This window comes from Dietzia sp. UCD-THP, from assembly GCF_000349585.1.
In the GTDB taxonomy this organism is placed as follows: domain Bacteria; phylum Actinomycetota; class Actinomycetes; order Mycobacteriales; family Mycobacteriaceae; genus Dietzia; species Dietzia natronolimnaea_A.
In genome coordinates, this window is the sequence record NZ_KB714653.1 from 1 (window position 1) to 52,030 (window position 52,030).

Below are 52,030 nucleotides of genomic sequence, written 5' to 3' on the forward strand. Positions count from 1 at the left end.
GTTCAGCAGTCTCCTAGGGCGGCGCTCGGCACCGACGCTGACCGGAAATCCCGGGGGGCACCCTTTTGCGCGTCACTCATCTCAACCACTCTCTCTGCACGGCCATTGTAGCGCCGTGCGTTGACGTGCGCAGGAGCCCGCGGTCGGTAGTACTCCCCACTATTCCCCGAACTCGCCGGCTGCCTACTCAGCAGCCGGCCCTGGGCAGTACTACACGGGGCACCGCCAGCTGGACCTATGACCGTCGACAACGCCCGACTGGGGCGAATCGCCGCACCGGTTCACAGATGGCGGCACGGCTCGCGCACCGGATCGCGCACAAGTCGACGCCGCGCCGGTCCGCGACCGCCATGGTTCAGGCCATTTCCGCCAGCACTGGCACGATGTTGAACTCTCGCATCCACCAGCCTTGGAGCGACCGGGAGCGGCCAGTACCGCCGGGTCAGGTGAACGTGCTCATCGTCGCCAGTCAGAGGTCTGTGCGCTCGTACCGGGCACGCCAGCGACCGGACGGCAGTTTCTGGATCGCCCCGAAGGATCGTCGGGTGCGTCGTTTGGGGAGAGCCATTCCGTGCCTCGTGTCATCTACGTGTCAAACACAAGTCAATCTTCGGGTTCGTGTGTGCGCTTATATCACCAGACTTGCATGGATTCCACCAGCGAAACTCGACCATTAGCACTGGTTGGGGCCGGAACCCAAGAACGCTCCTGCGGAAGTGGAGGGATTTGAACCCCCGGTGCTGTTTAGGCACGCTCGCTTTCAAGGCGAGTGCATTCGGCCGCTCTGCCACACTTCCCCGTCGTCCCCCACGACACGCCAGGGCGCATGGTTCCACGTGGAGCACGCGTGGACGACGCTGCTCATCGTAGTGGACCCCGCCCGCCCACACCCAGCCCGGCTGCCGGCCGCGGCCATCGCGGCTACGGTCGAGGCATGAAGGCCATCGAGTATCGCAACGGTCCCGATTCCCTCCGGCTGACCGAGGTGGACGATCCGCACCCCGGCCCGGGCGAAGTCCTCATCGACGTGGCGGCCACGGCCGTCAACCGCGCCGACCTCCTGCAGTCCCAGGGCCTCTACCCGCCCCCGCCCGGGGCGTCGGAGATCCTCGGCCTCGAATGCTCCGGACGGATCTCGGCCGTGGGCGAAGGCGTCGAAGGCCTGGCCATCGGCGACGAGGTGTGCGCCCTCCTGGCCGGCGGTGGATACGCCGAGAGGGTGGCCGTGCCGACCGGTCAGGTCATGCCTGTCCCGGATGGGCTGTCCCTCCACGAGGCCGCGACACTGCCCGAAGTGGCGTGCACGGTGTGGTCCAACCTCGTCATGACCGGCGGACTCGGCCGCGGCGTCCTGTCTCCCGACGCCCGCTGGGGCGACACGGACCTCGGGGCCCCGCGGGTGCTGATCCACGGCGGGGCCGGGGGCATCGGTTCCCACGCCATCCAGGTCTGCCGCGCGCTCGGCGCCCGCGTGGCCACCACCGCCGGCGGCCCGGACAAGGTCCACAAGTGCCGCGAGCTCGGCGCCGACCTGGTGATCGACTACCGCGAGGAGGACTTCCCCGACCGGGTCAAGGAATGGACCGACGACGACGAGCGGGGCCGTGGCGTCGACCTGATCCTCGACGTGATGGGCGCGAAGTACCTCCAGCCCAACATCGCCTCGCTCGCCCCGGACGGCCGACTGATCGTGATCGGCATGCAGGGCGGGATGAAGGGCGAGCTGAACCTGGGGGCCCTGCTCCCCCGCCGAGCCGGCGTGCTGGCCACCAATCTCCGGGCCCGCCCGGTCGACGGCCCCGGAGGCAAGACCGGCATCTGCCGGGAGGTGGTGGACTGTGTGTGGCCGATGGTCACCGCGGGCGACGTGACCACCCGCGTCTCCCGGGAGATCCCGCTCGAGCGCGCGGCGGAGGCGCTGGCCCTGCTCGAGTCAGGCGAGAGCCACGGCAAGATCCTGCTGACCGTCGACTGACCTGCCGGCGCCGTGTTCCGGGGGGCGACGGTCAGTCGGCCGGGAGGCGGTCCAGCATCTCGAGCACCTCGTCGCACCAACTGACCCACGCCTGTTCCACCTGGATGCCCAGGGCGAGCACCCGGTGTTGGAGGAGGTCGCGGGCGTCCGCCGGGTCTGGGCGGGCGAAGTCCCGGTCCTCGATCTCGAGATAGCGGCGCAGGTTGGCGGCCCGCTGGTCGCGGTGATGCCGCAGCGCCTCGCGGACCTCGTCGACCGCCCCCGTCGCGGCGGCTGCCCGGACCCGTACCGCCATGGTGGATCGCATCGGTTCCGGATCGTCGGGTTCCCGGATCCACCCGGCGAGAACCCTACGGCCGTCCCCGGTGACCTCGAACCGACGAGGATTCCCCCTCGAGGGCGCGCCCTCCAGGGGGAGCTCCCGGATCAGTCCGGACTCCCCCAGTCGATCCAGCTCCCGGTAGATCTGCTGGTGGGTCGCCGGCCAGAAGTATCCGATGGACTTGTCGAACCTCCGCGCCAGCTCGATCCCGCTCCCCGCCCGCTCGGTGAGGGAGGTGAGGATCGCGAACTTCAGCGACACGGTGTCAGCGCGCTGCCAGAGCGGACGCCGCCTGCTCGTACTCCGCGCGGAGCCGCTCGACCAGGTCGCGGACGGACCCCGTCGAGGTGACCGCGCCGACGCCCTGGCCCGCACCCCAGATGTCGCGCCACGCCTTGGAGTCCGCGCCCCCGCCGGAGCCGAAGTCCATGGCCGTGGGATCCGAGACGGGCAGGTCGTCAGGGTCCAGCCCGGCCGCCTCGATGCTGCCCCGGAGGTAGTTCCCGTGGATCCCGGTGAACAGGTTGCTGTAGACGATGTCCGAGGCGGAGCTGTCGACGATCATCTGCTTGTACTCCGCGGCCGCGCGGGACTCCTCGGTCGCGAGGAACGCCGAACCCACGTAGGCCAGGTCGGCGCCTGCGGCCTGCGCGGCGAGGATCGACCGTCCGTGCGCGATCGCCCCGGACAGCAGCAACGGGCCGTCGAACCACTCGCGGATCTCCTGGATCAGGGCGAACGGCGACTGCGTCCCGGCATGGCCCCCGGCACCGGCGGCCACCGCCACGAGCCCGTCGGCGCCCTTCTCGATGGCCTTGCGGGCGAACCTGTCGTTGATCACGTCGTGAAGCACGATGCCGCCGTACGAGTGGACGGCGTCGTTGACCTCGGTGCGGGCGCCGAGGGAGGTGATGACGATCGGCACCTCGTGTTCGACGACGGTCGCCAGGTCCTGCTCGAGCCGGTCGTTGGACCGGTGGACGATCTGGTTGACGGCGAAGGGGGCCACGTACTGCTCCGGGTTCGCCGCGGCGTAGGCCGCGTTGCTCTCGGCGACCTGGTCCAGCCACTCCCCGAGGGCCGACTGCGGCCGCGCGTTGAGCGCCGGGAACGATCCGATCACCCCGGCCTGGCACTGCGCGGCCACCAGTTCGGGGCCGGAGTAGATGAACATCGGCGAGGCGACCACCGGCACGGTGAGCGGGCCGGCGAGGACGGAGGGAAGGGCCATGAGCAGTCCTTTCGGGACCGGGAGTGGGTCGGCTGTCCCCGACCGTACGTCCACCCGCCGCTTTGTGCAACTAGTTGCACAAAGATCTGGACGCCGCAGGCCCGCGCCCTATCGGTCACCGCATCGCGGCCCGACCATCTGGGGCGCCCTCACGACCCGACCGGGTAGATCTCCGCCGCCAACCGCTCCGCGCCCGACACGAGCGCGGCGACCGTCGCGGGAGAAAAGCCACCCGCCGCGGGCATCGCGGTGGAGGACGACGCGTCGGGAGCCACCGACTCCCACGGCGAGCCTGCGGCCTGCAGCGACCCGTGCTTGACGTCGTAGAAGGCCGAGCCCGTCCGCAGGGCGATCCCCGAGGCGCCGCGGGCCGCCGCGAAGAGATGAGGGTGGAAGCGGCTGGTCAGCCAGACCTGACCGGGTCGGGCGGGAAGACCCGTGGACCAGAGTTCCTGGAACGGCACGAAGCGCGCGCGGGTCAGACGCAGACCCGCCAGAGCGCGCCCCACCTCGTCGTCGTCGACCGGCCCCGCCCCGCCGCCAGCTCCCGTCACCGCCCCCGCCTCGGCGGACTCCGCCGCCTCGGCGCGGGCACACACCAGGTCCCACACCACCCGATCCCCACCGGGGATCGACTCGACCACCGTGATCCGCTCCCCGGGCACCGCCCACTCTGCGAGCACGCGACCGATGGTATCGGCGAGCACCTCCGGTTCGACCAGATCGGACTGGGCGCAGAGCACCAGATCGCGGCAGGCGTCCGGATCGGAGGAGTAGACGGGGTGGTCGCCGGCCTCCACTCCCCCGGCACAGGACAGCGCCAGCCAGCCGTCGTCGGCCACGTGGCGAACCGGGACCCCGGTGCCCGCGAGGAGGTCGGACGACGCGGCGTCGCGGACAGTGACCAGGTGAAAGTCGCGCAGGGCCCCGGCCAGCCGTTCGGCGTCGTCGCACGGCACGAAACCCTGTCCCGTGGCCACCACCCGCGCGCCGGCCAGCCTCCCGGCCTCCCCCGCCGCCGCGACCACGCCGAGATGGTGCGGCCAGAGGTCGTTGACGAACCCACCGCCGATCAGGTGCACGACCGACGCACTGCGCAGCAGCTCGATGCCCGAGGCGAGCGCGGGCCTGACCCCGGGATCGCCGATCGCGCTGCGGCAGAACCCTGCGACGTCCTCTGCCGCCTCGTCCACCGCCTGCGCCGCGGTCGAGCACTCCCCCGCCAGACGCCAGAGCGTGTCGGTGAACAGCACGTCCGGATGCTCGCCGTGGTGGAGGACCGCCGCCTGCCCCGGGGTGTGACAGTCCACTACCACAGGGGTGCCGGGCAGCCGGTGACGCAGATACCGCAGCCATCCCGCCAGCAGCTGTTCGTCACCGTGGTTGGGATGACCGGCCGGTGCGATCAGGTAGACGGGCCGGTGGACCTCGCGGGGGCGACCCCAGCGGGCGTCCGCGGCGGCCCGCGTGGAATCCAGTCGACGTCGGGCCCGTCGTCGCAGGCGGGAGGCGGGCGCGGCTCGGCGAGTCGACGTCATGCCTCCACCCTGCCCCACCGGCCATTCTCGGCCGGGGCGACCCCGTGGATCAGATCTTGACGAGCATCTTTCCGACGTTGGCCCCGCGCATGAGATCGAGGAACGCGTCGACCGAGTTGTCGATGCCCTCGACGACCGTCTCGTCAAAGACGATCTCGCCCGAGGCCACCCACGGCCCGACCTTCTCCGCGAACTCCTTGAACAGGTGCATGTACTTGTTGACGGTGAAACCCTGGAGCGTCAGCCCGCGGGTGATGGCGTGCCAGAGGTTGTCCGGGCCCGGCGAACGCTCGGTGGAGTTGTACGAGCTGATCGCCCCGCACAGGGCAACCCGTCCGTCGTCGTTCATCAGGTCCAGCGCGGCCTCGAGGTGGTCGCCGCCGACGTTGTCGAAGTACACGTCGATACCCTCGCCATCGGCGCCGCCGAAGTGCTCGCGCAGGAGCGTGCGGACCGGGCCGTCCTTGTAATTGAGCGCGGAGTCGAACCCGTAGCTCGACGTGGCCTTGTCGACCTTCTCCGCACTCCCGGCCGAACCGACGACCGTCGAAGCGCCCATGAGCCGGGCGATCTGCCCGACGGCCGACCCCACTGACCCGGCCGCGCCGGAGACGAAGACGGACTCGCCCTCCCGGAAGCGCCCGATGTGCAGCAGGCCCACATAGGCGGTGAGGCCCGTGGTCCCGAGGATCCCCAGGTACGCGGAGATCGGGACGCCCTCGATCTCCTGCACCACCCGGAACTGCCGGCCGCCGCCCTGCGCGACGTCCCGCCAGCCGAGATCGTGCATCACGACCGACCCGACCGGGTGGGCGTCGGAGCGGGACTCCACCACCCGCCCGACGGCGCCACCGGTCATGGTCTCGTTCAGCTCGAACGGCGGGATGTACGAACGGCCCTCGTTCATCCGGCCACGCATGTAAGGGTCGACGGAGAGGAATTCGTTGGCCACGCGCACCTCGCCGTCGTCAAGGTCGGGGAGGTCGACGACGACGGTGCGGAAGTCGTCATGGGTCGGCCAACCGCGCGGGCGGTTGACGAGCTGGATCTGGGTGCTGGTCGTCATGACTCATGTGTACGCGCCCCGTCTCCGGGGCTGCCACCGGCCACACCTCTAGTAGGCTTCGCCTTCGTGCAGGACCAGCCCACTCCCGACCCCGCTTCGGCGACGCTCCCCGACGAGCGCGTCCGCAGCGAGATCGTCAGCGACTCCCAGACCTTCCGCCGGGCCGTGGCCGACCTCCGCCAGGGGCTGGGCCAGCGGGAGTTGTGGCTTTCCCTGGGCTGGCAGGACATCAAGCAGCGCTACCGCCGCTCGACACTCGGCCCGCTGTGGATCACCATCGCCACCGGCGTCATGGCCACCGCGCTGGGGCTGCTGTACTCGGTCCTGTTCCAGATCCCGCTGGCCGAGTTCCTCCCGCACGTGACCGTGGGCCTGATCCTCTGGGCATTCATCTCCGGGTGCATCAAGGAGGGCTCCGAGGTCTTCATCTCCAACGAAGGCCTGATCAAACAGCTGCCCAGCGCGCTGAGCGTCCACGTCTACCGGCTGGTGTGGCGGCAGTTCCTGTTCCTGTGCCACAACCTGGTGATCTGGGTCGTGCTCATGCTGATCTACCCGCGCTCGCTGGGCTGGGACCTCCTGCTGGCCGTGCTGGGCCTGGCGGTCCTCATGGTCAACGGCGTCTGGGTGGCCATGCTGTTCGGCATCCTCGCCACCCGGTTCCGCGACATCGCGCCGCTCCTGGACTCCCTGGTGCAGCTGCTGTTCTACATGACCCCCATCGTGTGGACCACGCAGACGCTGTACGAACAGGGCGGGGAGATCGCGGACCGGGCGCGCATCGCCGAACTCAACCCGCTCTACCACTACCTGGAGATCGTGCGCGCCCCCATGCTCGGCCAGCCCGTCGCCGCGTACCACTGGTGGATAGTCCTGGCCTGCACGGCCGTCGGTCTGATCCTCGCCTTTGTGGCGCTGCGCCGGTTCCGTTCCCGAGTTCCGTACTGGGTGTAGGAGGTACATCCCATGAGCCCCGCCACCCCCACCCCCGGCGGCGTGTCCATCGACTGCGTGGACGCGTGCGTGGACTTCCCGATCTTCGACGCCAAGTCGCGCTCCCTCAAGAAGGCCGTCCTCGGCTCCGCCGGAGGCGCGATCGGACGGAACTCGTCCAACGTCGTCGTCGTCGAGGCCCTGAGGGACATCACCCTCTCCCTCCGTGAAGGCGACCGCATCGGCCTGGTCGGACACAACGGCGCCGGCAAGTCCACGCTGCTGCGGCTACTGTCCGGGATCTACGAACCCACCCGCGGCGCCGCCCGGATCCGGGGTCGCGTGGCCCCGGTGTTCGACCTCGGCGTGGGCATGGACCCGGAGATCACCGGATACGAGAACATCATCATCCGCGGCCTGTTCCTGGGCCAGACGCGCAAGCAGATGAAGGCCAAGGTCGAGGAGATCGCGGACTTCACCGAACTCGGCGACTACCTGGACATGCCGCTGCGCACCTACTCGACCGGGATGCGCGTCCGGTTGGCGATGGGCGTGGTGACCTCGATCGACCCCGAGATCCTGCTGCTCGACGAGGGCATCGGCGCGGTGGACGCCGAGTTCATGAAGAAGGCGCGGATCAAGCTGGCGGACCTGGTCTCCCGTTCCGGGATGCTGGTGTTCGCCTCCCACTCCAACGAGTTCCTGGCCCAGCTGTGCGACTCGGCGATGTGGATCGACCACGGGCGCATCCGGCAGCGCGGCAGCATCGAGGAGATCGTCACCGCCTACGAGGGCCCCGAGGCCGGGCGGTCCATCGCCGCGTACATGGAGAGGATGGAGCGTGAGGCCTGAGGGCGGCCCCGGTGCGGACCCCGGCGCGGGCCCCGGATCCGGCCCCGGCGCGGACGTGCGCGCCCGGTATGGACCCGAGGGGGCGCGCACTCCCGCCGGAAGCGAGCGATCCGGGCGCGTAACCGAGCGGGGGCCTGACGATGCGCGGCGGGTCGTGGCCGTGGTGGTCACCCACCGACGGCTCGAGCAGCTCCGCGCCTCGCTCGCGGTGGTGTGCGGGCAGACCCGGCCGGTCGACCACCTCGTGGTGGTGGACAACGCCGACGAGCGTGCGGTGCGTGAGCTCGTCGAGGCGCAGCCCATCGAGGCCACCTACGTGGGCTCGAAGCACAACCTCGGCGGGGCCGGCGGATTCGCGCTGGGCATGCTCCACGCCCTGGCCACCGGCGCCGACCTGGTGTGGTGCGCCGACGACGACGGCAGGCCCGAGGGCCCCGAGGTCCTGGCCACGCTGATGGCCTGCATGGACCGCCACGGACTGGCCGAGGTCTCACCGGTGGTGTGCGACCTCGCCGAGCCCGACCGCCTGGCCTTCCCGCTGCGGCGCGGAGTGGTGTGGCGGCGTTGGCGGTCGGAGCTGTTCGCCGACGGCGAGGGTGGCCGCGTCGCCCGGGAGGCGGGCCCGACGGACGTGGCGATGGGCCCGGCGGACGCGGCAGCCGCGGTCGCGGATGGCACCGACCTCCTGCCCGGCATCGCGTCCCTGTTCAACGGCGCGCTGTTCACCGCGGACTGCCTGGACCGCGTGGGCGTGCCGGACCTCCGCCTGTTCATCCGCGGCGACGAGGTGGAGATGCACCGGCGCCTGGTGCGGTCCCGGCTGCCCTTCGGCACCTGCCTGACCACCGCGTACCTGCACCCCCAGGGTTCGGACGAGTTCAAGCCGATCCTCGGCGGCCGCATGCACACCCAGTTCCCCGACGACCCGGTCAAGCGGCACTTCACTTACCGCAACCGCGGGTACGTGCTCACCCAGCCGGGCAACCGGCGCCTCATCCCCCAGGAGATCCTGCGATTCGGCTGGTACTTCCTGGTGACCAGACGGGACCCGGCCGGCCTGCGCGAGTGGATGCGTCTGCAGCGGTTGGGGGCGGGCGAGCGGTTCGACAGGCCCTGAGCCGTTCCACACCCCGCGCGGCTCCACGCCCTGAGCGGTTCGACAGGCCCTGAAGAGACCGACCGGCCCGGAGCACTCCGTCGCGCCGGGGCATGATGGAGCCCGTGACCGACTGGATCGCGCTGCAGTCCCAGGCCGTCGACCTGTACGACCGGGTCCTGCCGGCCGTCACCGACTGGGACGCCGCCACCCCGTGCACCGAGTGGACCGCCCGAGACGTCCTGGCCCACGTCGTGGACGAGCAGATGTGGGTCCCGGGACTGCTGGCCGGCGGAACGATCGACGAGGTGGCCGGGGACCTCGAAGAGCCTCTCCTGCGCCTCTCCGGGGCCAGCGGCCCCGACCTCGTGGCCTACTGGCACCCCCTGCGCGCGCCGGTGGCCGCCGCGTGGCGTGGAACCCCGCCCGACGACGAGGTCCATCTCTCCTACGGTCTGGCTCCCGTGGTGCACTATCTCGCGCAGCAGACCTTCGACCTGGCGGTCCACGCCTGGGACCTGTCGGCCTCCCAGGGGGTCGATCTCCCGTGGGGCGAGGAGCTCGAACGAGCCGTACTCGACTTCGTCCGGACCGATCTCGCCGACGACCCGGCGCCGCAGCTGTTCGCCGCTCCGCTGCCGGGCTTCGACGACGAGGGGGTCCCGCTCCGGCACGCCGCTCTCGCGCGCACCGGTCGGGACCCCTCCGCCTGGCCGTCACCGTCACCGTGACCGGCACCACCGGCTCGCCCGGACTAACGGCTCGAACGGACCCCGGCCTACCCGGCCCTGGTCCACCGGCTCCCGTTTACTCCGTTTCGCGGAGCGCCGCCATCGGGCACTTCTCGATGGCCTTGCGGGCCCTCTTCTGCAGTTCCTCGGGGACGTCCTCGACGAGCAGACGCACCACCTCGTCGTCGTCGCCCAGGGCGAAGACCTTCGGGGCGAGTCCGACGCACACCGCCTGACCCTCGCACCGGTCCGGATCGATCGAGATCTTCATGGGTTACCTCCTGAGGGGAACGCTGGGAACACAGGGAACGACGGGGATCAGCTGACCGGGACGAAGTCGACCTTGTCCCGGACACCACAGTCCGGGCACTGCCAGTTGTCGGGGATCTCCGACCACGGGGTGCCGGGGCCGAAGCCCTCCCGCGGCTCTCCGAGCGCCTCCACGTAGTGGTGGCCGCAGTTGGGGCAGGCGTAGGTGCCGATCGGCGAGACGGCACCGCGGACCGCGTTCACGTCGGGCTCGGGATCCAGGACGGCGGTCGCCGTGGCGGACGGCGTCGTGGACGCACTCGCCGCGGCGCTCGTCCCGGTGGCCGACGGAGCGGAGTAGCGCGCGAGGATCCGCTCCCGCTTGGACGGCTGGATGTTGGCGCGGGTGACGTCGCCGTCGTAGTGCTCGAGGACCCGGTGGTCCATGATCCGGCGCCAGAGCGGCGGGACGTAGGCCACCACGATGAGCGCGGCGTACCCGGCGGGCAGCTGCGGGGCGTCGTCGGTGGTGCGCAGCACCTGGTAGCGGCGCATCGGGTTTGCGTGGTGGTCCGAGTGACGCTGCAGGTGGTAGAGGAAGATGTTGGTGACCAGGTGGTCGGAGTTCCACGAGTGCTCGGGCCGGCAGCGCTGGTAGCGACCGCTGTCGAGCTTCTTGCGGCGCAGTCCGTAGTGCTCGAGGTAGTTGACGACCTCCAGCAGGCTGAACCCGTACACCGCCTGCAGGATCAGCCAGGGCAGGACCTCGAGGCCGAATGCCGCGGTGAGCGCGCCGAACAGGACCACCGTCATGAGCCAGGCGTTGATGTTGTCGTTGCGCAGGCTCCACGGGGACTTGCCGAGGCGAGCGAGACGATTCTTCTCGAGCTCCCAGGCCGAGACGAGGGAGCCTGCGACGCTGCGCGGCAGGAAGGCCCAGAACGACTCGCCGAGACGCGAGCTCGCCGGGTCCTCCGGGGTCGCGACACGGGCGTGGTGTCCACGGTTGTGCTCGATGTAGAAGTGGCCGTAGGCGGTGGTGGCCAGGGCGATCTTGGAGAGCCACTTCTCGGAGTTCTCGATCTTGTGGCCGAGCTCGTGGGCGGTGTTGATGCCGATACCGCCCGCGATCCCCACGGCCCAGGCGATACCGATCTTGGCCACCAGGCCCAGCCCGCCCTCGTGGCCGAAGAACGACAGGTCGTCCGCGGTCCAGAGGTAGCAGGCCACGATCAGTGCGGCGTACTGCACGGGGATGTACAGGTACGTACACCAGCGATAGAACGGATCGGCCTCCAGGCGTTCGATGACCTCCTCCGGCGGGTTCCGTCCGTCCACCCCCACGACCATGTCGAGGAGGGGGATGAAGACGAACACGACGAAGGGCGCGACGAACCACGCCACCACGGCGGCGGTACCCCACCCGGCGTGGGAGAACCACGAGAACAACCCGAGCGAGATGAACAGGGCGCCGGCGGGGATGAGCCCGAGCAGCCACAGGTATCGCTTGCCGTCAGTCCACGGGTACGGCTGAGCCGCGGTCTCCTCTGTCTGGAGGTCGGTGTGCATCTGGAGGACTCCCTTGGTCGAACGCGTGGGCGTGTGTCGCACGCCGCGTGATGGGTCAAACGTAGACAAACCATCGCCGTTTATCTAGACAGCGGGCGCAGTTTTGTCCAAGGCCCATCGGAATCGAGCCTCCGCCACCTCCCGACCAGGCCCTCCGCGCCCCCGGCAATGCGGTCACCCGACTGAACTGACTCGCGAGTAAGTTACGATCTGGGCGTGCCCAAGACGCTGCTGCACCGATACACCTCCAGCCCCCGGGCTTTCCCCCTGCTGGCCTCCCTGTACCCGCCACTGCTCGGGTCGGGGATCCGCATCCGGCACATCGCCCCGGACTGGACCCGCGGGGAGCTGAGCATGCACGTCGCACCGTGGACCGCCAACACCAACGGCACCGCGTTCGGCGGCGCACTGTTCGCCGCGACCGACGTCCTCTACGGGGCCCTGCTGTCCGGGCAGCTCGGTGGCGGGTACCAGGTGTGGACCAAGAGCGCGACGATCGACTTCCGAGCCCCCGGCCGGGGGCGACTGCGGTGCGTGGTGGACGTCCCCGGCCCGGAGGCGGACGCCATCAGGGAGCGACTGGCCGACCATCCGAGCACCAGCGTCGTGCACACCGCGGTGGTGAGCGACAGCCGCGGCACGACGGTCGTGGAGGCGCAGCACACGATGTTCATCCGACGGAAGAGCTGACCGCAGGCGATCCGGCCCGAGGCGCGTAGGATTATCCGGTCCCCGGCCCTCCTCGGAAAGGAATCCCGTTGGGAGCCACCCCGCTCGCCTGGACCCTCGCGGTCTCACTCATCGTTGCGCTGCTGCTCTTCGACTACTTCTTCCATGTGCGCAAGGAGCACATCCCGACGCTCAGGGAATCAGCCATCTGGTCCGCCCTCTACGTGGGCATCGCGATAGCCTTCGGCTTCCTCGTGTGGATCTTCGGCGGCACCCAGATGGGCGTGGAGTACTTCGCCGGGTACCTCACCGAGAAGGCGCTCTCGGTGGACAACCTGTTCGTCTTCCTGCTCCTGTTGACCAGCTTCAAGGTCCCGCGCGCAGGACAGCAGAAGGCGCTGCTGTTCGGCATCGTGTTCTCCATCTTCGCGCGGACGGGCTTCATCTTCGTGGGAGCCGCTCTGCTCAACGCGTTCAGCGCGCTGTTCTACGTGTTCGGTCTGTTCCTCATCATCACCGCGGGCCGTCTCCTGGCCGAGGACGACGAGGGCGACGACGCGGACAACGTCGTGGTGCGTCTGGCCAAGAAGTTCATCCCGGCGACCGATCACTACGACCACGACAAGCTGTTCACCATCGAAAACGGCAAGAAGGTCATGACGCCGATGATGATCGTCATGGTGGCGATCGGCGGCACCGACATCATGTTCGCGCTGGACTCGATCCCCGCGATCTTCGGCCTCACCCAGAACGTCTTCATCGTCTTCACCGCCACCACTTTCTCGCTACTCGGCCTGCGCCAGCTGTACTTCCTGCTGGACGGCCTTCTCGACCGCCTCGTCTACCTCAAGTACGGCCTGGCGGCGATCCTGGGCTTCATCGGCGTCAAGCTGATCCTCCACGCCCTGCACGAGAACAACCTGCCGTTCATCAACCAGGGCGAGAACGTCGACGTGGTGGAGGTACCCACCTACCTGTCGCTGGGCGTCATCATCACCGTCCTCGTGGTGACCGTCGTGGCCTCGCTGGTGAGCCCGGCAGGGAAGGCGCTCACCGTGCTCGGCAACCTCAAGCGGCACTCGCACGAGTACCTGAACAAGAACTTCACCGACGACCCCGTCGAGCGCGCCAAGCTGTGGGCCAAGATCCTCCAGAACGAGGACAAGCTCAAGTCGATCGACCGCAAGTACTTCGGCTCCGAGGGCGACGTCTGGGAGCTCGAACAGCTGCTCCGCAGAGTGTGGGACGATCACGCCCGCTACGAGCGCGCCACCGACTACACCCGCTGACGGGTTGTCCCCGCGGCCGACGCTCACGCGGTGAACCGCAGCTAAGCGCTGCGGACGGCCCACATCCCGAGCGGATCGGAGACCGGCTCGCCGAGAAGCGGTGGAAGCAGCGTGGTCCCCGGCCACCAGGATCTCAGCGCGTGCAGCACGCCGCCCGCGTCCGGTGGCACGGTGCCCACGTGCGGACGACAGGCGTTCGCGGGAACGGAGGGCCCCCGTACGACGAGCACCGTCCACCCCGCCCGGCGCAGGGTGGACCGGCACCGCTCCACGCCGACCCCGACCCCGTTCACCGGGCTCGCCCCCCGTGGTGGGTTCGGCCGTGGCGCCGAGAGCGCATCCGGACACACCACCGTGCAGCGGAGAGCAGGATCGGCCAGAGGAAGCACCACCGGGCGCCCGTCGATCCTGATGCAGGCGCCTTCGTGGAACCCCGCGAACCCCGCCGCCGCCAACCGCAGCCGTGCCCTCGACGACTCCGCGGACTGCGACCGGGGCTCTACCGCCGCGACAACGTCGGCGAACCGCCGTGCTCCCCGGCCGGACGGGTGCGCGGTCGCCGCCGCGAGGCGACCCGCCAGCCCCGGGATCACCGCACACAGACGCTCCACCGCCACCACCGCGTCCTCTCGATCCAGATCACAAGCGAGGTCCCGGCAGGTGCGCAGCGGGGTGGTGACCCGGAGACCACCGAGTTCGGTGACGGAGGCCGGCGGCATCCGACCGTAGCGGTACACCCGCCCCCCGCGGGACTTCCGGGTGGAGGGCAGCCAGATCTCGGGCGGGGCACCGACCGGGGCCGAGTCGTCCCCCCACAGCAGTGCGGCACTGCGCCCACGCAGGACCCCTTCAGGCCAGATGCGGGCCAGTGCCACACTCCGCAGCCGGAGGTCGTCGGCCTGGTCCTCACGCCGGTAGACCCCGTGCCAGATGCGGACGTAGCGGCCTCGGTCACGTGGATCGGTGAGGGCCGCCGCGAGTTCGGCAGTGGTCAACGGGCCCGGCGGTAGCTCCTCCGGCCCCGGCGGGGCGTGCCCGCGGCCCGCGGGTGAGTTCGGGGTGGTGTCCATACCGGACACTGTGCGCCATGGCACTGTGGGATCCGGTCCGGCGACGGTCCCCTACTGGGCCACCTGTGGACCGGCACGGGGTGTGAAATGACAGGCCGGGGACTCACCGGCCCGTGAGGGCCGGGCCCAGCAGAAGTCCGCCCCTACACCCCGTACAACCGCGCCCAGTTCTCCCGCGTGGTGAGGCGGGCCTGCGCCTCACGCCACCGTTCCTGGGCCGCGGGGGCCTCGCGGATGAACCGGGCGAGCAGCGCGATCAGGCGCTTCTGCAGTTCCGTGACCCGCTGCGGGTCGACCTTGCGGTGGTGCACCCCGGTCTGCGAGGCGTCGGTCACGTACACCTCGTCGAAGAGCGAGACATGCCACCAGGCCGCGTCCTCGTAGGGGATCGCCACGACCCCACCGCGCTGTCGGCCGAGCTTCTGGACGAGCAGCCGCTTGGCCAGCACCTGGTCCTCGCGGTCCTCCCGGGGGATCCCCACCTTGCGCTCCACCGTGATTCCCGCGGGAAGGGCGTCGACGGCGAGCCTGGCCGTCTCGGGGTATCCCGCGCGCTCGGCGCGGATCGCGGCCAGGGCGGCCTGCCCGCCGTCGCCGACGCCGTGCGCACCGTCCGGGCCGTCGAGGAACGCCTCGATGCCGCGCATGCGGGTGGCGGCGAGCCCGTACTGCATCGCCACGACCGCTCTCAGGACGCTCCTCCCCAGGTTCGTGGCCATCGCGCGCGGGTCGATCCCCTGGCGGATGGCGGCTGTGGTCAGCGAGTTGCGCATCGAGAAGAACTGGCCGAAGTCGTCGCCGTCCTTCCAGTAGAAGTCGGCGTGCCACACGGCCGCCCCCTGAAGGGTGCAGGTGGGCATCCCGGCCTGTCGGCACCGCAACCCGTACTCGATGTCGTCCCACTGGAAGAAGTACGGCAGGGGCAACCCGACCCTCTCCACCGCCTCCCCCGGCACCAGACAGGACCACCACGCGTTGTACTCGGCGTCGACACGCCGCTCCTGCCGGTTCTCCACCACGGACTCGTCGCGCAGGGCGAACTCGTCCGCGTCCAGCCCGCCCTCGAGCTGATCGAGCTGCGTGCGCTCGGCTGAGACCAGCAGATAGTCCGGGTTGAACAGGTACAGCATCTGCGCGCCGACGAGCATCGGCTCGCGCGTGACGGCCGCGAAGGCGAACAGCCGCAGCACCGTCTCGGGTTCGACCCGCACGTCATCGTCCATCAGCAGAACGTCCACCGGCCCGGCGGAGCCGGGGGCGGTGGCCTCGAACATCCCGCGGCTGAACCCTCCGGCACCGCCGAGGTTGGGCTGGCGGAGGTAATGCAGCCGGTCACCGAACTCCCCGGCAGCGCGCTGGAACGCCTCACGCGTCTCGACCAGGTCGGTGCCCTGGTCCGTCACGTAGAGATCGTCGATCAGGTCGGCCACCAGCGGGTCGGACGCCAGCGAGTCGACGGTGGCGGCGCAGTCGTCCGCCCTGTTGAAGGTGCAGATGGCCACCGCCGCGCGGCGGGCCGGCCTCGTCGTCGTCACACCCCACGTCACCTCGGACACGGTCGCCTCGGCGTCCACGGCGTGGAACTCCAGCCACATCGCGCCACCGTCGACGAACGTGTCCACCGGCACGTGCAACACCGCCATGCCGTCCCCCTGGTGGTGGAACACGTCCACGGTGCGCACGTGGGACCCGATGTCGGACGCGCGGACCAGGACGTCGAGGCGCCCCTCGGACTCCACCGCGACCCGCACGGTGAGGCTGGTGACCGTGGTCCAGCGCTGCCAGTAGGAGGCCTCGAACCGGCCGAAGTAGGTGTTGGTGTCGACGACGGCCCCGGCGTCCAGGTGCAACTCGGCGCGCGTGCGGCGCACGACCCCCCGCACGATCCGCGAGTACAGGTCGTCGTTGACCCACCTGCGCGGGCCCGAGAACAGGGTGCGCTGCACCAGCAGGTCGCGCTCGTCGGGGGCGGAACCGGCGTCGGCACCTGCGGCTGTCACGGTGGTGGCGTCCATGTGGCGGGTGCTCCTGGGGAGTCGGTGCGGGCTGAGTCGGTGCGGGCTGAGTCAGTGCGGGGCGGTCTCGCGCGCACAGGGCCGGGCCCGGGCGCGCCGTCCAGGCTATCCCCCGGTCGGGCGACAGCCTTGGAGGGCGGCCAGCGCACCCCGGAGTTCACGGGTCAGCGCACCCGGAAGATCACGGTCCGCTGCACGATGAAGTTGGTGACCGTGGCGACACCCTGGGCGATGACGTACCCGACCGTGGTGGCCCAGAACGTGGTCCAGCCCAGATCGTGGAAGAACGGCACGAGCAGCATGAACAGGCCCCACTGCACGCCGAACATCAGCGCGTACAGCCCCATCGTGGCGACGAAGCGGGCGCGGGAGGGCTCGGCCTGGAAGGTCCAGCGGCGGTTGAGCGAATACGCAGTGAGGGTGCCTGCCACGAAGGACAGCGCCTTGGCCGGTCCGTAGCCCAGGCCGAACAGCATCAACAGCTGCAGAAGTCCGTAGTCGACGACCGCCGAGAGGACTCCCGTGAGGAAGAAGCGGGTGACCTGGGTCCGGAAGTCCGTCGGTCGTGCCGGATCGGATTCGTGTCGGGCTTCGAGCGGGTCGACGGCCCCGCGCAGGGAGTCGAGGACGGAATCGTCCGGGATGTCCGCGCCGCCGGTAGGTGTACTCACCAGGACAGCGTAGGTCGCGGCCGCCCCGCACGAACACCGGCACGACGACTTGTGCTCGGCCCCCGGACATGCGATCGTCGTTCCATCGCGCGCCCACCAGCGCGCCTCTGGTCGAACAGACGGGCGGCACCTCCGCCGACAGCGTTCGATTCCGCGGGAGCGATCGGTTCCGGCCACCCCATCTCCGCACGGCGTCCACACCACCAGGTCCGCGCCACCCCCCGGGTGAGCCGACGTCGCCTCCGCACCGCATCGCCAGAAGGACTCGTCGGCACCGCCCGTGGCGGCCCGTCGTCGATCCTTCTCCCGACGACCAGGAGGAGCCCCATGTCCCAATACCGCAACCCGACCCTCACCACGGCGCCGACCGTCTTCTCGTACACGCCGACGGGCCGGGCCGTCCCGACGTCGTCGCCGTTGCGCACGCCCGACCGCCGCCCGCCGGCGCCGTCGTGCACACCCACCGGTCGGGTGGTCCTCTCGACGCCGACCACGCGCGGCTCCGCCTGAGCAGACCGCCCCAGCGGACCGGCTGTAGCGGACCGGTGCGGGCCCGCTACAGGCGGTCGGCGGCCACGAGCAGGGTGGTGACGACCAGGGCGATCGCCCCGCAGGCGAGGATCCCGGTCGAGACGAACAACTGCATCACGCCGGCCTGCCACGGCTCGGCGCCGCCGAGGATCATGCCCACGAAGGCGCCCGGGATGGTCACGAGGCCGATCGTCCGCGTCTGGTCCAGCGACGGGGAGAGTGCGGTCGCGGCCGCCTCGCGGCAGACCATCATCCGCGCCGGGTAGTCGGTGAACCCGAGCGACAACGCCGCCTCGACCTCTCCGTGGCGCACCTCCAACTCGTCGTGCGCCCGCCGCCCGGCCAGACCGGCGATCGCCATGGCGTTGCCCAGGAAGATCCCCACGACGGGGATGACGGACAGGCCGTTCGGTCGCACGACCCCCGCGGCGAGCAGGCCGGCCACCACGACGAGGGGAGGCACGGCCACGGGCAGCGCGCACCACAGCGCGTCGCGCACCCTGGCCCGCGTCCCCCTCGCCCACGTCCTCGGCGCCCACGTCATCGGCGACCCTGCCATCGGCGACCCCGTCATCGACCCCCGCGGGGTGCCGCGCCGGGCCATCCTCCCGGCGGCCGCCCACGACGCCGTCGTCGCCATCACCACGACGAACACCCCGACCAGCCACGCCCGGTCGGCCACGTATCCGATGACGAGCGCGAGCGCGATGAGCTGCACGGCGGCGCGGATCGAGGCCCACGGGACCTCGCGCTCCAGTCCCGTCCGCCCCAGCCAGGCGGCCGCCGTCCCGATGACGACGAACAGCACCACGGCCACCACGAGGGCGGGGCCGAGCTCGATCATCGTGGCGCCCACGCGCACGAGCGTATAGCGGCCGGGGGCCGCGCGACGCCGACCCGCGGCACGGATCCGTCGTCCCCCCGGGACGGTCGCGCTACCGTACGCGCATGTCCTCCCGCCGCCCACTCCGTCCCGGAACCGTGGCCCTCGCCGTGGCGTGCGCGCTCGCGTGCGCGGTCGCCGGCACCCCCGCAGGCGCCCAGCCCCGGACCGTCGATCACCCGCCGGCCGCGCTCTCCCCCGGGTCCGTCGACCCCGGGCCGGTCGACCACGGACCCGTCGACCCCGGACCTGTCGACCCCGTGGCCGCGTTCCGCCCGGTCCCATCCGACCAGCGCACCCCGGAGCGGTATCTCCCGAGCCCCTCGCCCGACCCGTGGTACTCCTCCCCTCCCGCCGTGGACCCCGACACGGCTCCCGGCACCATCCTGGCCACGCGTCCGGTGTCGATCCCGCCGCACAACGTCCGCAACTTCGGGCGCGGATGGCAGGTCCTGGTCCAGAGCTCCGACTCCCACGACCGGCCGCACCAGATCGTGTCGACGATCATCGAGCCGGCCACGCCGTGGCCCGGCCCGGGTCCCCGGCCGCTCGTGTCGTTCAACGTGACCATCGATTCGCTGGGGCTGACGTGCATGCCCTCGCACGTCCTGCCCCACAAGTTCAACATGGAGCTGCCGCCCTTCCTGCAGATCCTCGCCGATCGTGGTTACGGGCTCGCCCTCACGGACTTCCAGGGCCCCAAGGCCGCCTACGCGGCGGGACGGGCCAACGGCCGGGCCGTCCTGGACGGGATCCGCGCGGCCCGCGCCTTCACCCCGGCCGGCGACCCGGGTCCGCTCTTCTCCGGGTCGCGCGTGGTCCAGGTGGGGTACTCCGGCGGGGGTATCGCCACGGGATGGGCCGCCCAACTGCAGCCGGTGTACGCCCCCGAGCTCACCGGTGTGCTCGTCGGGTCCTCCGTCGGCGGGGTCCCCGCCGACTACGCGGATCTGTTCGACACGATGGACGGGACGCTCGCCTCCGGCCTCTACCGCGCCGCCGTACTGGGGCTGGCCCGCGAGTACCCGCAGCTGTACCCGCTGCTCAACGACACCGGTGATGTGGTGGCGCACCAGCTCCGCGACGCCTGCGCGTCGACCAACACGGTCGGCGGACTCGCTCCCTTCCCGCTGTCGGCGCTCACCGACGTCGACCCCCGCACCGATCCCACGGTGATCGAGGTCATGGCGCGGAACCGACTGGGACGCGCCGACCCCGCCCACGGGGCGGATCCCCGCGAGGTCCCCTCCGGGCCGGTGCAGGTGTGGCACGCCGACGCGACCGTCCCGATGGGACCCGGCCCAGGCTCGTCGCAGGGCCCCGGGGACACCTTCGTCCCGGAGTGGACCGCCCACAGGCTGGTCGACGAGTGGTGCGCGGCGGGTGCGGACGTGGAGTACACGCCCGTGGCCGGAGAACACGTGACCGGCGCCTACACGGCGGTCGGACCCGCGCTCGACTGGGTCGACGCCCGCGCCCGGGGCGTGCCGTTCACCACGGGGTGCCGCTGATCGCCGACCCCGGCGGTAACCTCGACCGGGTGAGCACCACGCAGCAGACCCCCCCGGCCGAGTCCGCCCTGGACACCGAACTCAAGCGACTCACCGGCTGGGGACGCACCTCGCCGGCCATGAGCCATGTGCTCACCCCGCGCTCGGTGGAGGAGATCTCGGCGGCCGTCGCGGCGGTCAACGACGCCAACGCCTCGGGCCCCGCACACCTCCGTCGGGGCATCGTCGCGCGGGGGCTCGGCCGTTCCTACGGGGACAGCGCGCAGAACTCCGGCGGTCTCGTGGTGGACATGAGCCGGTTCGATCGCATCCACGAGCTCAACGCAGAGAAGGCGCTCGCGGTGGTCGACGCCGGGGTGAACCTGGACCAGCTCATGCGCGCCGCGCTGCCCTTCGGTCTCTGGGTGCCGGTGCTCCCGGGCACCCGTCAGGTCACCGTGGGCGGCGCGATCGGGCACGACATCCACGGCAAGAACCACCATTCGGCGGGGTCGTTCGGCAACCATGTCACCCGGATGGAGCTCCTCGTCGCGGACGGTCGCGTCCTCACCCTCGAGCCCGGCGGGACGTCCGACGACCCCGGGGGCACGCTGTTCTGGGCCACCGTGGGCGGCAACGGTCTCACCGGCGTGGTCCTCAAGGTGTGGATCGCCATGACCCGCACGGAGACCGCGTTCTTCCTGGCCGACTCGGACCAGACCGCCTCGCTCGACGAGACCATCGCGCTGCACACCGACGGCTCCGAGGCCGGGTACACCTATTCCTCGGCGTGGTTCGACGCGATCAGCGCACCACCGAAGCTCGGCCGCGCCGCCGTGTCCCGCGGGTCGCTCGCCACGCTGGCCCAGCTCGAGGAGTACGCCCCCGAGTTGGCGAAGAACCCGCTGGCGATGGACGCCAAACCGCTCATCACCTTCCCGGACGTCTTCCCCAACGGGTTGGCCAACAAGTACACCTTCGGCCCCATCGGCGAGGTCTACTACCGACTGGGCGGCACCTCGCGGAACAAGATCAAGACGTTGCCGGCGTTCTACCACATGCTCGATCTGTTCTCGGAGTGGAACAGGGCCTACGGGTCCAAGGGTTTCCTGCAGTACCAGTTCATCGTCCCGCCCGGGGCGGTCGACGGGTTCAAGGAGATCATCGGCGACATCCAGCGCTCGGGCCACTACTCCTTCCTCAACGTGTTCAAGCTCTTCGGGCCCGGTAACCAGGCCCCGCTCTCGTTCCCCATGGAGGGGTGGAACGTGTGCGTGGACTTCCCGATCAACGACCGGCTGAACTCGTTCGTCAACGAGTTGGACGCCAAGGTCATGTCGATGGGCGGACGGCTCTACACCGCCAAGGACTCGCGGGTCCCGGCCGACCGGTTCCACGCCATGTATCCGCAGATCGATTCGTGGATCGCCACCCGACGCGAGATCGACCCTCACGGGGTCTTCGTCTCCGACATGGGCCGGCGCCTCGAGCTGCTCTGACCCAGGCGGGGCCTGTACATGAGGACGTGCGACAGGCCACAATAGGCTGACCCCGGACGACGAGGGTCGCCCGGAGGCCATCGGGAGTCCGCCATGATCCTCCGCACCGTCGCCGCCGCCGTCGTCCTGGTCGCCGTCTCCCCGCCGCCCACTACGTGGCGCCGGTCTCCGCGGAGGCCGCCCCCGTCATCCTCCGCGGTCCGCCCGCCCACGCCGGGTCCACGCCGGGCCGGGTAGTCCCGGGCACCTTCCCCGATCCGGCGGGGGCCCCTCGGTAGACTCCTGCGCATGATCAATGCCGTCGGCGTCCCACAGACCCTGCTCCTGCTCGGAGGCACCTCCGAGATCGGCCTGGCGATCTGCGGGGAGTACCTCCAGCAGGGCCCGATGCGCGTGGTCCTGGCCTGCCTCCCCGGGGACCCCGGGATCGAGGACGCCCGGGCCGAGATGACGGCCGCCGGCGCCACCGCCGTTGACGTGGTGGACTTCGACGCCGCCGCCACCGACTCCCACCCGGCCGCCTTCGAGCAGATCTTCGCCGGGGGCGACGTCGACGTGGCGATCGTGGCGTTCGGCCTACTCGGGGAGAACGAGGAACTCTGGTCCGACCAGCGCAAGGCCGTGCAGATCGCCCAGGTCAACTACACCGGTGCGGTGTCGGTGGGTGTGCTGCTCGCCGAGCGGATGAAGGCGCAGGGCTACGGCAGGATCATCGCCATGAGCTCGGCCGCAGGCCTGCGCGCCCGCCGCTCCAACTTCGTCTACGGCTCCACCAAGGCCGGCCTAGACTCGTTCTACACCGGTCTGGGCTACGCGCTCGACGAGTACGGGGTCGACGTCCTGGTGATCCGCCCGGGGCAGGTCCGCACCCGCATGTCGGCGCACGTCAAGGAGGCGCCGCTCACCATCAATAAGGACGACGTGGCCCGCATCGCGGTCAAGAAGTCCGGTGCGGGTAAGGGCGCGGTCTTCGCCCCCGCCGCGTTCGGCGGCGTCATGGCGGTCCTGACCCACGTCCCGCGCCCGATCTTCCGCAAGCTCCCCTTCTGACCATGCCGGTGGCGCTCCGGGGGCCGGGTCTGGTGGGAGCGGCGATGCTGCTGGCCGCGGCCGTCACCGCCGTCGTCCTGGTCGGCTTCTCCCTCGTCTCGTTCCCCGCCTACGGCAACTCCAACGTGCTGCGGGCACTCACGGTCGTCGGCCAGTGCGCCGCGTTCGCCCTGGTGGTGGCCGGCGTGCTGTGTGCCCGCGCGGGCGAGCGTCCGGGTGGGCGGGCCGGACTGGTCCGGTTGGGTAAGCTCGCCGCCCCCACGGGGTCGGCCCTGCTGGTGGCCTCCACGCTCGGCATCCCGCTCGCGGCGTCCCGGCTGTACCTGCACGGGGTGAGCGTGGACCAGGAGTTCCGTACCCAGTTCCTCGGCCGCTCGGCCACCTCGCTGGGCCTGCCCGACATGGCGTACGCCGACCTGCCGTCGTTCTACCCGTCGGGCTGGTTCTGGCTGGGCGGGCGCTTCGCGAACCTCGTCGGCCTGGAGGGATGGGCCGCCTACAAGCCGTGGTCGATCCTGTCGATGGCGATCGCCGCCGCCCTGGTGACGGTGCTCTGGACCCGCCTGCTGCGCACGGACCTCGGCGCGGTGGTCGGCGTGAGCTCGACGGCGGTGATGCTGGCCTACGGATCCCCCGAGCCCTACGGGGCGGTCGTGGCCCTGTTCATCCCGCCGATGCTGATCCTGGCCTGGCACGCGGTCGCCCCGACGGTCCCGCACGCCGGCCGCGGCGCCGCGCTGGCCACCACCCTGTTCCTCGGAGCCTCGGCCAGTACGTACACGCTGTACACGGGCCTGGCCGCGGGCACCGTGGTCCTCATGGCGGTCGTCTCGACCGTCGCCGCGATCCTGCGACGCCGCGCCCGCGGGCCGGAGGACTCCTCGCCGGCCCCGTTCCCGCCGTGGCTGCCCGCGGCCCGCCTCGCCGCGATCGGGGTGGGGTCGATCCTGCTCGCCCTGGTGGTGTGGGCGCCCTACCTCCTCGCCGCCTCTCGCGGCGCCCCGGCGGACTCCGGGACCGCCATGCACTACCTCCCCGACGCCGGCGCCCGCCTGCCGCTACCCATGACCGCGGGCGGCCTCACGGGCTGGGTGTGTCTGGCCGGGCTGGTGTGGATCGTCGCCCGGGCGTGGACCTCCCGTCGGGCGCAGGCCCTGGGCCTGGGCGTGGTCGCCGTGTACCTGTGGAGCCTGGCATCGATGGCGGTCACCGTCCTGGGCACCACGATGCTGGGCTTCCGGCTCGAGCCGGTGCTCATCCTGCTGCTGGTGGTGGCCGGGGTGTTCGCGATCGCCGACCTGGCGGGCCTCGTGGTGCACGCCGCCGGACGCCAGGGTGGGGCCGACCGGCCCGCGGCCGAGGCCGCCGACCGCCGTCGCCGCGCGACCGCCGTCGTGGGCGTCGTGGCCACCCTCGCCGCACTCGCCCACGCGCAGGGGATCCCCGACCACCTGCACGAGGAGATCCGCCTGGCCTACACGGACACCGACGGCGACGGCGAGCGCGCCGACCGCTACCCGCCCGGACCGGAGTCCCACTACGCCGAGATCGACAGCGTCATCCTCGAGGCGTTCCCGGACCGCGAGAGGACCGACCTCGTCGTCGCCAGCACCGCCGACGCCTTCCTGGCCTACCACCCGTACCTGGCCTACCAGGCGGTGACCTCCCACTACGCCAACCCGCTCGGCCGGTACGCCGAGCGCAACGAGGCGATGATCGGCTGGGAGGACTCCACCGACGCCGACGAGTTGTACGCGATGATGACCGGCACGCCCTGGAGACGCCCGGACGCCGTGGTCGCCCGCCCCTCGGGTTCCGGGTACACCCTGCGCCTGGCGGAGGACACCTATCCCAACGACCCCAACGTCCGCCGGTTCGGCGTCACCATCCCCTCGGAGGCCGTGGCCGGCCCCCACTTCGAGGTCCACGACGTGGGTCCGTTCGCCGTGATCGTGGTGCGATGAGGTGACCACACCGTGACGGCGAGCGACGGGAGTCCCCTCGGGCTTCACCCGTACCCGGGGATGGACCGTGACCGTCGCCTGGCCGTCATCACCGGCTTCCTCGGCGCGTTCCTGGCCATCCTCGCCGGCTTCCTGCCCGTCCACCAGGAGACCACCGAGGTGCGCTGGACCGCCGGGCCCGACTACGCCTCCGTCACCGCACCCCTGGTCTCCGGGAGGCCGCTGGACCTGACCATCACCGCCCCCTGCGGCCCGCTGGCCGAGGTCCCCGACGACACGATCGTGTTCTCGACCCTGCCCGACGGCGCACCGGGCCGGATCTCCGACGGTCTGGTGGTGCAACGTTCCACGGACGCCGCGGGCGAGCCGGCGATCGAAGTGGCGGTGAGGAACACGCCACTGCTCTCGGTCCCGCTGTCCGCCCTCCGCGACCCGGACTGCGAATCCCTGCGTGTCAGGGCCGAGGTCGGGATCCTGGTCGCGGAGCTCTCCGGACTGTCCGACGACGACGGTGCGGACGGGGAGGACCCCGTCCGCGCCGCCGTCCCGGGGACCATGCGCCCGCAGGTCACGGGGATCTTCACGGACCTGACGCCCACCACGGCCCCGGAGGGGCTGGGCTCGTCGACCGTGGAGATCACCGTCGACTCGCGGTACTCGTCCAGCCCCACCGCGCTCAAGCTGACGATGATGGCGCTGGGCGTCCTGGCCACCCTCGCCTCGGTGGTGTTCCTGCACCGCCTCGACGGGATCGACGGACGGTCCGGCCGCCGGGTCGTCCCCCGGTCGTGGACCCGGTTGTCGGCCGTCGACGGCGTGGTGGTCGGCATCCTGGGGTTCTGGCATCTCGTGGGGGCCAACACCTCCGACGACGGCTATCTGCTCACCATGGCCCGGTCGGCGGGACCCAGCGGGTACATGGCCAACTACTACCGCTGGCTCGGCTCCCCCGAGTCCCCCGTGGGCTGGTACTACGAGATCCTGCGGCTGTTCGCCGAGGTGTCCACCGCGAGCCCGTGGATGCGCCTGCCCACCCTGGCGTGCGGCATCCTGGCGTGGCTGATCATCAGCCGGGAGGTGGTCCCGCGCCTGGGCCGGCTCGCCCGCACCTGGCACCGGCCGCGCTGGACGGGCGCCGCGCTCTTCCTGGCCTTCTGGATGGCGTTCAACAACGGACTGCGGCCCGAGCCCGTGATCGCGCTGGGCGCGCTGCTCACCTGGTCGCTCGTGGAGCGGTCCATCGCCACGCGCAGGCTCGTCCCGGGGGTCGCGGCGATCGGGGTGGCCGCGTTCTCCCTCGGCGCCGGGCCGACCGGGCTCATGTGTGTGGCCGCCCTGGCCGCGGGCGCACGCGAGTTCGTCCGCATGGTCCGCCGCCGCGCCCTGGTGGTCGGCTGGGCCCCCATCCTCGGTCCGGTGCTCGCGGTGGGACTGGTCCTGCTCTACACGGTGTTCGCCGACCAGACCCTCGCCGCCGTCCTCGAGGCCACCCGCATCCGCACCGAGCTCGGCCCGAGCCTTCCCTGGTACGGGGAGAAGGACCGCTGGGAGGCGTTGTTCGGGGTGTCCGCCGACGGCGGTGTGGCCCGGCGCTTCCCCGTCCTGCTCATGCTGATGTGCCTCGCGCTCGTCACGGCCGTGATGCTGCGCCGGGGCAGGATCCCCGGGGCCGCCGCCGGACCGTCCCGCCGGCTCATCGGCGTGATCGCCGGCTCACTGCTGTTCCTGGTGTTCACCCCCACCAAGTGGACCCACCACTTCGGCGTGTTCGCCGGACTCGCCGGGGCACTGGCCGTGCTGGCGGTGATCGCCCTGCGGTCCTCGACAGTCTCACTGCGCCGCAGTCGGTGGCTCGTCGGGGCGGCACTGTGCCTCGTCGTGGGCCTGTCCACGGCCACCAACAACACCTGGTGGTACGTCTCCGACTACGGCATCCCGTTCTCAGACACCTTCCCCGACGTGCTGGGGGTCCAGGTCCAGTACGTCGCGTTCATCGGTGGCCTGGTGTGCCTGCTCGTGGCCGGGCTCATCCACGCCGGGATCCTGCCCGACTCGCCCGACGGGACGCTCGCCCGCCGCTTCACCCGGGCCCTGCCCTTCCGCCGGTCGGGTCCGGACACCCCCGCCGCCCGGACCCGCGATCGACGCCGCGTCGGGGCCGGACGAGGCCCCGGCATCGACGGCGCCCCGTTGACGATCGTGGCGTTCTCCGTCGTGATCTTCGAGCTCGTCTCCGCCGTGACCGCCGTGTTCGTCCAGACCCCGGCCTACACGGTCGGACGCGCCAACCTGCGCGCCCTGAGCGGGGAGCCGTGTTCGCTCGCCGACTCGGTCCTGGTGGAGGAGGACTCCAACGACGGACTCCTCCGCGCCGTCGGCGCCGGGCCGGAGATCTCCCTCGGTGCCGGGGTGGTCAACGGGTTCGCCCCCAACGGCCTGCCCGATACGATCACCGTCGACAGCGCGGAGGCCTCCGGGTCGTTGGCCCTGTCCGACTCGGGCGAAAGAGAACCGGGGGACGGTGTCGACGCCGGCACCACCGGCGGCCGCGGCGAGGTCACCGTCAACGGCTCGACCGTCGCGCTGCCCTTCGGCCTGGACCCCGACACCACACCGGTCCTGGGTTCCTACCGCCGTGGCCCCCAGGTCGCCGCCGAGCTCACCTCCGCCTGGTATGAGCTGCCCGCCCGCCGACCCAACAGCCCGCTGCTGGTCATGGCCGTCGCCGGTCGCATCGGCAACGGCGACCTGACCATCGAGTACGGCCGGCCGGGACGGGTCGGTGCGGCGGGCCCCACCGACTTCGAGGTCATGGGCTCGACGACCCCCGTCGACATCGGTCCCGCCCCGGCGTGGCGCAACCTCCGGATCCCCCTCGAATCGATCCCCGCCGACGCCGAGGTCGTCCGCGTGGTGGCGACCGACGGCAACCTGGACCCCGACTGGTGGCTCGCCGTGACCCCGCCGCGGAACCCGCGCCTGCGCACTCTCGACGAGGTCGTGGGGCATACCGACCCGGTGCTCGTCGACTGGGTGGTGGCGCTGGCCTTCCCGTGTCAACGCCCGTTCGTCCACAACGGCGGGGTCGCCGAGATCCCCCGCTACCGGATCCTCGCCGACCGCGAGTCCTCGGCCGCGGCGAACTGGTGGCAGAGCGCCGGCGGCGGCGGCCCGCTGTTGTGGACCACGCAGACGGTCGAGGCCGTCACCGTGCCCACCTACCTCGACCACGACTGGTCGAGGGACTGGGGTTCGCTCCAACGGTTCGAACCCCTCGACCCCGGGGCGACGCCCGCGGACCTCGTTCGCAGCAGTTCCATCCAGTGGGGCTGGACCACGCCGGGTCCCATGAGGTGACCGTCGCCTAGAATCGGACGTCGTGTCAGACTCCCCCGCAGCTTCCGGCCCGGTCGCCGCCGACGCCCGTGTCGCGAGGCTCCGCCTCATCGCCATCGTCAGCGGACTCCTGGGCACCCTATGCTTCCTGTCCCTGCCGTTCCTCCCGGTCAGCCAGACCACCTCGAGCGTGCAGTGGCCACAGAACGGATCGGTCGACTCGGTGACCGCGCCGCTGATGGCGCATTCGCCTCAGCGGTTCACCGCGACCGTCCCCTGCGCCCTGGTCGCGGACCTTCCCGCCGACGGCGGGATCCTGCTGTCCACCGCCCCGGCGGGTGGCGAGGAGGCCGGCGACCGGGCCCTGTTCGTCCGGGCCTCCGCGGACACCGTCGACGTGGTCTCCCGCAACCGGGTCATCGTCTCCGCACCGCGTGACCAGGTCGCCGGTGGCGGGTGCGGCCAGCTGAGCGTGGTGGCGACTCCGACCTACGTCGAGGCGTCGTTCGAGGGTATCGACGACCCCGCCGCGACCCGCCGGGTCGACGCCGACGACCTGCGCCCGATGGTCGTGGGCATCTACACCGACCTGCCCTCCGACACCGCCGTCCCGGCCGGCCTCGAGGTGGCCGTCGAGGTCGATTCGCGCTTCACCACCGACCCGACCACCCTCAAGTGGGCGGCCATCGTGATCGGGTTGATCGCCACCGCCATCGCCCTGTGGGCCCTGCACGGACTCGACCAGACCGACGGTCGCCGCTCCCGCCGCTTCCTGCCCCGCGGGTGGTTCAGGATCCGGCTCCCTGACGTGGCCGTGATCGGCACGCTCGGTGTGTGGCATTTCGTCGGCGGCAACACCTCCGACGACGGGTACATCATGTCGATGGCCCGGGCCGCGGACCCCGCCGGCTACATGGCCAACTACTACCGCTGGTACGGAGTCCCGGAATCGCCGTTCGGCTCCCCCTACTACGACCTGCTCACGATGCTCGCCCACGTGTCCACCGCCAGCCCGTGGATGCGGCTGCCGGCGCTGATCGCGGCGATCCTGTGCTGGCTCGTCATCAGCCGCGAGGTCCTGCCGCGGCTCGGCCGCGCCGCGCGGACCACCCCGGTGGTGGTGTGGAGCGCCGCCGCCGTGTTCCTCGCCTTCTGGATGGCCTTCAACAACGGCCTGCGGCCCGAGCCCGTCATCGCCCTCGGTGCGCTGCTCACCTGGACGTCGGTCGAACGCGCCATCGCGACCCGGCGCATGTTGCCGTACGCGGTCGCGGTGATCCTCGCCTCGTTCTCCCTGGCCACCGGCCCCACCGGACTGATGGCGGTCGCCGCGCTGCTCATGGGCCTGCGCCCCGTCCTGCGCACCGTCGTGGTGCGCGGACGCGAGGTCGGCTCGCGCCTGGCGCTCGTGGCCCCGGTGCTCGCCGCGGGGACCATGGTGCTCATCAGCGTCTTCGGCATCCAGTCGCTGGCCGCGGTGCTCGAGGCGATCCGGGTACGGGGCGAGATCGGCCCCAACCTCAACTGGTTCGAGGAATTCGTCCGCTACTACTACCTGATGATCCCGACGGTCGACGGTTCGCTCTCCCGTCGACTCCCGGTCCTGCTGGTCCTGCTGTGCCTCGTCATGGTGATCGGGACCCTGCTGCGCCGCGGCAAGATCCCTGGCGCGGCCTCGGGTCCCGTCTGGCGCCTGGTCGGCGTGGTCGTGGGCACCGCGTTCTTCATGATGTTCTCCCCCACCAAGTGGACCCACCACTTCGGTGTGTACGCGGGGATCGGTGCGGCGATCGCGGCGCTCGGCGCCATGGCCATCTCCGCGTCCGCGGTCCGCACCGCCCGCAACAGAACTGTGTTCCTGGGGATCACCCTGGTGGTGCTCGCCCTGGCCTTCGCCGGCCCCAACGGCTGGTGGTACGTCTCGAGCTACGGCATCCCCTGGTGGGACAAGGCCCCCAGCATCCGGGGCATCGACGCGGCCACCGTCCTGCTGGGCCTGGCCGTGCTGACCTTCGCCTACGCCGGCTGGCAGCACCTCCGCCAGGACTACACCGGCACGCAGGCGCCCGAGACCCGGGAGGGCCGCCGGCGGATGCGGACGATCGCGGCCGCACCCATCGCGGTGGTCGCGGGGCTGCTCGTCGTCTTCTCCATCGCCTCCTTCGCCAAGGGGGTCCACAAGCAGTACCCGGCGTACACGATCGCGGCGGGCAACTTCTCCGCGCTCGCCGGCAATCCGTGCATGCTCGCCGACCGCGTCCTGGTGGAACCCGATGCCAACAACGGCATGCTCACCCCGCTCGACGCGACACCCGGACCGGACGGTGCGATCGACCCCGCGGACCGCGCCGCGGCCATCGAGGCCGGGGGCAACTCCGGGTTCACGCCGGACGGCGTCGCACCCGACCTGTCGGCGGACGCGGTGGTGGCCGATCCCGGTGCCGCCAACACCACACAGGAGCCGGGCGGGGGCCCCACCGTGAGCACCGGGGAGAGCGCGGGTACCGCCGGCGGCCAGGGCGCCGAGGGCGTCAACCAGTCGACCGTGGCCCTTCCCTTCGGGCTCGACCCGGCCACCACACCGGTGCTCGGGTCCTACCTGGTGGGCCCGCAGCGGGAGGCGAGTCTCGAGACCGGCTGGTACCGGCTGCCGGAGAACCGCGAGACGCATCCGCTCCTGGTGATCTCGGCCGCCGGACGGATCGGACGTTACGACGCCGACGGCCTGTACCGGTACGGGCAGGAGGTCATCGTCGAGTTCGGCCGCAGCACCGAGGGCGGCGCGGACGTGGTGGGCGAGCCCGTCGTGCCGTTCGACATCGGCCCCGCCCCCACCTGGCGGAATCTGCGGGTGGACATGCAGGACGTGCCGGCCGAGGCCGACGTCATGCGGATCCTGGTCGACGACGACGACCTGACCCCCGACCAGTGGGCGGCCATCACCCCGCCGCGGGCGCCGGAGCTCGTCACGGTCCAGGAGCTGGTCGGTTCGGAGTCGCCCGTCATGCTGGACTGGGCGGTGAGCCTGCAGTTCCCGTGCCAGCGCCCGTTCTCGCACTACGCGGGGGTCGCCGAGCTGCCGGAGTACCGGATCCTCCCGGACCGGCCGCTGGCGGTCGCCGCCACCACCACGTGGCAGTCGTACGAGTCCGGTGGCCCGCTCGGGTGGATCGAGGTCGCGCAGCGCGCCCGCACGATCCCCTCGTACCTGCGCCACGACTGGAATCGGGACTGGGGCTCCATCGAGGCGTACACCCCGCTGGGGACATACCAGGAGGACGCGCCCGCGCCGGCCGAGGTGACCACCGGGACCGAGACCCGCTGGGGCTGGTGGCGGCCCGAGGGTCCGATCCTCGTGACCGACCCGGAATAGGGTCCTCTGGTCCGCAGCGAACCGCGGCCCCGCCCATCGAGGGCGGGGCCGCGGTCGTCTACACGGCCTCGCCGCTCGGCCTCGCCGCTCGTCCTCGCAGGCCTCTGACCACTCGCGCGGGCGGAATGGTCCAGACCGGCCGCGCACCCGGCGTGAAAGCGGGCAAAGAGGACGCATAAGCCGAGGAGCGGCGCGGCGCGAGGCGGGGCGGGGCGGGGAGGGTAGGAGCGGCGCGGGGCGGGGCGGGGTGGCTCCGGCTAGCCGGCGGGGGCGCTACAGCGGGGCGATGGGGTGCTTGCGCGGGGGCTCGTTGCGGACCTTGTCGCGCAGCTGGGCCAACGCGCCGCGCAGGACCAGGCGGGTCTGCGACGGTTCGATCACCGCGTCGATGTACCCGCGCTCGGCGGCCGAGTACGGGGTCGCGATGAACTCGTTGTACATGTCGATCAGCTGCTTGCGGAGCTTGGGACCCTCTTCCGGTCCGGCCTCCTCGATCTGCCGGCGCTGCAGCAGGTCCACCGCGCCCTCGGCACCCATCACCGCGATGCGTGCAGTGGGCCAGGCGAAGTTGAGGTCGCCGCCGAGGTTCTTGGACCCCATCACGGCGTAGGCGCCGCCGTAGGCCTTGCGGACGACGAAGGTCACCTTGGGCACGGAGCTCGCGGCGACCGCGTAGCCCATCTTGGCCCCGCGGTGGATGATGCCGAGCTTCTCCTGCTGAACACCCGGCAGGTACCCGGGGGTATCGACGACGTAGACGATCGGGATCGAGTAGGCGTCGCACAGCAGCATGAACCGCGTGGCCTTCTCCGAGGCGTCGATGTCCAGGGACCCCGACAGGTGCAGCGGCTGGTTGGCCACGACGCCGACCGACTCGCCGTCGACCCGGGCGAATCCGGTGATGATGTTGGGGGCGAACTGGCCCGAGGTCTCGACGAACTCGCCGTCGTCGAACATCCGGATGAGCACGTCGTGCATGTCGTACGCCGCGTTGTCCGAGTCCGGGATGATCGAGTCGAGCTCCAGGTCGGACACGGTGGGTTCCGGCTCGAGACCGGGGTTGATCCGCGGTGCCTTCTCGGCCGCCGAGGAGGGCATGAAGCTGAGCAGGTTCCGGACGTACATGAAGGCGTCGTGCTCGCTCACCGCCACGTGGTTGACGTTGCCGTTCTTGGCCTGCTGGAGGGCGGAGCCGAGGTCCTCCATGGAGATGTCCTCGCCGGTGACCTGCTTGATCACGTCCGGTCCGGTGACGAACATGTACGCCTGGTCCTTGACCGCCACCACGAAGTCGGTGGTCACGGGCGCGTAGACGGCGCCGCCGGCGCACTTGCCCAGCATGATCGAGATCTGCGGGATGAACCCCGATGCCGGGTACTGGCGCTTGGAGATCTCCGAGTAGTACGCCAGCGAGGTGACGGCGTCCTGGACGCGGGCCCCACCGGAGTCGTTGATCCCGATGATGGGACACCCCACCTTGAGGGCGAAGTCCATGATCGCGCAGACCTTCTTGCCGAAGCCCTCGCCCACCGACCCGCCGAACACCGTGTTGTCGTGCGCGTACACGACCACGGGGCGGCCGTCGATGGTGCCGCGACCGGTCACCACTCCGTCCCCGAACGGGTTGTCCGGGTTCCCGGGAGCCTTGGCCAGCTGGCCCATCTCCACGAAGCTGCCCTGGTCGAGCAGCTCCGCGATGCGCTCCCGCGGCGGCGTGTGGCCCGCGGCGTCGCGGCGTGCCCTGGCCCGCTCGCTACCCGGGTCCCGGGCCTGCTCGGTCTTGACCCGCAGTTCTGCGAGCTTCTCCGCGGTGGTCCTAGCCGTCACGCGTCCGATCCCTTCAGTACTCCCGCGTCGATCTCCGAGAGCCGACGCGCCAGATGCTTACCGACCGTACCGACCACGGGTTCGTCTACCACCGCGAGGTGGTCACCCTTGAGCTGGACCACCTCGAGATCGCTGACGATCCTGCCCCAGCCGCCGTCCGTGTCGACGTGGGCGTAACGGGGCTCGAGCTCGATCGCACCCTCGTGCATCCGCTCGGCGCGGTAGAGCACGAAGGGCACCTCCGCGCCGACCCCGGACCACGTGGACAGGTCCGCGCTCTGGAGGATGCGGTTGTCGACGAAGCTCGCCCGCTGGTGTTCGATGACGCCGCCGCCCATGGCGTTCGCCTCCGCCCCCAGGCCCTCGAGAAGCATCCCCAGCACCCCGTCCTCACCGTGCTCGGCGAGGAACTCCCGGGGCACATCCACGTCCAACCCGTAGGTCCGCTTGGCGAACTCGGAGTAGCGCTTCCAGCGGGCCTCCGCCTCGTCGAGGGTGTTCGGGACCGGCTCGGACGGCTGCACGGTGTCCAGGAGGGCCACGAGCGCCACGACGTCGTCGGCGGCCCGCAACTGACGCGCGACCTCGACCGCCAGGGCGCCACCGAAGGACCAGCCGCCGAGCGCGACGGGCCGCCCCGAGGCGATCTCCCGGATCCTGTCGAGGTACCCGGCGGCCCGCTCCTCCAGCGGCCCCTCGGTGCGCTCGACGCCGTAGACCGGGGTGTCGCCGTCGAGGCGATCGACCAGCGGCTCGTACACGAACGACGACCCGCCGGCCGCGTGGAACAGGAACAGGGGGGTGCTGTCGGCGGAGCCCTCACGCAGGACGCGGATGTTGCCCTCGACCGCCACCTCGGTGAACGGACGCAGCAGGTCGGCGACTTCCGCGATCGTCGTGGCCCCGGCCAGCTGCTCGGCGGTGATCTCGCCGCCACAGCGTGTCGACAGCCGCTCGGCCAGCGCGGTCCGCGTGGCCTCGTCGATCGCGGGCAGAGTCCCGGTCACGCCGGGCGCCGCCGCGCCGGTGACCACGGCCCACGCGCCGAAGGCCATCCGCTCGGTGTCGTCACGTGGCGCGATGGCGATCTCGCCGGCGCCCCCCTCTGCCGCGGCGCCACCACCGGCGGGCGCCTCCCCCTTGAGGGCGGCGAGGTCGACCACGCCCTCACCGCGGGCCTGCTGGTCCGCGAGCTCGCCGACCTTGTCCGGGTTCTCCACGGCGAAGGTCACCATCTGCACGACGTCGTTCATCGAGGCGTCCCGCATCGCCTGCAGCTCCAGCGGCGGGATGGAGAACTCGTGCTCGACACGGTTCTTGATCCGCACGGCCATCAGCGAATCCAGGCCCAGGTCGAGCAGGGGCAGTTCGCGCGGCAGGTCGTCGGGGCTGTAGCCCATCGCCGACCCGACGATCCGGGCCAGGCGGTCGCCGATCGACTCGCCCGAGTCCGGGCTCCAGCGGGTGTCCGCCTCGTCGTCGTCGTCGCTGTCCACCACCGGCGCGTCCGACTCGGCCGACACGTAGTGCGGCCCCGGCTGCTCCTCGGGGTCAATCGGCGTCCCACCGCTCACCGCGCACTCGGCGACGAGAGTGAAGGCCTGCCCGGCGCCGTCGCCCGTGTGCGCGTGCACCTGCAACGACGCACCTCCGGGGTGCGGGGTCATGGTGGTGGTGACCGCGCCCGCCACCGGGAGGACCCCGGGGCGGTCGACGGCGGTCAGGACTGCTCCGTCGAGGACGGACGCGGCCGCCGCCGACATCAACGCGTCGACGCTCGGCACGACCTCGGCGCGGACCTGCCACGCGTGACGGCCGTCGGGCAGCGCGACGTGGGAGCCCGGCATCCGGCCCTCGCCCGACCCGCCGCCGGCGGTGACCGTCGGCCACAGCGTCCGGCGCTTCCACGCCGTGCTCGGCACCGCGGCGTAGCGCCCGGGGCCGGTGACGTAGCCGTGCAGCATCTCCACGACCTGGTCCATGTTGACCTCGTGGCCGTGGACGTACAGCTGCGCGATCGCGTGGAGCAGGGTGTCGGCCTCCGACTCCTTGCGCTTGAGCGTGTGGAGCAGGTTGGGCTCCATGAGTCCGGCGTCGAAGCACGTCGCGGCCACGGACATCGCGGCGACCGGGTTGGGCGCGAACTCCAGGAAGGTGACGTACCCGGCCTCGACGGCCTTGCGCACGGCGTGGGTGAACCACACCGAGTGCCGCATGCCCTTGACCCAGTACTCCTCGGCGTGGATCGGCTCGTGGCCGGCCCGGTAGAAGGTCTCCTTGTCCACGGAGGAGAACAGGCCGGAGGTGAGCGCGCGCGGTTCCAGGCCCGCGATCTCGGCGGCCAGCTCACCCAGCAGCATGTCGACGTCCGAGGTGTGCCCGGCGCCGCGGACCTGGAGCTGGCGGGCGAACTTGCCCTGCTCCTCGACCCAGGCCACGAACTCGGCGACGGGCTTGGCACGGCCCCCGACCGTGGTGTGGGTGGGGGCGGCGTAGACCGCGGGCTCGATCGAGGCGAACTGCGGATGGTCGGCGATGATCTGCGCGATCTCCTCGGCCGAGTACTCGACCAGCGCCATGGCGCCGGCGTCCTCGTCCGAGACCTGCTGCTCGGCGTCGCCCATGAGGCGCGAGCGCACACAGATCACGCGTACCGCGTCCTCCAGGCTGAGCCCGCCCGCCGCGTAGGCGGCGGCGACCTCACCCATCGAATGGCCGATCACGGCCTCGGGCTTGGCGCCGAGAGCCTTGAGAGTGTCGACCAACGCGACCTGGACGGCGAAGATTCCGACCTGGGCGTTCTCCAACTCGTAGGTGACCGAGTCGTCGAGGAACATCTCGGCCATCCGGTACCCGGCCTCGAAGTCGATGAGGTCGTCCACCGCGTCCAGGCACGAGGCGAACAGCGGGTTGGACAGGTACAGCTCCTTGGCCATCTTGCGGTGCTGTGCACCGAAGCCCGAGAACACCCAGACGTCGCCGGTGCCCGCGGGGGCGTCCGCGCTGAAGACTCCGGGGCCGGGGTCTCCGGCCGCCAGGGCGCGGAGGCCCGCCACGAGTTCGGTGCGCGTGTGGCCCACGACGGCGCCGCGGGAGCGGCCGTGGTTGCGGGTGGCCAGGGTGCGTGCGACGGCGCCGAGGTCCACGGAGTCGTCCTGCGCCTCGAGCCAGTCGGCGATCTGACCGGCGGTGGCCTTGCGGCGTGACGGCAACGAGCCGGACACCACGAGGACGGTGGCGGCCGCGCCCGGGGCGGACGTGCCCGTCGTGGCCAGGGCCTCGGCGTTGCGGGCGACCGCCTCGGTGACGCTGCGGGCCACGTCGTCCCGGGCGTCGGGTTCCCGGGGGCCGCCGTCGTGTGCGCTGTCGTCCTGCTCGATCACCGGCGTCCGCGCGCCCCCGACCGGCGCAGGCTGGTACTCGGCCACCACGACGTGGGCGTTGGTGCCACCGAACCCGAATCCGGAGACCCCTGCCAGCGCCCGGCCGCTGTAGCGCGGCCAGGGCCGGTTCTCCGTGACGACGCTCAGCCGGGCGGCGTCGAAGTCGATGTACGGGTTGGGCCCGGCGAAGTTGAGGGTGGGCGGCAGCGAGTCGTGACCCATTCCGAGGATGATCTTGGCCAGACCCGCGGCACCGGCGGCCGACTCCATGTGACCGAAGTTGGTCTTGGCCGAGCCCAGCAGGGTCGGACGGTCGGCGGCGCGACCGCGGCCGAGCACCTGTCCGATCGCGGTGGCCTCGATGGGGTCACCGAGGATCGTGCCCGTGCCGTGGGCCTCGATGTAGTCGACGTCCCTGGGGTCCACCCCGGCGTCGGCGTACGCCTGGCGCAGCACCGCCACCTGGGCGTCCGGGTTAGGGGCGGTCATCCCGTTGGAGCGACCGTCGGAGTTCACCGCGGAGCCCTTGATGACGGCGAGGACCACGTCCCCGTCCCGTTCCGCCTCGGACAGGCGCTTCAGGACGAACAGTCCCCCGCCCTCCGCGCGGCAGATGCCGTTGGCGTCGGAGGAGAAGGCCTTGATGCGCCCGTCGGGGCTGAGCGCGGCCCCGGTCTTGGCGAACCCCATGGTGGCGGCGGGCGCCAGCATCATGTTGACGCCACCGGCCACAGCCAGGTCGGACTCGTGCAGGCGCAGGGAGTTGACGGCCTCGTGGATCGCCACGAGCGAGGTGGAGCACGCGGTGTCGAGCGTCATCGACGGGCCCCGGAAGTCGAACGTGTACGACACCCGGTTGGAGATGATCGAGTTGGAGGCGCCGGTGACCGCGTACGGGGAGGCGGCGGCGGAGTCGGAGGTGAGGAACACCTGGTAGTCGCTGGACGACGAGCCGATGAACACGCCGACCTCGTGGCCCTTGAGATCGCTCGCGGGCAGGTGCGCGTGCTCCAGGGCCTCCCAGGTGAGCTCGAGCGCCAGCCGCTGCTGCGGGTCCACCATCTCCGCCTCGCGGGGGCTCATCCCGAAGAACTCCGCGTCGAAGTCGCGCACCTCGGCGTCGTCGAGCCACCCGCCCCGGTCCGGGGCCTCGGCCAGGACCTGCTGCACGTAGGCGTCACCCGCCCACTCGGACCAGCGGGTCGCCGGGCGCGGGCTCGTCGCGTCCCGGCCCTCGGACAGCAGTTCCCAGGTGGCCTCGGGCGAGTCCGCGCCACCCGGGAACCGGGTGGCGAACCCGATGACGGCGACGTCGAACTCCATGCCCGCACCTCGGTGACGGAAGGTGTGCAGATCGGCCGGCTCCTCGATCTCGGCCGGACCGTTGACGACGTACTCGGCGAGGGAGGCGATGGTGGGGTGCTGGTACGCCACCGTGGCGTCCAGTGGTCGTCCGAGGAGGTCCTCGAGATCCGCCGAGAGGGTCACCGCGTCGCGGGAGGACAGTCCGAACTCCTCGAGAGAACGGTCGTCGGTCACCTTGGCACCGTCCAGACCGGTGGCCCGTGAGACCCACCCCCGTAACCAGTCGCGGAGCTCTACTACCGTCATCTCGCTCTGTGCCATCGTGGGGATCGCCTTTCGATCGGGTCTCGTCCGGTGTGCTCGCCCGTCGCCGCCGCGCACGTGTGGTGCCGTGAACCGGTCCGGGAACTACCCCGTCGGCTCGTCGGGGAACGCCGTCTGCTGGTGGCCTCCCCGCAGTGTCCCGTCGACGTAGGCGGCCTTGCAGGCGCGGCGGGCGATCTTGCCGCTCGAGGTACGGGGGATGGACCCGGCGGGGACCAGGATCACGTCCTGGGCCGTGACACCGTGCCTCGCCGAGATCGCAGAACGGACCGCGTCCGCGATGGGTCCGGGATCCGCCTTGCCCGCGCCGGGGGCGCGCTCCCCGACCACGACCAGGGTCTCCGAGGAGTCATCGGCGGGGATGACGGCACCGTTACGGGCCTCGATCGGGAGCTGGTTGGCGGGCACGGAGAACGCGGCCACGAAACCGGGACGCAGCGAGGAGGAGGCGTCCTGCGCGGTGTTCTCGAGATCCTGCGGGTAGTGGTTGCGCCCCGCGACGATCACGAGGTCCTTGACCCGCCCGGTGATGTACAGCTGACCGTCCACGTAGGCGCCGAAGTCACCCGTACGGAGCCATCGAGCGTCGGAGGGGACGGTGCCGAACTCGCGCACGGTCTTCGAGTTCTCCGCCAGGCGCTCGGTGAGCTTGTTGCCGAAGGTGGCCTCGGACTCCTCCGGCCGGCCCCAGTAGGCCTGCCCCACGTTCGTGCCGTGCAGCCAGATCTCACCGACCCGCCCCTCGGGGAGCTCACGGCCGGTTCCGTCGTGCTCGCCCGTCGCCCCGTCGATTCCCGGGTCGACGATGACCGCCCACTGGCTGGGCGCCACGTACCCGCACGCCACCTGCGGGATGGCGTCCTCGTTCCCCTCGACCGAGTCGGGGTCCAGGACGGTCATGACCCCCTTGTTGAGGTCTTCCCGGTCCACGTGGATGACGATCGCCTCGTCGTCTTTACGGGGCGAGGAGACGAAGAGCGTCGCCTCCGCCATGCCGTAGGAGGGCTTGATGGCGGTCGGTGCCAGCCCGTACGGGGCGAACGCCTCGTTGAACGCGCGCATCGAGGCGGGGGTGACCGGCTCGGATCCGTTGATGATGCTGGTGACGCCGGTCAGGTCGAGCGACTCGCCCTCCCGGGGAAGGCCACGGCGGGCGGCGTGCTCGAACGCGAAGTTGGGTGCCGCGGCGAACACGCCGTCGCCGTCGGACATCGCTCCGAGCTGGGTGACCCAGCGTCCGGGCCGCTGCACGAAGGCCCGGGGGCTCATGACGGTGATGGTGGCACCACCCATCGCGGGCAGGATCACGGTGAGCAGGCCCATGTCATGGAACAGCGGGAGCCAGGTGACGCCGCGGGAGGCGCGGGTCAGGCCCAGCCCGTCGAAGAGCTGCATGACGTTGGTGACGACGTTGCGATGGGTGATCTCGACGCCCGCGGGGACACGGGTCGATCCCGAGGTGTACTGCAGGTAGGCGATGTCGTCCGCCCCGAGGTCGGGCCGAGACCAGCCCGAGCCGAGCTCGGCCGGGATCGCGTCGACGGCGACCGTGCGGGGGCGCTCACGGGCGGGCAGGTCACGGAAGAGCGTGCGGACGCCGGCCGCCGACTCGGTCGACGTGAGGATGACGGACGGCGCGCAGTCCCCGAGGACCGCGTGGAGGCGGTCATGGTGACCGGGTTCGTCGGGATCGAACAGCGGGACGGCGGTGAGGCCGGCGTGGATGGCGGCGAAGAAGGAGACGATGTAGTCGAGACCCTGTGGGGCGAGGATGGCCACCCGGTCGCCCCGCGAGGCCACCTGCTGCAGTCGTGCGGCGATCGCGTAGAGCCGGTCACCGAAGTCCGACCACGACAGTTCGGAGACCTCACCCTGCCTCGACGACGAGTAGTCGATGTACCGGTAGATCAGGCCGTCCGCCGCGGGGTCCCGGCGCGCTGCGGAGACGTTGGCTTCGACGAAGTCGACCAGGGTGGTGCGATCAGGGATGACGATCGCCCCGCTGGCGTCGTGGTACTGCTCGAACTCCACGTTGCTCCGTTCCGAACCGATGACTGGATGGTCGACGTCGCCGACCTCGGACATACCGGGCGACAAGCTTGGTCGATCTTACAGCGTGCCCTCGCGCACATCCGAACTCCGAATCCCCGACCCGGGCAGGCGTGTCGCGCCCATGCACGGTACTCGGTCGGACCGTCAGTCGTGGGCGATCTCCGGTGCTGAGTCGACGAGCTCGCGCACGTGTCCGATGGTCCACTCCGGGACCGTCGTCCCCATGACCACGTCCGGGTTGGTCGCGTACATGGCGTGGATGGCGTTGTTGGCGACGAACTCCTGGAACCGGGCCGCGCCGTCCACCACGTTGAGCGGGGCGTTGCAGATGAGGTCCCGCGAATCGCAGATCTGGGCGGTCCGGTCGGCGAGTTCCCCGAAGCCACCGGGCCGGGGGCCCGTCATGGTGGCGCCGGCGATGAGCTGGGTGAAACCCGTGACCGGCTGGAGCGAGATCTCCATACCCTGACCCGTCCCCGGCGACAGTCCCGGTGACTGGCCCTCGCCGGGCAGCCTCCGCCCGTCGGCGATGAGCACCGATCCCCGGACCAGGTCGGCCGGCACGGGTCCGTTGCCGGTGCCGATCTCGCTGGTGAGATCGCCGGCGATCACGGCGCCCTGCGAGAAGCCGAGCAGGATGTAGGAGGTGTACGGGCAACGGTCGTGCGTCGCGACCAGCTCGGCGCGCGCACGATCCGTGCCCTCGGCCCGGCTCTGGTCGTAGGTGATCTCGTCCGGGCGCTGCGGGTTCCGGAACTGCGCCACGTAAGGGACCGTGAAGACCTCCAGGCGTTCGGTGGGGTACTGCTCCGACAGCGGATCGGTGATCGTCCTGAGCAGGGCGTTGGGCAGGAAGGACGGCGCGTACGGATCGTCGGTGGGACTACTCTCCCAGGTCCCCGGCACGGCGATCATCTGCACGTCGGGGCAGTCCGCGGGCTGGGTCAGTTCCGGCTCAGCCGGGCCGGGCAGCGGGCCCTCCGGTCCGGTCGGCAACCCACGGTCCCCGAGCCACCAGCCGATCCCCAACACCAGCAGGACCACCAGGACGAGCGCTCCGAGCGAGCACCCGAGCCGGCGGCCGCCTCCACGACGCGATCCACGAGCCACGATTCGAACTCCTTCCCGGACGCCCGACTGGAGTCCGCGGGCGGCCGACGACACGTCCAACGCGCCACGGGGCCGACGGGTTCCACGGGCCCCCGCGGCGTGTCACGTCTCACCTCGGCGGCGTCAGGGGCAGAGCTGCCCTGCGGCGGAGTCCACGACGATCCGGGAGATCTCGTCGACCTCGCGGTCCGAGTAGCCACCCACGGAGATCTGGCCGGCCACGGCATCGGCGATCGTGGTGGTCTCGCCCGCCGCGCCTCCGGTGGTCCGGATCCGACAGATCGTGTTCCCCGCGGCCACGAGCGAGTCGGACAGCTCACCGGTCTGGATGTCCTGGGCCTCGAGCGCCGCGAGGTAGCCGCGTTCCCGCGCGCCCACGACCGGGGCCGTATAACCCGGGGCGTCCGAGACCACGGGCGCCGGCGCCTCGGTGAAACGTCCCGAGTCCTCGGTGGCCGGCACGCGGGCCTGCGAGGTGGCGGCGCCGCCCGGGGGCGGGGCCATCGTCTCGGAGTCGGGGACGCCGGAGACCGTGGAGTCGCCACCGCCACAGGCGGCCAGCATCCCACCCACCACGACGAGGGCGGCGCCGAGCGCCGTCGACCGGCCCGTCACGAGATCTCCGCCCGACCGCCGGTCACAGTGATCCGTCCGCCCTCGAACTCCATCACCTGGCCGTCGCGGGTGGTGCGCAGCGCGCTGGTGGGATAGCCGAGCCGACCGCGTTCGTAGTCGACCGTGCCCCAGGCGTCGAACACCGGCCCGCGCGGCACGGCGTGCGCACCGGTGCGCGCCGACCAGTAGATGGCCCCACCCTGGAAGCGGCTGAAGGCGCCGCCGCGGGTGGACAGGGAGATCTCATCGGTGACCGGGTACCCGAGCTCCGAATTCTCCGCGCCCGCCTCCCGGTAGGTCGTCAGGATGGCTCCCTTGACGACCCTGGGGCCCGTGGCGGAGGACCAGTAGACGGTCCCGCCCTGGAAACCCTGGACCACGCCGGGCTTGTTGGGGTTGGTGATCTCGTCGGTCGTCGGGTAACCGAGGTCGCCGCGCTCGGCGCCGCGCTCCTGCCACATCGACCTGACCGCCCCACGGATGGCGTGCGCGCCGGTGGCGGGCGACCAGTAGATGACGCCGTTCTGGAACTGGGTGAACCTGCCCCTGCCGTCGGGCGTCGTGGTCTCGCCGGAGGTGGGCAGCCCGAGCGGGCCGTCAGGGCCACCCTCGGCCTGGTAGGCGGCGCCGATGGCCCCGAGGACCGAGTGCGCGCCCGTCTGCTGCGACCAAAAGACGCGACCGAATCGGAAGTCGGTGGCCTTGCCGCCGCGGACATCGTATTCACCCGTCAGGCAGGGGCCCAGACCGGGCTGACGCTCGGCGACGCGGGCGATCTCGCCCTGTGCGGCGCACGGGGGTTCGACGTTCTCGATCCCCACCGCACCCGCGAACTGCGGCCAGGCCTGCATCATCTCGAACTGCCAGTACGGCCACGTGTGCGTGCCCGACGGGCGGAAGTTGGCCGTCACCTCGACACCGTCCGCACGGGCCTTGTTGACGAAGGTCTGGGTGGTCATCCGCGAGAGCAGCTCGAGCCCGTAACCCGGGAAGTTGGTGGGGATGTCCGGCAGGCCCGAGGGCTGGTCCCACGGTCCGGTGTTCCCGCTGCCCGCGGAGACGTAGACGCTCTGGCCGCGGAGCCTGTCGGTGTGGAGCTTGGGGTCCTGCTCCTGCCACCTGGCCGAACCGAGGGGTCCCCACATGCTCTCGGCCTGGTATCCGCCGGCGTCCTGCATGGCCACCTTGATGGCCTCGGGCATCCCGAAGCTGGTGGTGTCCAGGAATCCCGAGTAACTGGCCGCGAACTGGAAGTAGTCCGGGTAGCGCTGCGAGAGCATCATCGCGGCCGTGCCGCCCATGGACAGACCCGCGACTCCGTGCCTGTCGTTCACCCGCCAGTCGCGGGCCAGCAGCGGCGGGAGCTCCTCCATGAGGAACGTCTCCCACTGATAGGCCGAGCCGTTGGCGTCCGCCACCCAGTCGGTGTAGAAGCTCGACTCGCCGCCGACGGGGAGCACGATGATCGCGTTCTTCGCGTCGAAGAACTGGGAGATCTTCGTCTCGAGGGTCCACCCGCTGGCGTCGTTCCGCGCCCGCAGCCCGTCGAGCAGGAGGAGCGAGGGGTACGTGCGCTCCGGCTCGGCGTTCCACCGCGCCGGGAGCATGAGCTGCACCTGGATGGCCTGCTCCATGGCCGGCGACTGCACCCACAGCGCGACCCGGTTGGCCGTCTTCCACTCGACCCTGTCCAACCGGACCCCCGACGGGATGGTCGTCGGCACGCTCAGGGACGGGGAATCCACGCGGTTCTCGGCCGCCGCCCGGGCCGGACCCGCCTCGCCGGGGCCGGTCTGCGCCGGGCCACTGGTCGTCGGTGAGGTCTGGGCCGGGGAGTTCTGGGCCGGGGTCTCCTGCGCGCCCGCAGCCGGAGGGACGATGAGGCCCGAGCCCACCATTCCCAACACGAGAGGGGCCGCCAGGAGGGACGCCCACCGGGTGCGGGGGCTCGCGTGTGCGCTGGGGGTCGCCATGTGAGGTTCTCTTCCTTGCCGCGTCGTCGCCGACCGTCTCGGTGACCGGGCCGCGGAGAGCGACCCGGACAGCTTCTTCCCGGGGTCCTGGTCCGTCGTCCGCCCGCGGGCTCCCCTCCCGCGGCCGAACCCGGTGGTCACCCGAAAAGCGACCGGGGCCCCGCACGAGAATCTACGCACGGGGCCCCGGTGTGACGGGTGAGGACTCGCTGAGCGGAGCCCGATTCGTCGGCTATCCGGTCGTGATCACCACGCGAAGGCGTTCATCACGGGCAGGATCTGCGCCGAGCGGGCGGCGATCAGGTCGTCGTTCCAGTAGCCCCAGCCGTGGATGCCGGTGGTGCGGTAGTCGAAGGTGGCCTGGTTGGGCCGGGCGTTGAGCGTGTTCTGGAACGCGATGGTCGATCCGCGCGACAGCCCCTCGAGAATGATGCCGTTGAACGTGTTGAACACGGCCTGCAGGCTGGAGGGCTGGTCGTACTGCCCGGGGATGGCCGACCCCGCGGTGATGTACATCGGGATGTCGCGCAGCTTGTCCGCGTTGAGCAACGGGTCGTTCTGGCCCCAGCGCGGCGAGCCCGGCAGGCCCCACATGGCGAACGGGTCGCACTTGCACTGGTCGAACATCGCGAGCGGGATCATGGTGTACATGCCCGGCGCGGTGGGGTTCATGTACCCGGAGAACACCGAGACCTGCTTGAACTGGTTGCGGTGCTTGGCGGCCAGCATCGCGGCGGCGGACCCGCCCATGGAGAGCCCGGCGATGGCGTTGTTATCCGTGCGCACACCGAAGTGGGCGTTCAGGTACCCGGGCAGCTCGCGGGTCAGGAAGGTCTCCCACTTGTACTCGAGCAGGTTTCCGCCCAGGTTGATGGGCCGATCCCAGTCGGAGTAGAAGGAGACCTGGCCGCCAACCGGCATGACCAGGGTGATGTTGTCCTGGAGGAAGATGCGCTGCGCCTGTGCGTCACGCGTCCACGCGTTCCAGTCGTCCCGCGCGCGCAGGCCGTCGAGGAGGTACAGGCCGGCGTTGCCGCCGAAGCGGGCGGGCTGGACCTGCACCTTGATGTGGCGGTTCATCGCCGGCGACCAGACCTCGCAGAGCTGGACCCACGATGCGACCGGATCCCAGGTACACCCGGGGCGCAGCCAGTTGCGGAACCCGACCGGGTTCTCGTCGCCGGCGGCCGGCTGGAAGGCGGGGGCGGCGTTCGGCGCGTCGCCCGATCCGGCCGATCCGGCGGAGCCGAGGCTGGCGGACGAGCCCTGCTCGGTGGCCTGGGCGCCGACGAGAGCCGGAGCGCCGACGACGAGGCCTGCAGCCGTCGCCAGGGCGGTGAGCCCGGCGGCGAACTTGCGCCGGAGGGTGGTCTGGGACATTCGTGGGTTCCTTTGTTCGTTCCTGGTGCCCCCAGGTGACCCGGGGCATCGGTGACGTCCATCGGACCGGCCCCACCAGGGGAGGACCGGAACTGCGACATCGTAACTGTCGCTCATTCTGGGACAGGTGTTACAGGTCGGGGACCTGATCGATCCCCTACCGTTACCGATTCGAGATAACAGCTGGAGCCACACTACCGAGTGCCCTGGTACTTCTCCACTTTCTCAGGCATCGGCAATCCGCACCTCTGCACCTCGTACGCAGGGATTCTGTTGATGCGGTACTCGGCGAATGAAAATGCATTAATCAGGTTGGACCAGCGCTTCTCCAGCGTCAGCGGCCCGGTATAGGAGTCGATCAGGGCCTGGGTGGCCGGGCACGTGAGCGCCACCTCCGCCTGGTTGACCCAGTTCACATCGATCCACCGCGGGAAGTTGACCGGATCCTCGATCACGCCGGTGCGCGCGAGCACCCAGTCGTACGGCAGGAACTTGTCGTGCCCGATCCGGCCGTCCTCCATGCGGTCCGTGTGCGCGGCCAGCGGCGAGGCCAACCCCACCGTGTCGTAGACGTCCACGTCGAGCGGGAGGTTCATGCTCGTCATCCCGAGATTGAGGAACACGACGGTCTTGAGTGGGTCGTCCGGCAGCTCGAAGGGCTCCAGTCCGGGCATCGGGCGGTCGTAGGCCACCACGTCCCACCGGTCCTGGAAGCCCGGGACCGGGAGGAAGACCGCTCCCGTCCGGTTGGTGGACACGTCCCGCACCAGGGCCCGCATCCGCGGGAAGTCGAGGTAGTCGTCCGCGAGCAGCGGATGTCGGTGGCCGGTGCGCTGGATGTAGTACTGCCGCTCGTCGACGATCCCCGCGGCAGTGATGGTCTCCGGCTCGTCCCGGAACGGGTCCTGGACCACCTCGACGGTCACCGCCCACCCGACGACGACGAGCCAGGCACCGGCGACCACCGGGACCGCCACCCGCCGCACCCGTGCGTCGTCCTCACCGCGGGCGGGCCCCACGGGCAGAGGCACCACCGCGACGGGCAGGAGGAACAGGAACAGGGACGGCAACAGCACCCGGCCGTGCATGAAGTCCCCGCCGACCCGGGTGACGTAGGCCAGCATGATCACGGCCACCACGAGGAACGCGAGCGTGACGACCGGGGTCGAGCGGACCCGGGTCCGCAGGCGGAGCAGACCGGCCACCTCGTCGTCGTCCCCCGTCCCGTCACCCCGCGCGGGGGCCGCCGACCCGCGCGCGGGGCCCGACCGGCGCACGGCCCACAGCGAGACCAGGCCGGCGGCCAGGACCACCGCCAGCGGCAGGAGCAGCGCGTACGGCGACAGCAGGTCCCACACGTACTGGGCGCCCTTGTCCCACTTGGACCCGCCCGCGTCCTTGGCGACGGCCGTCAGAGGGTAGGGCAGCGCGTAGTACGACATGCGCCAGACCTGGTAGACGATCGGGACCGTTCCGGCGATGACGACGAGCCAGCCCAGATGCCTCCACGACTGCTGCGACGCCGCCAGCAGTACCAGGAACACCACCGCCGCCAACGCCAGCTCCGGACGCACCAGCGGACCGAGCCCGGCGACGAACGCGATCACGGCCGTGCCCGCCGCGGGGAGGCCGAACCGGTACTCGCGGTGCGGCGCGCGGGCCCACCGTTGCAGCCCGAGCCACATGACGCCGATCCAGCAGATCACCAAACCCGTCTCGAGGCCCGAGCTCGCGAAGTCGCGGGCGGGCGGCAGCATGATGTAGACCACGACGCCCAGCGGCAACAGCAGCATCGGACCACCGGCCGGGGCGCGCCGCGTGCCCCGGTACATCACCCGGGTACCGAGCATCGCGCACGCCACCGCGACCATGCTCAGGGTCAGCGCCAGCCCCAGGGCGACCAGTTCGAGCCGGTAGCCGACCACCTCGTGGGTGAGGTAGACGAGATAGGTCCACAGGGTCGAGGTGTTGGACTCGACCCGCTCCCCCGCGTTGAAGACGGGGCCGTTGCCGGCGATGAGGTTGCGGACCGTGCGCAGGACGATCAGTCCGTCGTCGGCGATCCACCGACGCTGCCAGGCGCCGGCGAAGAACACCGCCACCACCACCGCGAGGCCGCCCCAGAAGACCGCCGGCTCGGCCGGGACACGCCCGGCCGACGGCCGCCCTGCCGACTCTCCCGGTGTCACCTGCGACATCGCCCACCCATCCCTGTCAGGCGAGGGACGGCACGAGGTAGACGCCGATCACCACGGTGAGGACCCAGATCGCGGCGAGTATCTGCAGGACGCGGTCGCCGAGGGCGATGTCCTCGGGCTCGCCGGCCTGGGCTGCGTCGACGTCCACGGCGTAGCGCAGTACCGCGATGGTGAACGGCACGATCGAGATCTGCAACCACACGGCCGACCCGGACGGCTGCGTGGGGTCGGAACCCCGGTCGTAGGCCCACAGGGCGTAACAGAGCACGAGCACCGTCGCCGACAGCGTCCAGACGAATCGCAGGTAGGTCGGCGTGTAACTCTCCAGCGCCTTGCGGATCTTGGCGCCGGTCTTGAGGTGCAGGTTCAGTTCGGCATACCGCTTCCCGGCCGCCATGAACAGGGACCCGAACGCCATGACCAGCAGGAACCACTGGGAGATCTCGACCTCGGCCGCCGCACCGCCCGCCACCGCGCGGAGCAGGAACCCTGAGGAGACGAACGCGATGTCGAGCACCGGCTGGTGCTTGAGCCCGAAGCAGTACATGAGCTGCAGGACGATGTACACGGCCACGACGATCGCCAGCGCCGGGTGCGCGAACAGCACCGAGATGACGAGCGACGCGACGATGAGCGCCACCGCCATCCCGTATGCCAGCCCGACCGGGAGCACCCCGGCGGCGATGGGGCGGAACCGCTTGGTGGGGTGGGCGCGGTCCGCCTCGACGTCCATCGCGTCGTTGATCAGGTAGACGCTGGAGGCCGCCATGCAGAACGCCACGAAGGCGACAAAGACCGAGAACAGGACGGAGGTGTCCGTGAGCGTCTGGGTGCCGGCCGCGGCGGGCGCCGCGACCACGAGGACGTTCTTGACCCACTGCCGCGGACGGAGGGCCTTGATCATGCCGTCCAGCAGGTTCTTCGGCGGCGAGCCCTTGGCCTCCTCCTCGGCCTCGGCGAGATCGATCTCGTTGGCGGTGTGCGGCTCCGCCCCGAGGAGATGGTGATCGCCCCCGCCCCGGGAGGCCGGGGCTCCGGTCTGATCGGTCATCGATTCTCCTCGGGGGTCGGGATGGTGCCTGGTCCGGGCGCGCCGTCACGAAGCGCCGCCGGCAACAGGTGCTGGACGGGGTCCGTGGGCCAGACCGCGCGGGTGAGCGCGGCGCAGCCCGCGCCGACCGCGGCGCCGGCGATCACATCCGAAGGGTAGTGGACGCCCAGGACGAGCCTGGACGCCAGCATGACGGGAACGAGCGCGGGAGCCACGGGCGCGCCGCTCACCCCCCCGGCCAGCAGGGCGAACGCGGTGGTCGACGTGGCGTGGGAGGACGGGAAGCTCAGGGAGGACGGGGTACCCACCCCCACCGCGACCGTGGGGTGGTCCGGGCGCCGCCGCCGGACGACCCGCTTGACGACGACGGAGGTGGCATGTGCACCGAAGCTGCCCACACCGACCATCGCCCACCGGCCCCGCCGGGCCGGATCGACCGCCATGCCGAGCGCGGCGATCGCCATCCAGCCCAGTGCGTGCTCCCCCACGTGCGAGAGCGTCACGGCGGCCTCGCGCGACCCCGGCACCGCGAGGAGCCGACGCTGGATCCCGGCCAGCAACCGGATCTCGCCGGTCGGGACGGGGATCTCCACCGTCGGGCCCGTGCCGGCGTGGTCGGGGCCGGCCGGCCCGGGTGCGGTCTCAGGCGTCGAAGACACGGCTCCAGGCCTCCTTGGTGACGAGTTCGATGTGCGCCTCACGGTAGCGGCGGCGCATCTCCGGGAACCGGCGGAAGAGTTCCCTGTGCACGGCCACCGACTCGGCGAACAGGGATCCGGCCTGCTCACGGTCGCGCTTGCGGTAGACCACCCCGCGCCCGTCGGCGGTGGTGACAGTGGCACCGTCGACCCGGCTGAGTGAGTACCAGCGCGCCTCCACCGGCGGGAAGTTGGCCTGCGGCACCTCGTGGTGCCTCTTGTCGTCCCGGCTGAGGGTGTGCGCGAGGCCCTTGGCCAGGGCGAGTGCCTTGCGGGCCGGGCCCCGGGGTTCGGAGTGGATCCCGGCCGGGCCCCCGGAGGGTGCGGGGAGGTCCACGGCCGAGGGGATGACCACGGCGTCGGGGAACTGCGCGCGCATCGCCCTCACCTTGGGAAGCGCCGTCGGCAGCAGCTCGTACAGCGCCTCCGGTCCGCGCAGGAAGTCGCGGATGGCCTCGATCTGGATGGCGACCGTCGAGTACTCGAGGCACACCAGGTGCTTGACCAGCGCCTTGAGGCTCGACTGCATGATGCCCTTGTGGTCGCCGTCGTGGTACAGCGACGCCACCACCAGCCGGTTACGCAGATGGAAGTAGGCCTGCCAGTCGATCGCGTCGTCCTTGTCCGACCACGCCATGTGCCAGATCGCCACGCCCGGCATCGACACCGTGGGGTGGCCGGCGCGGCGCGCCCGCAGGCCGTACTCCGCGTCGTCCCACTTGATGAACAGCGGCAGGGGCTGACCGATCTTCTCCGCGACCACCCGGGGGATGAGGCACATCCACCAGCCGTTGTAGTCCACGTCGATCCGGCGGTGCAGCTCCTTGGGGTTGTCCCGGTCGGTCAGGGGGTACCGGGAGAAGTCGTAGTCGTAGTCCGCGTGGGGGGCGGCGGTCCACATGAAGTCGTGCGCCCCCACCACCTCGCCCATCGTGTGGAGGTGGCTGCGCTCCTGGAGGTTGAGCATCTGTCCGCCGACCAGCATGGGCACGCGTGAGAACCGGGCGAACGCCAGGGCCCGCAGGATCGAGTCGGGCTCGATCTCGATGTCGTCGTCCATGTACAGGATGTACGGCGAGTCGGTGAGCCGCCGGGCCTCGTACATGATGCGGCTGTACCCGCCCGAGCCTCCCAGGTTGGGCTGGTCGAAGATCCGCAGGCGGTCGCCCAGGTCCTCGGCCGCCTCGACGAACCCGGGTTCGTCCCGCACCTTCTTCTCGCCCTGATCGGGCATCAGCACCGCGTCGAGGACCGCGTCGACGTCGGGGTCCGAGGTGAGCGCGCGCAGCGCCGCGACCGCGTCCCCGGGGCGGTTGAACGTGGGGATGCCGACGGTCACCCGGCGGTCGTTGGGCACCTGCACCGACGGGTCCGGGGTGCCGTCCGGGCCCGCGTCCGGGCGGGTCTCCGGCGCGTCCACGGTCGAGTACCACCCGCCCGCCAGCAGCTCGACATCCGTGTCGGAGGTGAGGTCGAACCAGATCCACCCGCCGTCCTCGAACGGGCCCAGGTCGCACACGAACTCGACGGTGGTGACCCGGCCCGCGCCCGCCTCACCCGGCTCGCCCACGACGTCCCCGGTGATCGCGATGCGCGAACCGTCGATCTTGGACCGGTAGAGGTCCACGCGACCGGCCCCGCGGATCGTCAGCCGCAGGACCACCGCACCGAGAATCGTCCAGCGACGCCAGTACGCCGCCGCGAACGCGTTGAAGTAGGTGGCGAAGGAGACCTCGGAGTCCGCGCCGACGCTCAGGGTGGTCCGACCGGCGGAGTGGGCACGGCGGGCGTTGGTGGGGGCCTCGGCGAGGTAGAGCGATCTCACGTCCAGCGGCTCACCCGCCCGGGGCAGGATGACCCGCTGCAGGCACTCCCGGCCGAGCGGGTCCGCGAGCCCGGCGACCGACCGCTCGACCTCGTCGACCAGTTCGTGGTGGCCGTGGTGGTGCATATGGATGTGTCCCCGTCCCTAGTCGAAAGCCGGGTCGATCGTACCCGGCGGGGCGTGGCGATCCCTCCCACCACGCGGATCCGGCGACCCACCCGGGGTGGCGCGCCCTCTAGTCTCGAGTCATGCACCTCACCTCCACAGCCCGGCCCCGTCCGACCGTCCGCACCGCCCTGGGGGTCCTCGCCCTGGCGGTGCCCCTGGCGCTCGCCGGGTGCGGAGCCGACGACTCTCCGGCCGAGGACGCGACGGCCACCGGCACGACCGCCGCGACCGCTGCGGGACAGTCCGACGCCTCCGGGCGCGACACCTCCGACGCGGTGGAGTGCCCGCCCGCCGAGGGCACCGACGAGCGCGTCACCTCGTTCGATTCCGCCCCGCCGATGTGTCTGACCCCGGGTGTCGACTACTCGGCCGTCATCACCACCGACGCCGGCGTGGTGACCGTGGACCTGTTCGAGGACAAGGCGCCGGAGACGGTGAACAACTTCGTCTTCCTGGCCCGCCACAAGTACTACGAGGGCATCACCTTCCACCGGGTGATCCCCGGGTTCATGATCCAGGGCGGCGACCCGCAGGGCACCGGCAGCGGCGGACCGGGCTACCAGTTCGCCGACGAGCTGCCCGCCGCGGGCGAGTACGAGATCGGGTCGATGGCCATGGCCAACGCCGGACCGGACACCAACGGCTCCCAGTTCTTCATCGTCACCGGCGACTCCGGTGTCTCCCTGCCGCCGGACTACAGCCTCTTCGGCACCGTCACC

General features: G+C 71.1%; 36 protein-coding genes and 1 tRNA gene. 15 read left to right on the forward strand and 22 right to left on the reverse strand.

Going from position 1 to position 52,030, the window contains the following annotated elements:
• Nucleotides 1–711: 711 nt before the first annotated feature.
• Nucleotides 712–797: transfer RNA gene (locus H483_RS32125), tRNA-Ser, on the reverse strand.
• Nucleotides 798–934: 137 nt separating this feature from the next.
• On the opposite strand from H483_RS32125, the gene H483_RS32130 reads away from it, so the two are divergent.
• Nucleotides 935–1,975 carry an NAD(P)H-quinone oxidoreductase gene (locus tag H483_RS32130; protein ID WP_017837444.1) on the forward strand — a complete coding sequence of 347 codons (1,041 nt, stop codon included), beginning with the start codon at nucleotides 935–937 and terminating at the stop codon, nucleotides 1,973–1,975.
• A 31-nt stretch (nucleotides 1,976–2,006) separates the two neighbouring features.
• On the opposite strand, the gene H483_RS32135 is transcribed toward H483_RS32130, so the two are convergent.
• The 4 genes from H483_RS32135 to H483_RS32150 all read right to left on the reverse strand — a co-directional run bounded on the left by H483_RS32135 (nucleotide 2,007) and on the right by H483_RS32150 (nucleotide 6,132).
• The gene (locus tag H483_RS32135; RefSeq protein ID WP_017837445.1) at nucleotides 2,007–2,558 is read right to left on the reverse strand and encodes a PadR family transcriptional regulator; all 552 of its coding nucleotides are present in this window, start codon (nucleotides 2,556–2,558) and stop codon (nucleotides 2,007–2,009) included.
• Between the two features lie 4 nt (nucleotides 2,559–2,562).
• Nucleotides 2,563–3,528, reverse strand: a complete 966-nt coding sequence (locus H483_RS32140; protein WP_017837446.1) for a nitronate monooxygenase family protein — start codon at nucleotides 3,526–3,528, stop codon at nucleotides 2,563–2,565.
• A 149-nt stretch (nucleotides 3,529–3,677) separates the two neighbouring features.
• Complete coding sequence (locus H483_RS32145; RefSeq protein WP_017837447.1) at nucleotides 3,678–5,066, reverse strand: polysaccharide pyruvyl transferase family protein; 1,389 nt, start codon at nucleotides 5,064–5,066, stop codon at nucleotides 3,678–3,680.
• Between the two features lie 49 nt (nucleotides 5,067–5,115).
• Nucleotides 5,116–6,132 carry an NADP-dependent oxidoreductase gene (locus H483_RS32150; RefSeq protein ID WP_017837448.1) on the reverse strand — a complete coding sequence of 339 codons (1,017 nt, stop codon included), beginning with the start codon at nucleotides 6,130–6,132 and terminating at the stop codon, nucleotides 5,116–5,118.
• Nucleotides 6,133–6,198: 66 nt separating this feature from the next.
• Here H483_RS32150 and H483_RS32155 point away from each other — a divergent pair, with 66 nt between their 5' ends.
• The 4 genes from H483_RS32155 (at nucleotide 6,199) to H483_RS32170 (ending at nucleotide 9,744) form a co-directional block, all read left to right on the forward strand.
• Nucleotides 6,199–7,086 carry an ABC transporter permease gene (locus H483_RS32155; RefSeq protein WP_017837449.1) on the forward strand — a complete coding sequence of 296 codons (888 nt, stop codon included), beginning with the start codon at nucleotides 6,199–6,201 and terminating at the stop codon, nucleotides 7,084–7,086.
• A gap of 12 nt (nucleotides 7,087–7,098) precedes the next feature.
• Complete coding sequence (locus H483_RS32160; RefSeq protein WP_017837450.1) at nucleotides 7,099–7,917, forward strand: ABC transporter ATP-binding protein; 819 nt, start codon at nucleotides 7,099–7,101, stop codon at nucleotides 7,915–7,917.
• Nucleotides 7,918–8,071: 154 nt separating this feature from the next.
• Nucleotides 8,072–9,034 carry a glycosyltransferase gene (locus H483_RS32165; protein ID WP_017837451.1) on the forward strand — a complete coding sequence of 321 codons (963 nt, stop codon included), beginning with the start codon at nucleotides 8,072–8,074 and terminating at the stop codon, nucleotides 9,032–9,034.
• A 95-nt stretch (nucleotides 9,035–9,129) separates the two neighbouring features.
• Nucleotides 9,130–9,744 carry a maleylpyruvate isomerase family mycothiol-dependent enzyme gene (locus tag H483_RS32170; RefSeq protein ID WP_238556337.1) on the forward strand — a complete coding sequence of 205 codons (615 nt, stop codon included), beginning with the start codon at nucleotides 9,130–9,132 and terminating at the stop codon, nucleotides 9,742–9,744.
• Between the two features lie 76 nt (nucleotides 9,745–9,820).
• On the opposite strand, the gene H483_RS32175 is transcribed toward H483_RS32170, so the two are convergent.
• Together H483_RS32175 and H483_RS40465 are read right to left on the reverse strand one after the other, a co-directional pair.
• Complete coding sequence (locus H483_RS32175) at nucleotides 9,821–10,015, reverse strand: ferredoxin (protein ID WP_017837453.1); 195 nt, start codon at nucleotides 10,013–10,015, stop codon at nucleotides 9,821–9,823.
• 47 nt (nucleotides 10,016–10,062) lie between these two features.
• A complete protein-coding gene (locus H483_RS40465; RefSeq protein ID WP_017837454.1) occupies nucleotides 10,063–11,562 on the reverse strand; it encodes a fatty acid desaturase in 1,500 nt (499 codons plus the stop codon).
• 216 nt (nucleotides 11,563–11,778) lie between these two features.
• Between H483_RS40465 and H483_RS32185 the strand changes: the two genes are divergently transcribed.
• Both H483_RS32185 and H483_RS32190 read left to right on the forward strand, forming a co-directional pair.
• On the forward strand, nucleotides 11,779–12,252 hold the full coding sequence (locus H483_RS32185; protein ID WP_017837455.1) for a DUF4442 domain-containing protein: 474 nt from the start codon (nucleotides 11,779–11,781) through the stop codon (nucleotides 12,250–12,252).
• Between the two features lie 68 nt (nucleotides 12,253–12,320).
• The gene (locus H483_RS32190) at nucleotides 12,321–13,520 is read left to right on the forward strand and encodes a TerC/Alx family metal homeostasis membrane protein (protein ID WP_017837456.1); all 1,200 of its coding nucleotides are present in this window, start codon (nucleotides 12,321–12,323) and stop codon (nucleotides 13,518–13,520) included.
• A 41-nt stretch (nucleotides 13,521–13,561) separates the two neighbouring features.
• On the opposite strand, the gene H483_RS32195 is transcribed toward H483_RS32190, so the two are convergent.
• From H483_RS32195 to H483_RS32205, 3 genes are all read right to left on the reverse strand, one after another.
• Nucleotides 13,562–14,590: a hypothetical protein gene (locus H483_RS32195; RefSeq protein WP_017837457.1), complete on the reverse strand. Its 1,029-nt coding sequence runs from the start codon at nucleotides 14,588–14,590 to the stop codon at nucleotides 13,562–13,564.
• A 143-nt stretch (nucleotides 14,591–14,733) separates the two neighbouring features.
• Nucleotides 14,734–16,605, reverse strand: a complete 1,872-nt coding sequence (locus H483_RS32200) for a glycosyltransferase (RefSeq protein WP_017837458.1) — start codon at nucleotides 16,603–16,605, stop codon at nucleotides 14,734–14,736.
• A 164-nt stretch (nucleotides 16,606–16,769) separates the two neighbouring features.
• Nucleotides 16,770–17,276: a GtrA family protein gene (locus H483_RS32205; RefSeq protein ID WP_017837459.1), complete on the reverse strand. Its 507-nt coding sequence runs from the start codon at nucleotides 17,274–17,276 to the stop codon at nucleotides 16,770–16,772.
• Nucleotides 17,277–17,603: 327 nt separating this feature from the next.
• On the opposite strand from H483_RS32205, the gene H483_RS0119790 reads away from it, so the two are divergent.
• Entirely contained in the window at nucleotides 17,604–17,786 is a 183-nt protein-coding gene (locus H483_RS0119790) for a hypothetical protein (protein WP_017837460.1), read from the forward strand.
• Nucleotides 17,787–17,832: 46 nt separating this feature from the next.
• On the opposite strand, the gene H483_RS32210 is transcribed toward H483_RS0119790, so the two are convergent.
• Nucleotides 17,833–18,669 carry an ABC transporter permease gene (locus H483_RS32210; RefSeq protein ID WP_017837461.1) on the reverse strand — a complete coding sequence of 279 codons (837 nt, stop codon included), beginning with the start codon at nucleotides 18,667–18,669 and terminating at the stop codon, nucleotides 17,833–17,835.
• Nucleotides 18,670–18,755: 86 nt separating this feature from the next.
• On the opposite strand from H483_RS32210, the gene H483_RS32215 reads away from it, so the two are divergent.
• The 6 genes from H483_RS32215 (at nucleotide 18,756) to H483_RS32240 (ending at nucleotide 31,402) form a co-directional block, all read left to right on the forward strand.
• Nucleotides 18,756–20,201, forward strand: coding sequence for a lipase family protein (locus H483_RS32215; RefSeq protein WP_017837462.1), 1,446 nt, complete (start codon nucleotides 18,756–18,758; stop codon nucleotides 20,199–20,201).
• Nucleotides 20,202–20,230: 29 nt separating this feature from the next.
• Nucleotides 20,231–21,679: an FAD-binding oxidoreductase gene (locus tag H483_RS32220; RefSeq protein WP_031264993.1), complete on the forward strand. Its 1,449-nt coding sequence runs from the start codon at nucleotides 20,231–20,233 to the stop codon at nucleotides 21,677–21,679.
• A gap of 288 nt (nucleotides 21,680–21,967) precedes the next feature.
• Nucleotides 21,968–22,729, forward strand: coding sequence for a decaprenylphospho-beta-D-erythro-pentofuranosid-2-ulose 2-reductase (locus H483_RS32225; protein WP_017837464.1), 762 nt, complete (start codon nucleotides 21,968–21,970; stop codon nucleotides 22,727–22,729).
• A gap of 2 nt (nucleotides 22,730–22,731) precedes the next feature.
• Entirely contained in the window at nucleotides 22,732–24,693 is a 1,962-nt protein-coding gene (locus H483_RS32230) for an arabinofuranosyltransferase (RefSeq protein WP_031264994.1), read from the forward strand.
• Nucleotides 24,694–24,705: 12 nt separating this feature from the next.
• On the forward strand, nucleotides 24,706–28,050 hold the full coding sequence (locus H483_RS32235) for an arabinosyltransferase domain-containing protein (RefSeq protein WP_052308383.1): 3,345 nt from the start codon (nucleotides 24,706–24,708) through the stop codon (nucleotides 28,048–28,050).
• Nucleotides 28,051–28,072: 22 nt separating this feature from the next.
• On the forward strand, nucleotides 28,073–31,402 hold the full coding sequence (locus H483_RS32240) for an arabinosyltransferase domain-containing protein (protein WP_017837467.1): 3,330 nt from the start codon (nucleotides 28,073–28,075) through the stop codon (nucleotides 31,400–31,402).
• Between the two features lie 273 nt (nucleotides 31,403–31,675).
• Here H483_RS32240 and H483_RS32245 read toward each other — a convergent pair whose 3' ends face one another.
• The 11 genes from H483_RS32245 to H483_RS32295 all read right to left on the reverse strand — a co-directional run bounded on the left by H483_RS32245 (nucleotide 31,676) and on the right by H483_RS32295 (nucleotide 51,269).
• Nucleotides 31,676–33,229, reverse strand: coding sequence for an acyl-CoA carboxylase subunit beta (locus H483_RS32245; protein WP_017837468.1), 1,554 nt, complete (start codon nucleotides 33,227–33,229; stop codon nucleotides 31,676–31,678).
• Nucleotides 33,226–38,238 carry a polyketide synthase Pks13 gene (gene pks13 / locus H483_RS32250; RefSeq protein ID WP_017837469.1) on the reverse strand — a complete coding sequence of 1,671 codons (5,013 nt, stop codon included), beginning with the start codon at nucleotides 38,236–38,238 and terminating at the stop codon, nucleotides 33,226–33,228. The genes H483_RS32245 and pks13 overlap by 4 nt, the downstream gene beginning before the upstream one ends.
• 87 nt (nucleotides 38,239–38,325) lie before the next feature.
• Nucleotides 38,326–40,326, reverse strand: coding sequence for a long-chain-fatty-acid--AMP ligase FadD32 (fadD32, locus tag H483_RS32255; RefSeq protein ID WP_017837470.1), 2,001 nt, complete (start codon nucleotides 40,324–40,326; stop codon nucleotides 38,326–38,328).
• Between the two features lie 111 nt (nucleotides 40,327–40,437).
• A complete protein-coding gene (locus H483_RS32260) occupies nucleotides 40,438–41,403 on the reverse strand; it encodes a cutinase family protein (RefSeq protein WP_017837471.1) in 966 nt (321 codons plus the stop codon).
• Between the two features lie 123 nt (nucleotides 41,404–41,526).
• A complete protein-coding gene (locus H483_RS32265; protein ID WP_017837472.1) occupies nucleotides 41,527–42,018 on the reverse strand; it encodes a DUF732 domain-containing protein in 492 nt (163 codons plus the stop codon).
• Complete coding sequence (locus tag H483_RS32270; RefSeq protein ID WP_017837473.1) at nucleotides 42,015–43,991, reverse strand: alpha/beta hydrolase-fold protein; 1,977 nt, start codon at nucleotides 43,989–43,991, stop codon at nucleotides 42,015–42,017. Before H483_RS32270 ends, H483_RS32265 begins: the two co-directional genes overlap by 4 nt.
• A 246-nt stretch (nucleotides 43,992–44,237) precedes the next feature.
• Nucleotides 44,238–45,371, reverse strand: a complete 1,134-nt coding sequence (locus H483_RS32275) for an alpha/beta hydrolase family protein (RefSeq protein ID WP_017837474.1) — start codon at nucleotides 45,369–45,371, stop codon at nucleotides 44,238–44,240.
• A 194-nt stretch (nucleotides 45,372–45,565) separates the two neighbouring features.
• The gene (gene zomB, locus H483_RS32280) at nucleotides 45,566–47,569 is read right to left on the reverse strand and encodes a flagellar motor control protein ZomB (RefSeq protein ID WP_017837475.1); all 2,004 of its coding nucleotides are present in this window, start codon (nucleotides 47,567–47,569) and stop codon (nucleotides 45,566–45,568) included.
• Nucleotides 47,570–47,585: 16 nt separating this feature from the next.
• Nucleotides 47,586–48,620, reverse strand: coding sequence for a decaprenyl-phosphate phosphoribosyltransferase (locus H483_RS32285; protein ID WP_017837476.1), 1,035 nt, complete (start codon nucleotides 48,618–48,620; stop codon nucleotides 47,586–47,588).
• Nucleotides 48,617–49,279, reverse strand: coding sequence for a phosphatase PAP2 family protein (locus H483_RS32290; RefSeq protein WP_017837477.1), 663 nt, complete (start codon nucleotides 49,277–49,279; stop codon nucleotides 48,617–48,619). Before H483_RS32290 ends, H483_RS32285 begins: the two co-directional genes overlap by 4 nt.
• Nucleotides 49,263–51,269, reverse strand: coding sequence for a glycosyltransferase (locus H483_RS32295; protein WP_017837478.1), 2,007 nt, complete (start codon nucleotides 51,267–51,269; stop codon nucleotides 49,263–49,265). Before H483_RS32295 ends, H483_RS32290 begins: the two co-directional genes overlap by 17 nt.
• A gap of 122 nt (nucleotides 51,270–51,391) precedes the next feature.
• Here H483_RS32295 and H483_RS40470 point away from each other — a divergent pair.
• On the forward strand, nucleotides 51,392–52,030 hold a 639-nt coding region (locus H483_RS40470; protein ID WP_017837479.1), incomplete at its 3' end, for a peptidylprolyl isomerase.

What these genes read in the sequence shown, in the direction of transcription:
- H483_RS32175 (WP_017837453.1), bottom strand. Translation starts at nt 10,015, where the DNA reads ATGAAGATCTCGATCGATCCGGACCGGTGCGAGGGTCAGGCGGTGTGC.
- H483_RS40465 (WP_017837454.1), bottom strand. Translation starts at nt 11,562, where the DNA reads ATGCACACCGACCTCCAGACAGAGGAGACCGCGGCTCAGCCGTACCCG.
- H483_RS32275 (WP_017837474.1), bottom strand. Translation starts at nt 45,371, where the DNA reads ATGTCCCAGACCACCCTCCGGCGCAAGTTCGCCGCCGGGCTCACCGCC.
- H483_RS32215 (WP_017837462.1), top strand. Translation starts at nt 18,756, where the DNA reads ATGTCCTCCCGCCGCCCACTCCGTCCCGGAACCGTGGCCCTCGCCGTG.
- pks13 (WP_017837469.1), bottom strand. Translation starts at nt 38,238, where the DNA reads ATGGCACAGAGCGAGATGACGGTAGTAGAGCTCCGCGACTGGTTACGG.
- H483_RS32270 (WP_017837473.1), bottom strand. Translation starts at nt 43,991, where the DNA reads ATGGCGACCCCCAGCGCACACGCGAGCCCCCGCACCCGGTGGGCGTCC.
- H483_RS32170 (WP_238556337.1), top strand. Translation starts at nt 9,130, where the DNA reads ATGGAGCCCGTGACCGACTGGATCGCGCTGCAGTCCCAGGCCGTCGAC.
- H483_RS32160 (WP_017837450.1), top strand. Translation starts at nt 7,099, where the DNA reads ATGAGCCCCGCCACCCCCACCCCCGGCGGCGTGTCCATCGACTGCGTG.
- H483_RS32150 (WP_017837448.1), bottom strand. Translation starts at nt 6,132, where the DNA reads ATGACGACCAGCACCCAGATCCAGCTCGTCAACCGCCCGCGCGGTTGG.
- H483_RS32295 (WP_017837478.1), bottom strand. Translation starts at nt 51,269, where the DNA reads ATGCACCACCACGGCCACCACGAACTGGTCGACGAGGTCGAGCGGTCG.
- H483_RS32285 (WP_017837476.1), bottom strand. Translation starts at nt 48,620, where the DNA reads ATGACCGATCAGACCGGAGCCCCGGCCTCCCGGGGCGGGGGCGATCAC.
- fadD32 (WP_017837470.1), bottom strand. Translation starts at nt 40,326, where the DNA reads ATGTCCGAGGTCGGCGACGTCGACCATCCAGTCATCGGTTCGGAACGG.
- H483_RS32140 (WP_017837446.1), bottom strand. Translation starts at nt 3,528, where the DNA reads ATGGCCCTTCCCTCCGTCCTCGCCGGCCCGCTCACCGTGCCGGTGGTC.
- H483_RS32145 (WP_017837447.1), bottom strand. Translation starts at nt 5,066, where the DNA reads ATGACGTCGACTCGCCGAGCCGCGCCCGCCTCCCGCCTGCGACGACGG.
- H483_RS32200 (WP_017837458.1), bottom strand. Translation starts at nt 16,605, where the DNA reads ATGGACGCCACCACCGTGACAGCCGCAGGTGCCGACGCCGGTTCCGCC.
- H483_RS32230 (WP_031264994.1), top strand. Translation starts at nt 22,732, where the DNA reads ATGCCGGTGGCGCTCCGGGGGCCGGGTCTGGTGGGAGCGGCGATGCTG.
- H483_RS32130 (WP_017837444.1), top strand. Translation starts at nt 935, where the DNA reads ATGAAGGCCATCGAGTATCGCAACGGTCCCGATTCCCTCCGGCTGACC.
- H483_RS0119790 (WP_017837460.1), top strand. Translation starts at nt 17,604, where the DNA reads ATGTCCCAATACCGCAACCCGACCCTCACCACGGCGCCGACCGTCTTC.
- H483_RS32195 (WP_017837457.1), bottom strand. Translation starts at nt 14,590, where the DNA reads ATGGACACCACCCCGAACTCACCCGCGGGCCGCGGGCACGCCCCGCCG.
- H483_RS32225 (WP_017837464.1), top strand. Translation starts at nt 21,968, where the DNA reads ATGATCAATGCCGTCGGCGTCCCACAGACCCTGCTCCTGCTCGGAGGC.
- zomB (WP_017837475.1), bottom strand. Translation starts at nt 47,569, where the DNA reads ATGTCGCAGGTGACACCGGGAGAGTCGGCAGGGCGGCCGTCGGCCGGG.